The sequence below is a fragment of the Lysinibacillus sp. Y5S-8 genome, from assembly GCF_036894365.1.
Taxonomy (GTDB): domain Bacteria; phylum Bacillota; class Bacilli; order Bacillales_A; family Planococcaceae; genus Lysinibacillus; species Lysinibacillus fusiformis_D.
The window spans coordinates 350,686-408,356 of the sequence record NZ_CP145889.1 but is presented as its reverse complement, the minus strand read 5'-3'; the positions used below and the strand labels follow the sequence as shown (position 1 = coordinate 408,356).

49 protein-coding genes and 1 riboswitch (2 of these 50 only partly in view) are annotated in these 57,671 nt (G+C 37.2%); of the genes, 17 read left to right on the top strand and 32 right to left on the bottom strand.

Features of this window, described 5'->3' with window-relative positions:
- Positions 1 to 303, bottom strand: the start of a protein-coding gene (locus tag V6670_RS01965) for an EamA family transporter (RefSeq protein WP_338652346.1). Its footprint begins 591 nt before the window's first position; 303 of the gene's 894 nt are visible here — the first part of the coding sequence; it begins with the start codon at positions 301 to 303; its stop codon lies off the left edge, out of view.
- 186 nt (positions 304 to 489) lie between these two features.
- On the opposite strand from V6670_RS01965, the gene V6670_RS01960 reads away from it, so the two are divergent.
- Entirely contained in the window at positions 490 to 2,514 is a 2,025-nt protein-coding gene (locus tag V6670_RS01960; protein WP_338652345.1) for an EAL domain-containing protein, read from the top strand.
- Between the two features lie 43 nt (positions 2,515 to 2,557).
- Here V6670_RS01960 and V6670_RS01955 read toward each other — a convergent pair whose 3' ends face one another.
- Entirely contained in the window at positions 2,558 to 3,025 is a 468-nt protein-coding gene (locus V6670_RS01955; protein WP_170829849.1) for a threonine/serine exporter family protein, read from the bottom strand.
- Positions 3,026 to 3,046: 21 nt separating this feature from the next.
- Positions 3,047 to 3,799, bottom strand: coding sequence for a threonine/serine exporter family protein (locus V6670_RS01950; protein ID WP_036117711.1), 753 nt, complete (start codon positions 3,797 to 3,799; stop codon positions 3,047 to 3,049).
- A 337-nt stretch (positions 3,800 to 4,136) separates the two neighbouring features.
- On the opposite strand from V6670_RS01950, the gene V6670_RS01945 reads away from it, so the two are divergent.
- Complete coding sequence (locus V6670_RS01945) at positions 4,137 to 5,549, top strand: polysaccharide deacetylase family protein (protein ID WP_338652344.1); 1,413 nt, start codon at positions 4,137 to 4,139, stop codon at positions 5,547 to 5,549.
- Positions 5,550 to 5,620: 71 nt separating this feature from the next.
- Here the strand turns inward: V6670_RS01945 and V6670_RS01940 are convergent, their stop codons facing one another.
- The 4 genes from V6670_RS01940 to V6670_RS01925 form a co-directional block, all read right to left on the bottom strand.
- Entirely contained in the window at positions 5,621 to 7,720 is a 2,100-nt protein-coding gene (locus V6670_RS01940) for a beta-propeller domain-containing protein (RefSeq protein WP_338652343.1), read from the bottom strand.
- Positions 7,721 to 7,846: 126 nt separating this feature from the next.
- Complete coding sequence (locus V6670_RS01935; RefSeq protein WP_141905147.1) at positions 7,847 to 9,040, bottom strand: acyl-CoA dehydrogenase family protein; 1,194 nt, start codon at positions 9,038 to 9,040, stop codon at positions 7,847 to 7,849.
- Positions 9,041 to 9,049: 9 nt separating this feature from the next.
- Positions 9,050 to 10,222 carry a saccharopine dehydrogenase C-terminal domain-containing protein gene (locus V6670_RS01930; RefSeq protein WP_036117720.1) on the bottom strand — a complete coding sequence of 391 codons (1,173 nt, stop codon included), beginning with the start codon at positions 10,220 to 10,222 and terminating at the stop codon, positions 9,050 to 9,052.
- Positions 10,223 to 10,248: 26 nt separating this feature from the next.
- Complete coding sequence (locus tag V6670_RS01925; RefSeq protein WP_338652342.1) at positions 10,249 to 11,727, bottom strand: aldehyde dehydrogenase family protein; 1,479 nt, start codon at positions 11,725 to 11,727, stop codon at positions 10,249 to 10,251.
- 417 nt (positions 11,728 to 12,144) lie between these two features.
- Here V6670_RS01925 and V6670_RS01920 point away from each other — a divergent pair, with 417 nt between their 5' ends.
- On the top strand, positions 12,145 to 12,945 hold the full coding sequence (locus V6670_RS01920) for a TIGR00266 family protein (RefSeq protein WP_141905149.1): 801 nt from the start codon (positions 12,145 to 12,147) through the stop codon (positions 12,943 to 12,945).
- 311 nt (positions 12,946 to 13,256) lie between these two features.
- On the opposite strand, the gene V6670_RS01915 is transcribed toward V6670_RS01920, so the two are convergent.
- From V6670_RS01915 to V6670_RS01900, 4 genes are all read right to left on the bottom strand, one after another.
- A complete protein-coding gene (locus V6670_RS01915) occupies positions 13,257 to 14,219 on the bottom strand; it encodes a D-glycerate dehydrogenase (RefSeq protein ID WP_338652341.1) in 963 nt (320 codons plus the stop codon).
- A 660-nt stretch (positions 14,220 to 14,879) separates the two neighbouring features.
- The gene (locus V6670_RS01910; protein ID WP_338652340.1) at positions 14,880 to 16,172 is read right to left on the bottom strand and encodes a globin-coupled sensor protein; all 1,293 of its coding nucleotides are present in this window, start codon (positions 16,170 to 16,172) and stop codon (positions 14,880 to 14,882) included.
- Positions 16,173 to 16,463: 291 nt separating this feature from the next.
- Positions 16,464 to 17,297, bottom strand: coding sequence for an undecaprenyl-diphosphate phosphatase (locus V6670_RS01905; RefSeq protein WP_036117790.1), 834 nt, complete (start codon positions 17,295 to 17,297; stop codon positions 16,464 to 16,466).
- 107 nt (positions 17,298 to 17,404) lie between these two features.
- A complete protein-coding gene (locus V6670_RS01900) occupies positions 17,405 to 18,484 on the bottom strand; it encodes a metallophosphoesterase (protein ID WP_141905152.1) in 1,080 nt (359 codons plus the stop codon).
- A 308-nt stretch (positions 18,485 to 18,792) separates the two neighbouring features.
- On the opposite strand from V6670_RS01900, the gene V6670_RS01895 reads away from it, so the two are divergent.
- A complete protein-coding gene (locus tag V6670_RS01895; protein WP_338652339.1) occupies positions 18,793 to 19,941 on the top strand; it encodes an acyl-CoA dehydrogenase family protein in 1,149 nt (382 codons plus the stop codon).
- 35 nt (positions 19,942 to 19,976) lie between these two features.
- Here the strand turns inward: V6670_RS01895 and V6670_RS01890 are convergent, their stop codons facing one another.
- The 4 genes from V6670_RS01890 to V6670_RS01875 form a co-directional block, all read right to left on the bottom strand.
- Entirely contained in the window at positions 19,977 to 22,181 is a 2,205-nt protein-coding gene (locus V6670_RS01890) for a histidine kinase dimerization/phospho-acceptor domain-containing protein (RefSeq protein WP_338652338.1), read from the bottom strand.
- Between the two features lie 15 nt (positions 22,182 to 22,196).
- The gene (locus V6670_RS01885) at positions 22,197 to 22,352 is read right to left on the bottom strand and encodes a hypothetical protein (RefSeq protein ID WP_155273172.1); all 156 of its coding nucleotides are present in this window, start codon (positions 22,350 to 22,352) and stop codon (positions 22,197 to 22,199) included.
- The gene (locus tag V6670_RS01880; protein ID WP_036117745.1) at positions 22,330 to 23,022 is read right to left on the bottom strand and encodes a response regulator transcription factor; all 693 of its coding nucleotides are present in this window, start codon (positions 23,020 to 23,022) and stop codon (positions 22,330 to 22,332) included. Before V6670_RS01880 ends, V6670_RS01885 begins: the two co-directional genes overlap by 23 nt.
- A gap of 76 nt (positions 23,023 to 23,098) precedes the next feature.
- Positions 23,099 to 23,962, bottom strand: coding sequence for an EamA family transporter (locus V6670_RS01875; RefSeq protein WP_338652337.1), 864 nt, complete (start codon positions 23,960 to 23,962; stop codon positions 23,099 to 23,101).
- Between the two features lie 156 nt (positions 23,963 to 24,118).
- On the opposite strand from V6670_RS01875, the gene V6670_RS01870 reads away from it, so the two are divergent.
- Complete coding sequence (locus V6670_RS01870; RefSeq protein ID WP_036117751.1) at positions 24,119 to 24,349, top strand: excisionase; 231 nt, start codon at positions 24,119 to 24,121, stop codon at positions 24,347 to 24,349.
- Positions 24,350 to 24,413: 64 nt separating this feature from the next.
- On the opposite strand, the gene V6670_RS01865 is transcribed toward V6670_RS01870, so the two are convergent.
- From V6670_RS01865 to V6670_RS01855, 3 genes are all read right to left on the bottom strand, one after another.
- A complete protein-coding gene (locus V6670_RS01865) occupies positions 24,414 to 25,400 on the bottom strand; it encodes a homoserine dehydrogenase (protein WP_036117793.1) in 987 nt (328 codons plus the stop codon).
- A 477-nt stretch (positions 25,401 to 25,877) separates the two neighbouring features.
- Positions 25,878 to 26,264, bottom strand: coding sequence for a hypothetical protein (locus V6670_RS01860; RefSeq protein WP_141905157.1), 387 nt, complete (start codon positions 26,262 to 26,264; stop codon positions 25,878 to 25,880).
- 335 nt (positions 26,265 to 26,599) lie between these two features.
- Entirely contained in the window at positions 26,600 to 27,901 is a 1,302-nt protein-coding gene (locus tag V6670_RS01855; RefSeq protein ID WP_141905158.1) for an O-acetylhomoserine aminocarboxypropyltransferase/cysteine synthase family protein, read from the bottom strand.
- 111 nt (positions 27,902 to 28,012) lie between these two features.
- A riboswitch (SAM riboswitch) is annotated at positions 28,013 to 28,126 on the bottom strand.
- A gap of 155 nt (positions 28,127 to 28,281) precedes the next feature.
- On the opposite strand from V6670_RS01855, the gene V6670_RS01850 reads away from it, so the two are divergent.
- Together V6670_RS01850 and V6670_RS01845 are read left to right on the top strand one after the other, a co-directional pair.
- The gene (locus V6670_RS01850) at positions 28,282 to 28,914 is read left to right on the top strand and encodes a glycerol-3-phosphate acyltransferase (RefSeq protein ID WP_338652336.1); all 633 of its coding nucleotides are present in this window, start codon (positions 28,282 to 28,284) and stop codon (positions 28,912 to 28,914) included.
- A gap of 196 nt (positions 28,915 to 29,110) precedes the next feature.
- Positions 29,111 to 30,592 (top strand): DASS family sodium-coupled anion symporter, encoded by a 1,482-nt coding sequence (locus V6670_RS01845; protein ID WP_141905160.1) that lies wholly within the window; start codon positions 29,111 to 29,113, stop codon positions 30,590 to 30,592.
- A gap of 67 nt (positions 30,593 to 30,659) precedes the next feature.
- Here V6670_RS01845 and V6670_RS01840 read toward each other — a convergent pair whose 3' ends face one another.
- Positions 30,660 to 32,183 (bottom strand): succinate CoA transferase, encoded by a 1,524-nt coding sequence (locus V6670_RS01840; protein ID WP_141905161.1) that lies wholly within the window; start codon positions 32,181 to 32,183, stop codon positions 30,660 to 30,662.
- A 359-nt stretch (positions 32,184 to 32,542) separates the two neighbouring features.
- Here V6670_RS01840 and chrR point away from each other — a divergent pair, with 359 nt between their 5' ends.
- Positions 32,543 to 33,274, top strand: a complete 732-nt coding sequence (chrR, locus tag V6670_RS01835) for a class II chromate reductase ChrR (protein WP_338652335.1) — start codon at positions 32,543 to 32,545, stop codon at positions 33,272 to 33,274.
- A gap of 205 nt (positions 33,275 to 33,479) precedes the next feature.
- Positions 33,480 to 33,908 (top strand): hypothetical protein, encoded by a 429-nt coding sequence (locus tag V6670_RS01830; RefSeq protein WP_338652334.1) that lies wholly within the window; start codon positions 33,480 to 33,482, stop codon positions 33,906 to 33,908.
- Positions 33,909 to 33,954: 46 nt separating this feature from the next.
- On the opposite strand, the gene V6670_RS01825 is transcribed toward V6670_RS01830, so the two are convergent.
- Positions 33,955 to 35,634, bottom strand: a complete 1,680-nt coding sequence (locus tag V6670_RS01825; protein WP_141905163.1) for a hypothetical protein — start codon at positions 35,632 to 35,634, stop codon at positions 33,955 to 33,957.
- A 131-nt stretch (positions 35,635 to 35,765) separates the two neighbouring features.
- On the opposite strand from V6670_RS01825, the gene V6670_RS01820 reads away from it, so the two are divergent.
- The 3 genes from V6670_RS01820 (at position 35,766) to V6670_RS01810 (ending at position 38,879) form a co-directional block, all read left to right on the top strand.
- Positions 35,766 to 36,416, top strand: coding sequence for a lysoplasmalogenase (locus V6670_RS01820; RefSeq protein ID WP_036117779.1), 651 nt, complete (start codon positions 35,766 to 35,768; stop codon positions 36,414 to 36,416).
- 89 nt (positions 36,417 to 36,505) lie between these two features.
- Positions 36,506 to 37,735 carry a peptidase T gene (gene pepT, locus V6670_RS01815; protein WP_338652333.1) on the top strand — a complete coding sequence of 410 codons (1,230 nt, stop codon included), beginning with the start codon at positions 36,506 to 36,508 and terminating at the stop codon, positions 37,733 to 37,735.
- A 181-nt stretch (positions 37,736 to 37,916) separates the two neighbouring features.
- The gene (locus tag V6670_RS01810; RefSeq protein ID WP_338652332.1) at positions 37,917 to 38,879 is read left to right on the top strand and encodes a multidrug resistance efflux transporter family protein; all 963 of its coding nucleotides are present in this window, start codon (positions 37,917 to 37,919) and stop codon (positions 38,877 to 38,879) included.
- Positions 38,880 to 39,159: 280 nt separating this feature from the next.
- On the opposite strand, the gene V6670_RS01805 is transcribed toward V6670_RS01810, so the two are convergent.
- Positions 39,160 to 39,591: a DUF4395 domain-containing protein gene (locus V6670_RS01805; protein WP_338652331.1), complete on the bottom strand. Its 432-nt coding sequence runs from the start codon at positions 39,589 to 39,591 to the stop codon at positions 39,160 to 39,162.
- A gap of 119 nt (positions 39,592 to 39,710) precedes the next feature.
- On the opposite strand from V6670_RS01805, the gene V6670_RS01800 reads away from it, so the two are divergent.
- Entirely contained in the window at positions 39,711 to 40,421 is a 711-nt protein-coding gene (locus V6670_RS01800) for a Fe-S oxidoreductase (RefSeq protein ID WP_338652330.1), read from the top strand.
- A 60-nt stretch (positions 40,422 to 40,481) separates the two neighbouring features.
- On the opposite strand, the gene V6670_RS01795 is transcribed toward V6670_RS01800, so the two are convergent.
- Together V6670_RS01795 and V6670_RS01790 are read right to left on the bottom strand one after the other, a co-directional pair.
- Positions 40,482 to 41,165 (bottom strand): GNAT family N-acetyltransferase, encoded by a 684-nt coding sequence (locus V6670_RS01795; protein ID WP_338652329.1) that lies wholly within the window; start codon positions 41,163 to 41,165, stop codon positions 40,482 to 40,484.
- A gap of 11 nt (positions 41,166 to 41,176) precedes the next feature.
- Positions 41,177 to 42,289, bottom strand: a complete 1,113-nt coding sequence (locus tag V6670_RS01790; RefSeq protein ID WP_338654434.1) for a dipeptide epimerase — start codon at positions 42,287 to 42,289, stop codon at positions 41,177 to 41,179.
- An 80-nt stretch (positions 42,290 to 42,369) separates the two neighbouring features.
- Between V6670_RS01790 and V6670_RS01785 the strand changes: the two genes are divergently transcribed.
- Positions 42,370 to 43,611: a hypothetical protein gene (locus tag V6670_RS01785; protein WP_338652328.1), complete on the top strand. Its 1,242-nt coding sequence runs from the start codon at positions 42,370 to 42,372 to the stop codon at positions 43,609 to 43,611.
- A 63-nt stretch (positions 43,612 to 43,674) separates the two neighbouring features.
- On the opposite strand, the gene nhaC is transcribed toward V6670_RS01785, so the two are convergent.
- The 8 genes from nhaC to V6670_RS01745 all read right to left on the bottom strand — a co-directional run bounded on the left by nhaC (position 43,675) and on the right by V6670_RS01745 (position 52,603).
- Positions 43,675 to 45,123, bottom strand: coding sequence for a Na+/H+ antiporter NhaC (gene nhaC, locus V6670_RS01780; RefSeq protein ID WP_338652327.1), 1,449 nt, complete (start codon positions 45,121 to 45,123; stop codon positions 43,675 to 43,677).
- 281 nt (positions 45,124 to 45,404) lie between these two features.
- Entirely contained in the window at positions 45,405 to 46,514 is a 1,110-nt protein-coding gene (locus tag V6670_RS01775; protein ID WP_338652326.1) for an amidohydrolase, read from the bottom strand.
- 205 nt (positions 46,515 to 46,719) lie between these two features.
- The gene (locus V6670_RS01770) at positions 46,720 to 46,863 is read right to left on the bottom strand and encodes a hypothetical protein (protein ID WP_186436215.1); all 144 of its coding nucleotides are present in this window, start codon (positions 46,861 to 46,863) and stop codon (positions 46,720 to 46,722) included.
- Positions 46,864 to 47,112: 249 nt separating this feature from the next.
- Positions 47,113 to 49,122, bottom strand: coding sequence for a TRAP transporter permease (locus V6670_RS01765; RefSeq protein WP_338652325.1), 2,010 nt, complete (start codon positions 49,120 to 49,122; stop codon positions 47,113 to 47,115).
- On the bottom strand, positions 49,119 to 49,577 hold the full coding sequence (locus V6670_RS01760; protein ID WP_338652324.1) for a DUF1850 domain-containing protein: 459 nt from the start codon (positions 49,575 to 49,577) through the stop codon (positions 49,119 to 49,121). The genes V6670_RS01765 and V6670_RS01760 overlap by 4 nt, the downstream gene beginning before the upstream one ends.
- 187 nt (positions 49,578 to 49,764) lie before the next feature.
- A complete protein-coding gene (locus tag V6670_RS01755) occupies positions 49,765 to 50,757 on the bottom strand; it encodes a TAXI family TRAP transporter solute-binding subunit (RefSeq protein ID WP_338652323.1) in 993 nt (330 codons plus the stop codon).
- Between the two features lie 307 nt (positions 50,758 to 51,064).
- Positions 51,065 to 51,613, bottom strand: a complete 549-nt coding sequence (locus tag V6670_RS01750) for a superoxide dismutase family protein (RefSeq protein ID WP_338652322.1) — start codon at positions 51,611 to 51,613, stop codon at positions 51,065 to 51,067.
- Positions 51,614 to 51,802: 189 nt separating this feature from the next.
- Entirely contained in the window at positions 51,803 to 52,603 is an 801-nt protein-coding gene (locus V6670_RS01745; RefSeq protein ID WP_338652321.1) for a 3D domain-containing protein, read from the bottom strand.
- A gap of 298 nt (positions 52,604 to 52,901) precedes the next feature.
- Here V6670_RS01745 and V6670_RS01740 point away from each other — a divergent pair, with 298 nt between their 5' ends.
- A complete protein-coding gene (locus V6670_RS01740) occupies positions 52,902 to 53,081 on the top strand; it encodes a YjfB family protein (protein WP_141905175.1) in 180 nt (59 codons plus the stop codon).
- A gap of 35 nt (positions 53,082 to 53,116) precedes the next feature.
- Entirely contained in the window at positions 53,117 to 54,268 is a 1,152-nt protein-coding gene (locus V6670_RS01735; RefSeq protein ID WP_338652320.1) for a response regulator, read from the top strand.
- A gap of 60 nt (positions 54,269 to 54,328) precedes the next feature.
- On the opposite strand, the gene V6670_RS01730 is transcribed toward V6670_RS01735, so the two are convergent.
- Positions 54,329 to 55,345 carry a GGDEF domain-containing protein gene (locus V6670_RS01730; protein ID WP_338652319.1) on the bottom strand — a complete coding sequence of 339 codons (1,017 nt, stop codon included), beginning with the start codon at positions 55,343 to 55,345 and terminating at the stop codon, positions 54,329 to 54,331.
- A 294-nt stretch (positions 55,346 to 55,639) separates the two neighbouring features.
- Between V6670_RS01730 and V6670_RS01725 the strand changes: the two genes are divergently transcribed.
- A protein-coding gene (locus tag V6670_RS01725) for an ATP-binding protein (protein ID WP_338652318.1) crosses the window boundary here: on the top strand, positions 55,640 to 57,671 show its 5' portion. The gene runs 1,010 nt beyond the window's last position; 2,032 of the gene's 3,042 nt are visible here — the first part of the coding sequence; the start codon lies at positions 55,640 to 55,642; its stop codon lies beyond the right edge, outside the window.

Here is a 57,671-nt window from a genome sequence, read left to right as displayed (position 1 = left end):
CGCAAGTACTGCGTTGCTTTCATTTATAGCAGCAACAAAAGCAAATTGTACACCTAGCATCCCTGCAATACCAAAAATAATGAGCTGTCTACCCCAGAGTTTGTGCTGCCAAATACTAAAAATATTTTTACCTGTTAACAATAAATATGTAAGTAGTAATATACCTGCAACCGATAAACGGACTGTTAACATAAAGGAGACGGTCAATGGTGTATGGTTAAGTAGCCACTCCATCAAAGGACCAGTTGCTCCCCATAACATAGCACCCGAGACAATAAATAATATTCCTTTTAAACGTTCCATACCAATCCTGCTTCCTATATACGTACTAAAAATTGTTACTTTTCTTCAAATCTTTTCTTACACATCACGAGAAAAGTCCTAATTTTTTTCATTATCAAATATTTACAATTATATTCATAATGACTAATTCCCGATAATTAACTATAATATTAGTATATATTGATTACCCAAGGAGATCGAAAAATCATGAGTCATATGCATAAATCATTTACGATTGATGAACATTATTTAAATTCACTTCCTTTTCCTGCAATTATCATAAATCAAGATGGACAAGCGACTATCTGGGGAAAGAGCGCAGAACATCTGATTGGATTGTCAGCCGATGATATTAAAGGAAATACTACTCCATCTATACTCGAAAATCTACTACGTCAGCTTCCTGTAGAAACATTTCAGTCTATTTTACAAAATGAGGACAGTACGTATTTAGATAAAATTCAAGTATACACAACGTCAAACACAGAAATAACGACAGCCCTGTTAGCGAAGCCTTATACAGAAGAAGGAGAACGTTTTATTCTACTAATCTTTATGCTACCAGAATTAATGACGAATGCTGTTTCACATTGCAGTACATTTGTTAATATCAAGTCAGGTTTAGATGCTACATTCATGACTGTCACACTCGATCACGATGGATTTATCTTAGAATGTAATAATGAATTTTTAAAGACAAGTCAATGGACGCCAAAGCGTGTAATCGGCAAAACATTCTGGCAGTTATTCCCGGATAATGAAGCGAGCGAAAAAGTCACAAATACGATATGGCGTAATTTACACAATGGTCATACGTGGCAAGGCGAAGTTGAAAAAATCACGAAAATAGGCCAATCCTATTGGGTATTGTTAACAGCCATTCCTACTTTTAATCTCGAAACAAATGAACAACAATTTATCTTAATTGAAAAAGATATTACTAAATCGAAAACCATTCAACATCAGCTAGAAAAAATAGCTTATATCGATACAGAAACTGGGCTGATGAATGCACATCGACTTGAAAAAGTCATTACCAATATGATTGAAGAACAAAGACATTTTTCTTTTGTTTATCTAAGTATTGATAAATTTTATACTTTAAAAGAATTACATGACCAACAAATCGATCAAAGCCTTATTATTGAATTTACAAATCGAATAAAAATGTATTTCCAAGATAGCACAATGGCTCGTATAAATGAAAATGATTTTGTTGTCATTACCCCTTTAAGTGAGTGGTTTATTCAAGGGTTCTTATCTTACTTACAACAGCACCCTATTTATAGCGGCAATATTGCTGTACCAATTTCTATTAGTGGTGGCATTACAAGATATCCAGAAGACCAAACAACATTCTCTCAACTTATGAAAGCCTCAATTGCTACCATTTCAACAGTGCGTGAGGCTGGTGGGGACAAAGTTGTTTCCCTATCAACAGCAACACATAAAGCTTTAAATCGTAAAGCTTTAATTGAAAAACGTTTACTTCAAGCACTTGATCAAAAGAATTTAAAGGTACTTTATCAGCCACAAATTGATGTTTATTCTGGTAAAATTACAGCTGTTGAAGCACTTGTAAGATGGGAAGACGAGGTAATTGGCGTTGTTGCGCCTGATGAATTAATTCCGATTGCGGAAGAAACAGGCCTTATTAATAATATCGGTTCCTTTATGCTAGAAAAAGCTTGTGAGCAGGCATTACTTTGGAAAAAGGCGGGTCATGATTTAAAAGTATCTATTAACTCTTCTGTTCGCGAATTCCGCGATAAAAATATGGCAAAATCCATACTTGAAGTGCTCGCAAAAACAGGTTGTCCAGCAAATCTACTACAAATTGAAATTACTGAAAAATTTGCTTTAGAGGCGGAAGCTGCCACATCTATCGCACAGCAAATGCGCAAGCTTGAAAACGAAGGCATCTCTTTCGTATTAGATGATTTTGGAACTGGCTATGGATCATTTAGATATATGCAAATTTTACCGATTGATACACTAAAAATTGATCAAACGTTTACGAATTCTCTATTAAAATCTGAAAAGAGCCAAAAGCTTATGCATGGTATGGTGCAACTTGGTAAATCTATGGAACTGAAAGTTGTAGCCGAGGGTGTCGAAACGGCTGAGCAAGCAGACCTATTAATCACATATGGTTGTGACGCCATTCAAGGCTATTATATTAGTAAGCCTGTTACACCAGATGAAATTGAAGTATTGCTTAGTAAAAAATAATAAGTAATTAAGGAGGCTGCGTTTATCTTAACGCAGCCTCCTTTTATTTTTTATAGACCTTTTGTAATTTTACTTTACTTGAACGGACTGAACGGAAAATAAGTTGAATAATTACTTCCGCAAAGACTAGACCGATCACAATTGCACCTGTAATTAAAAATGCCTTTAGGCCATACTGTAAGCCTTGTAAGTAATCGTCCTCTACAACATTTCGCATGGCATTATATGCCATCCCCCCTGGCACCAACGGAATAATTCCACCAACGATAAAAATAATCATTGGTATTTTAAAACGTCGCGCATACAAATGGGCAACTATGGCAATGACAAACGAGCCAAAGAAAGAAGCTTTGACAACATCCATTCCTTGCTCTGTTAAAACGTAATAGATAATCCAGCCAATTACTCCAACAAGACCACAATGAAGTAATGTTTTTCTAGGAACATTAAAAAGAATAGCGATCCCAGCTGTCGCAAAAAAACTAACAATTAATTGTATAAGAATGTCCATCATCTGCATATTGTCCGCCTCCTAAAATCCTAGCGTGACGGCAATTGCTGCACCGATTGCAAAGGCTGTTAAAAAGGCCTCTGCTCCCTTTGCCATCCCTGACATAAAATGACCCGCCATTAAATCACGAACAGCATTGGTAATCAAAATACCTGGTACAAGTGGCATGACAGAACTAATGATAATTTTATCAAGTTCAGTTCCATAACCATACTTTACTGCTAAGAAGGCCACAAAGCCGAGAACAAGTGATGCCGTAAATTCAGAGAAAAACTTCACCCTTGTTAAATGATTGATCATCACAAGTACTAGAAAACCCATCCCACCCGCTATACAAGCTACCGGAAAATCTGACCATCCTCCCTTAAACATAATCAGGAAACACCCACTTGCAAGTGCGGCTGACAAAACTTGTAAATAAGTTGGTAAAAAATAATTTGTTTTTTGTATCGACTTTAACTCGTCATAAGCTTCTTCTAATGTTATGATGTGAGATGTGAGTCTCCGAGATACTGAATTTACCAAGGCTATTTTTTGTAAATCTGTAACCCTGCTGGAAATTGATGTAATTCGCGTCGGCTGTGTCTTGCCTAACGAAAAAATGATTCCAGTTGGTGTGGCATAACATTGAGCATCTGGCATATTTTGAGTATGTGCCATCCGCAGCATCGTATCCTCCACACGATATGTTTCTGCTCCACTTTCAATCATAATACGCCCTGCAAGCAACAAACAGTCAATCGTAAGTTCATTATCCGCTTCTTGTAAGACCATTACAGCTATCTGCCTCCTTCAAAAGGTTCCTTGCCAATATTATCGAACTGCCAATAAAAACTCAACTGAAAATTTCAGCATAAACAGTTAGCTTTCTTTCAATTTAATTTTCATGAATTAACAATTATTGAGCATGTTTTTTTCTATTTTAGTAGGTATTTTACAACCACTTTAAAAGAAGTACAACAACATTCGATTGATACCCTATAGAAGGATAGCCGATTTAAAATAATTACTATAAATTAACATTAAAAGATCAGTAATTTGTATAACTTTTTTAATGATTAACACGTCTGATTGTATAGAGAATAAAAAAGAGGGGAGCGTATCCAACACCATGCAGGAACGCAGAAAAAAACGCGGTCCAATAATTGATTTTTTATTACTGGGCCTTATTGTAACCTTAACAACAGTTATACTAGTTATTATCCTATCAAAGGATGAATTTAAGTTTCAAAAGATTAGTGCTTCAAAAGAAGAACCTAAGACAGAATCGGTCAATAGTAATTTATCGACTGAAAGTTCTGCGTTTCCAGGCATACGTATTGTTACAGACGTTTCTAATGATAAACGAACACCATTTGCTATACATTACCCACAAACAGATAACAAAGTTTTTAATGACGCCGTATTACAATACATATCGGATTCAAAAGAAAACTATCTAGCATCTATGAAAAAAAATAAAGATAAAGAAGCTATGGGTGAATTAAATATTAGTCTTGAAACATTTCCATACCGAGAGCATTATTATTCCTTTGTTCTAACAAAAATGGAGTACCTTGGTGGAGCTAATCATGAAGTCTCAACGAAAACATTCTTTATTAATAACGAAACGGGCGAGCAAATTACAATTCAAACCCTTCTACAAAATGACGAGAACAACTTGTCAACGTTAGCTGCCAATGTACGAAAGGATTTGCAGAAAAACCTTCAAATAAAGGATGAGCTTTTCACTGATGAATTACTGAAAGCTACAGAGCCAAAATGGTCTAACTTCAATCGCTTTGCTATTGTCGACGATTCATTACAATTCTATTTCAATGAATATGAGATTGCTAGCGGAGCAGCAGGTGCCCCAATAGTGAAACTACCCCTTTCACTTATTAACCCATTGTTAGCCTCTGAGTTTCAAATTGCTATGGAAAATGTAAAACCAACAAATCCACCGCCTACAGGTGATCCGAATAAGAAACGTATTGCATTAACATTTGATGATGGTCCACATCCAAAAGTGACGGAACAAATTTTAAACATTCTCGATAAGTATCACGCAAAAGCAACCTTCTTTATGCTCGGTAGTCGAGTACAATATTATCCTGATATTGCAAGAGATGTGTTGGCGCGGGGCCATGAAATTGGCAATCATTCGTGGAACCACCCTGTCTTAACAAAGCTTACACAAGAGCAAGTGATGAAAGAGTACAATACTACAGCCAATGAAATAGAAAAGGCAATTAATCATGGTGCTACAGTTTTCAGACCACCTTATGGTGCAACTAATGACACGATTAATGCCGAGATCCCTATACCTGTAGTGCTATGGTCGATTGATACATTGGATTGGAAGCATCGCAATGCACAGCAATTATTGCCACATGTAAAAAATAATTTGCACAATAATGCCATTGTCCTAATGCACGATATACATCAATCTACTGCAGATGGACTTGATGCTGTCCTTGCCTATTTACAGGAGCAAGGTTATGAATTCGTAACGGTATCAGAAATACTACCATATCGTCAATAGTATGAACCCTTTTCATATATTCAATGAAAAAGTCCAATGAATTTTTAAACGAATTCATTGGACTTTTCTTATTATTTTATTGTTAATGTATCTAAAGGCTTGAAGTCATTTAGCTGATAGCTCTTTACCTCGTTACGCGCTATTGTATAAAGAGCATCATCTATATAGACTACTCGTTGTACAACCTGCTCCCAATTTTCATATGGCTCATTAGTATTACGATTGATTATATTTCCTTTTAAAACAATCCCTTTATCAGCAGTAATTTCATAAATTTGAGCACCATGACCTTGGTACACAATCTCATCACCCTTACCTGCATCATACAGTACTACTGGGAAGCCAAAATAATTGAACTCCTTATTGCGGAATAGCGCTTTCGGATTATATTGCACATCAGAGTAAGAGCCTTTCCCACCGATTTTTACTGTCGATTGTTCCTTTGGGTTACTGAAGTCTGACACATCAAATAGTGACATCTTCATATTGGTTGTCACCGTAAAATTACGTTTTGTATAAGCATCATAGCGTTGCTCCGTATCATAACCAATGCCCATTAAATGTGTTTCATCTATTGGATGTAAGTAATTACTGAAGCCTGGAATCTTCAATTCCCCTAATACTGCTGGCTTTTTTGGATTTGCTACATCAATGACAAACAGTGGATCTACTTGTTTAAATGTCACTACATATGCTTTTTCTCCCATAAAACGAGCAGAATATATTTTTTCTCCAGGCGCCATATCCTTTACAGAACCAAGTGGTTTTAAATGTTCATCTAAAATAAAGAGGTGATTATAGGAAGTACTTTTCTCATCCCACGTATTGCCCTCGGTTGTAAAGATTCGGAAATTACCTTTGTATTCGTCCATTGAATACTGATTTAAGACAGTTCCCTTTACTTCTGTACTTCCAGCAAAATTTAAAGTCGTTCCATCTACATTCCACTTAAAAATCTGAGTGTCTGCTGACCTAGGTAGCCAAATCATATCCATAACTCGTTTATTGGATGGAGCGGCCTGATTATTTTCATAAATTGGTGTCGTTAAATATAGGGCATTTTCTGACATATAAAGACCACTACTTCCACCTAAATACCCTTTTGTATTGGCTGTTGTCTTAGCTCCATTTTTTAAATCGACAGCTGTAATTAAACTATAGGTACCATCCATTGTATTGGGTAATATAGAGATTTTTTCTAAAGGTAGGCTTGTGTACGCTGATCCTGCTACACTATCAAATGTTTTAGGCTTTAATTCGGCTTTTTTGTCTTCTTGCAGCATCCAATAATTCGGATACATATTACCAATTATATATAATGTGTCCTTCGTAATACGAATATCCTGTAAAAAGCCTTCTTGCCCAACATGACGTACATGCTTTGGATTGCCTGGATTCGAAATATCATAAAATGAGGCTGTTACCATGGCTGTACCAGCCTTTTCAATATATTCATCCCCAATGGCAATTAATAGATTGTCATATAGTGCAAGCTTAGAAATATATTGTGACTCTTTTAGTTTAATGCTTGTCGCTAACTTCAAATGCTTAGGATCTTTAGCATTGACAACCGTAATGCCCTGATCTTTTACACTGTAAATAAAGCCGTCTTTTACGACAACAACATCACCCTCTTCTACACCGTCTACTTGGTTATTGGTTGTAGACTCGTTATTAGCAGTGGCTTTATCTTCACTTGCTGTACTTTCAGCTTTCTCTTCCTCTCCCCATCCAACTCTTTGAGTCGTTAACAGCTTTTTAAAATATTGCTGGAGCTCTTTTTCAGATTTGACGGCTGTTAACGTTTCAATAATAGTAAATGAAATCGTCTGTGAAGAGACATTCAGCCCCCTTTGTGCGAAGGCTTCCTTTTTCACATGTAATTGATAATTTCCTGGTGCTAACTTCTTGACCACTATTGTTTTTTGATCTTCTAATAATTCAATTGTTGCAGGCACTTTTTGGCCTTTTGCCGTTGTAATAAAGACATAGTCCTCTGTAATCTTGTTTTTCTTTAAAGCTACTGAAAAAGATGCTTGCCAGCTTTGTGCAGCCATGCTGGTGCTAGCGGCCTTTGCAGTCACATCCGTATTCACCATCCATGTGAAAACGCCAGGCACGATAGCTACAACGATTATCAACATAATTACCAACCATTTGTTTTTCATCATTTTTCCTCTCTTTCATTTACTTGTTTATCCATTAGACTAACAAAAAATCGGAAAGTTACATTTTTCTGATTTTTTTTATGTAGGCAATGACCTCACAAAAAAACAAGGGGGAACGCTCCCCCTCGTTTATTCTTCGAACGGCCATTTCGGCAACATTTTTGATAATGGCTTATCTCGACGTCTTCCTAATACATAATCAGCCTGCATAATGGTATGAATTTCACGGGTTCCTTCATAAATAACGGGTGCTTTTGAGTTTCGTAAATAACGGGCAACTGGATATTCATCTGAATAGCCGTATGCACCATGAATTTGTACTGCATCATCAGCAGCCTTATTGGCAAAGTCACACGCTTGCCACTTTGCTAAGGATGTCTCGCGAGTATTTCGAACACCTTTATTTTTCAGTTCACCTACGCGATAGACAAGAAGACGACTCATTTGATAGCCGGCTTCCATATTAGCAATCATTTGTCCAACAAGCTGGTGCTCTCCAATAGGCTTACCAAATGTCTCCCGTTCATGACAATATTTTACGCTAGCTTCTATACAAGCTTGGATTAAACCAACGGCACCTGCCGCTACTGTAAATCGACCATTATCAAGCGCAGACATGGCAATTTTGAAGCCTTCACCCTCTTCACCAAGTCGGTTTTCAACTGGCACACGTAAATCTTCAAAAAAGAGCTCACCTGTATTACCAGCACGAATACCATATTTTCCTTTAATCGCTTTTGACGTAAAGCCAGCCATCGAACGTTCTACAATGAACGCACTAATTCCATGATGTTTCTTCGATTTGTCTGTATAGGCAAAAACGAGAAAATGATCTGCGATATCACATAAGGAAATCCACGTTTTCTGCCCATTGAGGATATAATAATCGCCATCACGGACAGCTGTTGTTGACATGGCAGCTACATCAGACCCAGCGCCCGGTTCTGTAAGTCCAAATGCTCCAATACGAACACCTTTAGCCTGCGGAACAAGGTAGCGCTGCTTTTGCTCTTCAGTACCCCACTGCATTAAGGTCATGCTATTTAAGCCCGTGTGGACAGATACAGCTGTGCGAAATGCTGTATCTCCCCGTTCAAGTTCCTCACATACGATGGCAAGAGCATTATAATCCATACCACTACCACCGTATTGTTCAGGAACACAAACACCCATTAAGCCTAACTCAGCAAGCCTTGACCAAATTTTAGCATCAAAGCCTCCATCAGCATCCCATTTTGCAATGTAGGGAATGATTTCTTCATCAACAAACTGTCTTACCGTTTTTCGTAGCATTTCCTGTTCAGTGGACATTTCAAAATTCATGGTTAGCACCTACCATTTCACGATCATAGCAGACTTATGTGATGTCTCTTTAATCACCACGCCACGTTTAGCCATCTCTTCAATATACGTATCACCAGGAACTATTGCTTCAGGTGGAAATACACCATGCTCTGTAATAGCACCCGCTCCTATCATCTGCGCTACAACAGAAATGGTATTGGCAGTAGCACGAGCCATGGCTGTTTCATTAATTGTCATATCCTTACGTACGACCATTTCATATTCATACGTTACCTGCTGTTGTGCTTTTTCACCAGCAACAATGACACGTAACAGTACAGCATCTGGTTTTGTGCCCAGTTCAAGCTTCTTTTTAAGTGCCTCTCGTACAACGGCACGAACAGGTACTTCTTGATTATCAACTTCTACCTTATTAGTGGAATCAAGGAATCCTAAGTCAGCTAAAAGCTTAAATTTCTCTGCGTGACCTTTATAGCGGATCGTTTTATATTCTAATGTGCGGACATTGGGGAATGTCTTATACAATGTGGAAATGCCACCAGATGTATAAAATGCCTCTAGCACACCGAAGTCATCAAAATAAATAGGTTCAACGCCTGACAGGGATGGAACTTCTTCAAGCTTGCCCTTCTGAATCGTTTTGGAAGGCTCTGTATAATGATCGAATACGCCATCTAAAGAAAACACACGTGTATAATGAAGTGGAGGCTTTGGATCAGTTGGAATACCACCTACAAATAGTTTAATAGAATCGACATCATCTAATTTCGATGCACCATAGCCAGCAAGAATATTAATCATACCTGGCGCAACACCTAAGTCCGGAATGATTGTGACACCTTTTGCTTTTGCTTCCTCATGAAGATCTAATATCTTCTCTGTCACACCACCAATATGACCGCCTAAATCTACGGAATGTACGCCTGCCTCAATCGCTGCTCTCGCTACTCGCTCATTGAACGAATAAAATAGCGCATTGACGACAACGTCACCCTTAGACATAACGTCCATTAATGAATCATCACGCTCTGCATGAAGCTCCACAACCTCCACTTTATTAGAGTCTAGCGTATCTACAAAATCCTGTGCTACTTTTACATCGATATCCCCTAAAAACACACTCTCCACTTTATCATTTTTTATTAAATCACGAGCTACCTCTTTACCCATTAAACCTGCACCTAATACAACAACTTTCATCAAGAACATCCCCTTTCGTTGATCTGTTACTCTGTATCGATTTGTGCTCTTTGTAATTTACCGCTGTAGTCTACATAAATACTCTTCCATTCTGTGTAAACATCTAGGGCCGCTACACCTGAATCACGGTGTCCATTACCAGTCCCTTTTGTGCCTCCAAATGGCAAATGGATTTCAGCACCTGTTGTGCCGGCATTTACATAAACAATACCTGTGTCCAAATCACGTTGTGCGCGGAAAATTGTATTTACATCTTGTGAGAAAATGGAGCTAGATAAGCCAAACTTCACACCATTATTTACTTCAATTGCTTCTTCCAAGCTTGCTACTTCAATGATAGAAACGACTGGGCCAAATATTTCCTCTTGGGCAATAATCATGTCAGGCTTCACATTTGTAAACAGAGTTGGCTCATAATAGAATCCTTTATCGTAAGGTGGTTCATTTAATATTCTGCCCCCCGCTAATAATGTGGCTCCCTCTTGTTTGCCTATTTGCACATAGTGATTAATTTTTTCCAATGCGGCTTTATTAATCACTGGCCCGATTTTAACGTCCTTTTCTAGACCATCACCAATTGTTAGCTTTTGCATTTCATCTAAGAGACGCTTTTCTAATTGTTCTTTTACATCCTTATGCACAATGACTCGGCTACATGCTGTACACCTTTGCCCGGCAGTACCAAATGCACTCCATAAAATTCCTTCTGTGGCTAGCTGTAAATCGGCGTCATCCATGACAATGACAGCATTTTTCCCACCCATTTCTAAAGAAATCTTTTTCAAGTGCTTACCGCCAAGCTCGGCTACTTTACTACCCGTTGTCGTAGAACCAGTAAAGGAAATAACCTTGACATCAGGGTGTTCAATTAACGCTGTCCCTACTGTAGGCCCTGTACCAAACACAATATTAGCGACTCCATCTGGTAAGCACACTTCTTCAAAAATTTTACCCATTTCATAGGCCATCATCGGTGTCTCATTCGATGGTTTCCAAATAAATGTATTCCCTGCAACAATGGCAGGAAATGACTTCCACGTTGCAATGGCAACAGGGAAATTCCAAGGTGTAATGAGTGCCACCACACCAATCGGTGCCCTTACACTCATGGCAAATTTATTGGCAAGCTCCGATGGTGTAGTTTCGCCAAACAATCTTCGACCCTCACCAGCCATATAATAAGCCATATCAATTCCTTCTTGCACTTCTCCCCTAGCCTCTTCAATTACCTTGCCCATCTCTTTTGTTAAAACGGTCGCCAAATATTCTTTCTTCTCTTTCATTTTGTGACCGATGGCATATAAATAGTCTGCACGCTTTGGCGCTGGTACAAGTGCCCAGCTCTTTTGTGCTTGTTTGGCAGCAGCTACAGCCTCATCTACCTCATTTGAAGTAGAACGTGGTATGGTAGCAAGCTGCTCACCATTTGCAGGGTTCGTCACTGCTATACTTTGTAAATGTGAATGTGTGATCCATTTACCGCCAATATAGTTTTTAATCTCCACTACATACACCCCCTGAAATACTCTGTGATGCCTCGGCTGTTGTACCAGTTGTATTCCATTGGTACAGCGTCTGTAACAGAACGAAATATGTCAATATTCCGAATTTTCTAGATGCAATATACCTGGTCATACTAGCATTTAACTAATAATCGGTGACAACTACCAGAGGCTTTATTTTCACCTAACGTCATTACCTCCATATAGAGGATGACTTCTAAATTTAGAAGCCACTTAAGGTTATGTATATTCACAATACCCTTCGTTATATGAAAATAAATAATACACATTCTAGTTTTTTATATTCGACATTTTCTAACTAATTCCCTTTTTTTCTAAAATATTTAATTTCCTATTGAAACTAATGTGATTTATAATCGTATACAATATCATTAAATTTACTTTTGGAGGAATCCCTTAATGAATAATCATGAAATTGACTACAAGTTATTTGGTGACGACATGCAATATGTGCAAGTTGAGCTTGATCCTCAAGAAACAGTTGTTGCAGAAGCAGGAGCTTTAATGATGATGGATGACTCGATCCATATGGAAACTATTTTTGGTGATGGCTCACGAGGTAGCTCACAAAGTGGTCTAATGGGGAAATTATTTGGTGCTGGAAAACGACTAATTACTGGTGAAAGTTTATTCATGACGACATTCACAAATGTTGGCACAGGTAAAAAGCATGTTTATTTCGCTTCACCATACCCAGGTAAGATTATTCCAATGGATTTAAGCCAATTGAACGGTAAAATCATTTGTCAAAAGGATGCATTCTTAGCAGCAGCTAAAGGTGTTTCTGTTGGCGTTGAGTTTCAGAAAAAAATCGGTGTAGGCTTCTTCGGCGGTGAAGGCTTTATTATGCAAAAGCTTGAGGGAGACGGTATGGCATTTGTACATGCAGGTGGAGCGATTCACGAAAAAACGTTACAGCCGGGAGAAGTGCTACGTGTAGATACAGGATGTTTAGTGGCGATGACATCAAATGTAGATTACAATATCGAGATGGTTGGAGGCGTAAAAACTGCACTATTTGGTGGAGAAGGAATCTTCTTTGCTACACTACGCGGCCCAGGGACTGTGTGGGTACAATCATTACCATTTAGCCGTTTAGCAAGTCGTGTCTTTGCAGCAGCACCTATTTCGCAAGGTGGAGGCGGTCAATCTAAAGGTGAAGGCGGCATCGGTGGCATATTCGATTTATTCAATAAATAAGAAAACATGAGGCTGGAATAAACATGTTTCAACCAACAAAAATTCCGAACTATTCAATGAAACGCTTATAAAGTGTTTCGGAATAGTTCGGTTTTTCTATTTGTCATGTTTTGTTATTAAGAAATTATTCGACTTTTTGAAAGAACAATTTAGAGCAAACTTAGTAAGTGAAGCGGCTCATCGGACGGCCCCTGGAAAGTATACTGGCGGAACGGAAATCAATCCCACACCTTGCAAAAAGTTTTTCCTACTATTGCCAATGTCTTTTTTCAACATGTGTAGCATATCAGCAAATGATATGCCCCTCTTTTTTAATCAATTCGATTGGAGAGTGCCTTGCCTTGTCCATAAGCCGTTAATGCTTTCACATTTAGCATCAGCATGGCCGTTCTCGTTGTTAACGAAGCGCTACCGATATGTGGAAGGGCTACTACATTTGGAAGAGTTAATAAAGGATGATTCATAGCAATCGGCTCTTGTTCAAAAACATCTAGCCCCGCAGCCCACAGCTTACCATTTTTCAAAGCATCATACAGGGCAGCCTCATCAATGATCCCACCACGGGAAGCATTTATTAATACAGCATCTTCCTTCATCAAAGCTAGTTCCTGTGCCCCAATGAGTCCTTCCGTATCAGTATTATAAGGTGTCATAATCACAACAAAATCAGATTGCTTTAAAAGGTCTTCCAATGAAACATACTGGAAGCCATACATTTCTTCTGCTTCATGCCGACGTCTGCGATTATTATATAAGATTTTCATATCAAAACCTTTTGCTCTTCTAGCAACAGCTTGGCCAATTCGCCCCATGCCAATAATTCCTATTGTTGCTCCTGATACATCCTTACCAACCAGCTGCATTGGATACCAGCTTTTCCATTTGCCCTCACGTAAATATCTTTCACTTTCTGGAATTCTACGTGCAGTTGCAAGCAGTAAGCCAAATACTAAATCCGCAGTCGTATTGGTTAAGACACCTGGTGTATTTGTCGCCATAATGCCTTGTTTCCGTAAAGCTTTCACATCAATATTATTATAGCCAACTGCTAAATTGGTCACTAATTTCAAATTGGGTGCATGTGAAAGTAACTCTTCATCTACTTGATCGGCTATCGTTACCCATAGCACCTCACAGTCAGCGACAGCTGCTAGCAATTTGTCTCGTGGAATAACCAGGTCTTCTTCTTCCCACTGTGAGATTTCATAAAACTCCTGTAATGGTTCAACAATATGTGTAGGAAATTTACGTGTTATAAATAATTTCTTTTTCATGCTCCAAAAACACCCCTCTACTCATTTCCCTAATTCGCCTATAGCGTAACACTTAAAACAAGCATTTTCTAGGGTTTTCTAGTCTGTATCTTTCCATAACTGATAGTTATTAGCTAATTCATCAGCCTTATTTTTAGTTTATCCGTGAAATACATCATTCTATCCTAATCCACAGCATGAAAAAAACTATGCACAGATTGTATGCATAGTTTTTCATAGTGTTGGAAAACAAAACCTTCAATAACACTTTTGCGAAAGGAAAAAATGGAATTCCGTTGCATGCTACTTGCATTCTGTAAGCGGGCGCTATCCCACAGGAGTCAAGTAGCCTTCCACTCCAATCCATAAAAATGTTTTTTGTGAGCAAAGATTTTCAAATAAAGTGGAAGTATTCACTACTCTTTATGGAGGGATGTTGTCACTCATCGCTTCCCCACATTGAAAATAAGAGCCTATCCTTACTCTAATCATATAAATAATGAGCTATTTTGTTCACTAAGGCTCGTATGAAAGATAAGGAAAAGACTCTTTTGCGCATGGTTGATTGGAGTGGAGCCAGCGTCACTCCTAGGGATTTAGCGTCACATCTGAGACGCTGGCAGAACGAAAATTAACCCCTCTCTTTCAAACTTGCTTTTTCTGCCGTTGACATCATCTCTATTAAAATTCTCTAATTGTTGTATTTAAACGATTGGCCACTTTCTCTAATTCTCCAGAAGACACACCAATAGTTTCAATAATCTTTACTAATTCAGCTATTTGACTACCAACATTTTGAAAGTTCGAGATAGAATCTTCCACAGAATCAGAAATCGCACCAAATGCTTTTAGCGACTCGGCATTGCGTTCAATACTACTATTCACGAGTTGCTGTATATCCTGAATGGCTTGGACCACCTGTGTTGTAATACCGTTCGACATCATAATTAGTTCAGCTATTTGTTCAACAGAGCTTTTCGTTTGATCAGCAAGCTTACCTACTTCATTTGCAACGACTGCGAAGCCCTTACCATGTTCGCCAGCACGTGCTGCTTCAATTGCAGAGTTCAGCGCAAGTAAATTGGTTTGTCCTGAGATGCTTTTCACAATTTCTACAACTGCATTAATTTTGGAAGAAGAGGCATCTAGCTGCTCCACCATATTAGCCATCTCAACTGTTTTATGATGAATTGTTCCAGTTTGCTCATTAATAGATACAATTTTAGTATAACCTTCACTAGACACCTTTTGCATAGATTGTGCCTCTTGCATACTATCTGTCAAAGAATCATTGACACGCTGTGCACTATAAACAAGTTGTGTTACTGTCTCAGTCGTATTTTGAGATTGAACCTCCAACTGTGTTGAAATGCTGCCTATGACATCCTTTACATGCTCTCTAACGCTATTGCGTTGTTTCTCTATTAATATACTGGCATAGTTATCGTATTCTTCCAAAACAATTTGCTGCTCGAAATTACATATTTTACTAACAGCATCACAAAATTTCTCTTCCTCGTCTTTAGATAGTCGAAGCTCATAAATAATTTTACGTAGTGATTTTTCAAGAATGTGAAAGGCTGCTAAATACCATTTAGGATAGAGATTAATCTTCACATGCATCTTTGCCACACGACTTCGCTTCTCTAAAAAAGCTTTATCTATACGCCCCTCAAACATTTCAATAATATGATGGCGTAATGTTTGCCGTAAGCGCTCGCTAGAACTATGCTTTTGTATCACAGCCTGTAAAGAGGGCACGCTTTCAATAGCATGATAAAATGCACCAACCACCTCAACAACGTTTCTTTCCACATAAGGCTTTAAGCTTTTAATCAATTGAAGGTCGTATACACTTAATCCTAGAAGATTTAACTGTAATAAACGTTCCGGCTCTTCAATAAAAATACCGACAGCTGCTTCATCACTAATTTCAATTGTATTTTTCTTAGATCTATTTACAATTTGAAACATTTTCTCCACCTCATATTATAATCATATACCGAACTAAGTCTATTATCCTAAATGCTATTAAATAACAACAAATATTGGGACACTTTATGTATCAATTATAATCTCAAAATAAACAAATGAATAATAAAGAGGTAAATGATAGCTATTATCACTATAATCCTCTATACATTTGCACTATTCAATAAGTCTTTATGATCATTTTTACTAACTTTTCAAAAAATTGATGGCTAGAGTAATAAATTGAATGTAAAAAAGCCACTGCTTCTTATCAAAGAAGAGTGACCTTTTTTTTTACATAAAAATAATTACACAAAGAACTGCGGCTAAAACTAAACGATAAATCGCAAAAGGCATTAACTTCACCTTTGAAATAAGTGCTAGGAAGAACTTGATGGATAGTAAGGCAAAGATAAATGAACTAATAAATCCAACTGCATAGAATCCAAAATAGTCCATCGATAAAGTATCCCAGTTTTTCAGAACGGATACTAGACTAGCCCCTGCCATGATTGGCACTGCCATAATGAATGTAAAATCGGCTGCAACACGGTGACTCATACCAAAGAGTACCCCACCTGAAATAGTCGCACCTGAACGAGAAAAACCTGGCCATAAAGATAGACATTGAACTAACCCAACTTTAAATGCTAAACCATAGGATATCTTGTCTAAAGAATCTACTTTTGGTTTTCTTGGTGCCAATTTATCCGCAGCAATCATTAGAATTGCTCCTGCCACTAAAGCATAAACCACATGCTCTACTTTAAATAAATGGTCATCAATAAAATCTTTAAACGCAAAACCTAAAACAACTGCTGGTAGCATCCCAACAATAACATGCAATAAGTTAAAACGGCCGTTTATGGATTTTGATTGACCGTCAATATTATATAAGCCAACTAAGCTTAGCATACGTTTCCACATCACTACGATAACCGCTAAAATGGAGCCCAGCTGCACAACAATTTTAAATGTGTTAGCAGGATATTTTCCCAAAAACTCCTCTGTCTTTAACCACATATCGTCCACGATAATCATATGACCCGTAGAAGATACTGGTGCGAATTCCGTCATACCTTCGACAAAGCCTAATATTAACGCTTTTAATAATTCTATAATTTCCACCATGTCACCTTACCTTTTTTAATCAAATACCCACCTATTATAAGATACTACGTTTTCATATACTACTGTCATTTCACCTAGGTAGCTCATTTCAAGATTACCACACACTATTGAAAGTTTATATCCACTACCCAAAGCTCTGATCTACTACCAATTCGCATCGGTGGTCCCCAGAAGCCATAGCCTGATGAAACAAGTGTATGCATATGCTCCTTCAACTTATAACCATAGTCCAGTTCAAATACCCGAGCCGTTATATACTGGTTTGGCCATAGCTGACCCTTATGTGTATGACCTGACATATGTAAATCAACCCCCATTGCCGTTGGTGTTACCAAGTCATCGGGTGTATGGTTCATCACAAGCCATGGCAAGTTATCAGATGTCTTTAATTCTTCAAGTGTTTTTCTTTCTTTATTTGTCCTATCCTCTTGCCCTGTTAATACAAACGCATCTTCTATACGAATTGTTTCATCTAGCAGTATTTTCACATTGGCATTTTCCATTTCCTTTACAAACTCAGGAATTTTTTTACCGTAATATTCATGGTTACCCAATATCCCATACGTTCCATATGTAGATGTTAATCCTTTCATGACATCCGCCATGCCCTCTTGAACAAACCATTTTGGATCATCATCCACGATATCGCCAGCTAACAATACAATATCTGGCTGCGCTTCATTTGCCAAGTTTACAAATCGTTGCAAATGCCTTTTATGCGATAATACCCCTAAATGAAAATCAGATGCCACAACAGCTCTCAGTGATTCTAGTTCACTTTCCTTTTTGGCTACCGTTATTTCTAAATGACGAACTACTGGTGAATAAGCTAAATAAGAGCCGATGATACTTAACAAAACTAGGACAGCAACTGCTATACTACCAATTATTTGTACATTTTTAAAGGGAGTTAACCAAACAATCAATTGTGAAGCTAAACACAGTAATAAGCCGTATTCAAAGAGAAACATCCAGTAATTACTGATGACCGAAAAGAACCGTAAAGACTCATGTAATCTTCCGATTATAATACTAAAAGCAACAATATACAGGATCAGCCAAAATAGGACTGGATAACGGAACCATCCCATCGCTACAAGCCACTGCTTTACTCCCCACCCTAAATAGAAAGTCAACGCACTATAAATACTAATTAAAAGTATACCACCGATTACTTTTGGCATAACCTAGTCCTCTACTTTCTTCTATAATTTAGTTGATTATATCATTATACTTAACAATCATATTGCTTGAAGCCCTTGAATAATCTTCTAGTGAAAGTAGGAACTGATTACTTTAATCGTTGACAACTATAAGTTTACCTTTTCATCTCCTCTGATTCTCTCGTTCTACATGACATTCCACCATATTTAGATGACATTTTCGTCATTTTCACACTAAAAGCCACTTTAATTTCTACAAATCTTCCAGTAACATAATAGATGAACGAGAAAATTTACGCATTTACGAGCAAAAAGGGGTGCTATTTCGTATGACACGTTATAAATTTGAAACAACAGAGCATGAGTTATTTCGTAAAACCTTCCGTAAGTTTTTAGCTGAAGAAGCTGAGCCACATTATATTCAATGGGAAAAAGACCATCTAATTCCACTTTCTTTTTGGCGCAAGCTCGGTGAGATGGGCTACCTTTGCCCACAGGTCGAGGAGCAGTATGGCGGGCTTGGTCTGGATTTCAGCTTCGGTGTTATTATTCAAGAGGAGCTAGAACGTATAGGTTCAAGTCTTATTGGGATTGGACTGCATAATGATATTGCCGTACCTTATATCGAGGCTTATGGTACACATGAACAAAAATCTCGCTGGCTACCTAAATGTATTTCAGGCGACTATATCACTGCGATTGCGATGACTGAGCCTGGTACAGGTTCAGATTTGGCGAATATCCAAACATCGGCTATTCGCGATGGTGACCATTATATTGTAAATGGTCAAAAAACCTTTATCACAAATGGTATCCACACAAACTTAGTGGTTGTCGCAGTGAAAACAAATCCACAGGCTGAAAAAAAGCATCGTGGCATCAGCCTACTTGTTATTGAAGAAGGTACACCTGGCTTTACAAAAGGAAGGCAGCTCGAAAAGGTTGGGATGCATGCCCAAGATACTGCTGAACTCTATTTTGAAGATTGTCGAGTGCCTGTGCAAAACCTACTTGGAGAAGAGGGCAAGGGCTTTCACTATATGATGGAAAAGCTACAGCAAGAGCGATTAGCCGTAGCGATTGCTGCACAAACAGCCGCAGAGGATATGCTTACCTTGACATTAGACTATGTAAAATCACGTCAAGCCTTTGGTAGAACAATTGGCGACTTCCAAAATACACAATTTAAAATTGCTGAAATGGCTACTAAAATTGAGCTTGGAAAATCATTTTTAGAATCCTTGATTGAAGAGCATATTGCGGGGAAAAAGGTTGTGACAAAGGTATCTATGGCAAAATACTGGATCACAGAAAATGCACGTGAGCTTGCCACGCAATGCATGCAATTGCATGGTGGCTATGGCTATATGGAGGAATATAAAATTGCTAGAAGGTATAGAGATATACCTGTTATGTCCATCTATGCTGGTACCAACGAAGTGATGAAAGTCATTATCGCCAAAAATTTAGGCTTATAAAAAGATGGCGGCAAATTTCTGCCGCCATCTTTCCATCATACTGCTGGAATTCGAACAATTACTTTAAATAAATCGCCATCTACATCAATGCTCATTCTTGCTCCATGTAAGTCGACAATAGATTGTGCAATGGCTAATCCAAGTCCCGAGCCCTCTGTATGACGAGAAGCATCTGCACGTTTAAAGCGTTCAAATAATTCCTCGGCATCCTCACTGATTTCATATTTCGCAACATTTTTCACTGTAAATTCAGCATCACCATCTGCCGTACGTTTCAACATCACGTATACACGTGTTCCTTCTAACGCATATTTCAAGACATTCACAATTAAATTATCTATAAGTCTCCACCATTTTTGACCATCCACATATGCATAGATGGGATCGTGTGGCATCGTCATACGTAAATCTAAGCTTGACTGTGTCAAATCCTCTTTATGCTCCCCTACCGCTTGCTGGATAAGCTGCGTCAAATCTACTCGACTGCGATGGAGTTCAATATTGCCACTTGCCATTTTTGACACTTCAAAAAGGTCTTCAATCAATACCTTTAAACGCTCAGATTTTTTATCGAGAATTTGAATGTATTGTTGACGTTCTTCGTCTGTAATAGTAGGCTTTTTCAGTAAATCCGTATACGTAATAATAGAGGTTAGTGGCGTACGTAAATCATGACTCACATTTGTAATAAGCTCTGTTTTCAAACGTTCACTTTTCGCCTGCTCATGCATAGACGTACGAACACCTTCTCGTAAATGGTTAAGGTTTTCAGCATGACCTGCAAGCGGTGATTTCCCTTTTACCTTCACATCTCGGTTTAAACGTCCTTCAGCCATATCTTTCGTATCCTTCATAATACGATTTAGATAGCCCATTCTTGATAGGAAAACAACCAAGGCTGGAATTCCTACGAACATACACATAGCAAGAACAAGAACTGGAAAACCGCCTCCTCTTAACATAGAAGCGACAAGGCTACCTCCCCCAAAGAAGGCTGCAGCTAACATAACCAATGAATGCAACGCAATAGAACGATTGATAAATAAATCAGTAATCGAATCGCCAAGTGACCATAAATAACTCAATTTCACATTTTCTTCTAGCTTTTTCAAAGTATCTACTCTTGTATACAGCCAAATTAATTGCACAAAGAAAGCACTGCCTATAACAAATAGCACAGCTATTTTAAAGGCAAAATCTAGTATAGACCGTACATAATTATATTGATAATTGTAATCGTAAGTGTTTTCAATAGATTCAAAAACAATTTGGGAAGTAAAAAGATACATAAATCCTGTGATCAACACTAGAATAACCTGAAAGTCAAACTTTACTTTAGTTAAAATCTCTTTTTCCTTCAGATTCGTGACAGTTTGTAGTACCTCTTTACGACCTCTCCATGCAAAGATTGCCGTTACTATACTAGTAAGCCACACAAAGAAAAAGGTATATTGATTACGATGAAAACGATTATAATCCTGCATAACGCCTAATGATTGAACTGCTTTTTTGGAGATGGTTAAGACACCCATATATTCAGCTGTTTCATAAAAATTATCGACATCCACATATGCTTCTGTACGGTAAAAAATATCCCTTAAATTATTACTAATATTCTCTGCATATAATGGATTTCGCTCTGAATACTTTATTTTATAGGCACTGCTTTCTGAAACATCACCGGCACGGTATATTTTACCTGTTTCAATATTCGTCAACTCATAGGACCAGTAGTCATAGTTTTTTCCAAAGCTTTTCGCTTCGGCTTGTACTGACTTAATATATTTATCAATTAATGCTTCTTTTTCAGCACGAATCTTCTTTCGCACATGCTCATCATTTTCAAAGTTTGCCGTAATATCTTTAATCTTATTATCGCGTTCAGTCTCTAGCTTTGTTTGTAACTCTGCAGCATTGGCATCCGCTGCTTCTTGAATTCGCTGTCCGTATTGCTGTTTAATGTTATCGATTTGCTGTCCCAATGTACCATAGTAATTACGATGATCTTCTATTTCTGATTGCGTAATTTCTATTTTATTTTTCAAATCTGCGGCATTTGGTACATTTAACACTAATGGTCCTAGTTCTGCTGTGAAATTATCGATTTCATGCTGGAAATTTTCCGATTCGAAATAGGATTTACCAATATACTGATAACCCACATGCCAAAAAGTAAAAATACCAAAAATTGTCCAAATGAAACACATTAACACTAGAGAGGATTTCCATTTTTTTATCATACCTCTTACACTCCTCTAAAAAATTCTTTCCAAAAATTGCAAAACCTCTGAGGAGCGAGAATCGACGATTTGATAGGCATAAACACCAAAATAAATGAGCCCAACAACACCTGCTATAAATCCTGCAATCGTCATATACTTCTCTAGTTTATTTTTCCATTTTATAGCCAACGCCCCATACCACCTTTAGATAGCGCGGATTTTTCGGATCTGCTTCAATTTTTTCACGTATCTTCCGAATGTGAACAGCTACAATATTTTCAGCATTGTACGCCTCCTCATTCCAAACACGTTCATAAATTTCACGTATCGAAAAAACACGCCCTACATTTTTCATTAATAATTCCGTGATTTTATATTCTATTGGAGTTAGTCGAACAGGTTCTCCTTCTAGTATGACCTCTTTTGCATCTTCATCAAGAACAAGTCCGTCAATTTCCACTTTTGTCGCTCCTTCACTATACGTCCCTAGTTGCACATAGCGTCGTAGCTGCGATTTTACTCGTGCCAATAGTTCTAATGGATGAAATGGCTTCGTCACATAATCGTCAGCTCCCACGGATAGCCCATGTATTTTATCGCCATCCTCTGCCTTTGCACTCAGCATAATAATTGGAATATTGCGCTCCTCCCTAATTTTAAAGGTTGCTGTAATTCCATCCATGTTTGGCATCATGATATCTAAAATAATTAAATGTACTTCATTGTTCTCTAGCTTTTCTAATGCATCTTGGCCGTCTGCTGCTTTAATGACATGATAGCCTTCATTTTTTAAATAAATTTCAATACCATCACGAATATCTTGATCGTCATCTGTAACAAGAACTGTTAATTTCGTCATGATATACACCTCGCTCTCAAATATCAGTGTACCTTTCAAATCTTAAAAACCAGCTATTATAAAAATGAAGAATTTCTTAAGGTTTTCGTTTTTTCCTTCCACCTATGGTTAAAACAACAATGCCACCTAGTAGCATTGCTAGACCAAGCCAGGACACAATACTTAATTGTTCTCCAATGAAAAACACCCCAAGAATGGCAGCAGTTAATGGCTCTGCTAATGACAGTGTTACAGCTGTGGATGAACTAATTTTTTGTAGACCATTTAAAAACAATAAATACGCCACGCTTGTACACATAATTCCCATGAATAGCATTGTCCATAAGTTGTGTGTATTCCCTAACCAAGCAAATCCATTTTCAAAAGAAAACGGCAGTAAAAATAACGTACAAATAGAGAATGTCATGGCGACTGCTGGCAATGCCTCTTCCTGTGCCATTAATTTTTTACTAATGTTTGTATAAAATGCAAAGGACACACCTGCACAAAGTGCTAATGCAAATCCACCTACATGAACAGACTCGTCTCCATTATTCATAAATAATAAAAGACATCCGATAATCGCCATCAGTGTAGCAAGTCCCCATACCGCTGTCGGACGAGTTTTCCAAATAAGCCATTCTAAAACACCAGAAAATACTGGTGCACTACCAATTGTTGCAACTGTTCCAATGGCTACTCCTGTTAGACGGATAGATGAAAAGAAAAGACCCTGGAAAAGAGCAATACTGGTTGCAGCTAAAACCGTCCATTTCCATGACCAATTTCGAAAGTTAATTTTCCGTAATGAAATGGTAATGGCTAATAATAGACCGCCACCAATTGCAGAACGAATAGTGGCCACTGCTATTGGAGATACCCCTTGATTTAAAAATGTTTGAGCTGTTCCTGTCATTCCCCATAGAATGGCTGCTAGTAATACCAACAACGGATTTAACATTTATCAATTCATCCTCGCTTTACTACTTCATTAATACTAATAATACATATTTATCCAAAATCAAACAATTATCATTTTTACTTTTTCTTTCAATTAGCCTAGTATGCTTTCTCAACAATGGAAGTTATAATATATACAGTAAAAGGAGCGAATCGTATGTACAAAACAATTGCAGAGACAGCTGTTGATCTTGGTATGCCTGAGGATCAAATTATGCGTCTAGTTTATGAGGGGCGTATCCGTTCTGTTTACGATGGAGAACAAACCCTAATCAATAGCGGCCAATTTAGCACGTATTTTAAACAATTGGAACGTATTAAAGAGGAAATCGAAATTTGGCGTTCTACCCCTATTCCAGAAGATATAGATGTGAAAGATGAAGATTAAAAAAACCCACCATTCATACAATCGAACATTGTTGAGTGGCGGGTAATTTTAAAAAATAAGTTTATTAGATTGTCACAACAAATCCTGCTCTTTTCCCAATGATTTCAGCATAGTCCTCTACCATGACACTCGCAGTTGGGTACATTCCTGCCCCAGGGCCAACTAATGTTAATGTCCCAATATAGTTAGTCTCTAACGCTACCGCGTTGAACACATCATCAACGGGATAAAGTGGATGTTCTTTATCAACCAGTTGAGGACCAACTTTAGCGATAATTTTACCGTCAGCCCTTTTTTCCACTTCAGCGACATGGCGGTAACGCAGACCGTTTTCACACGCTTCACGGACTTGTTCAGCCGAAATGCTATCGATACCAATTACTTCTACATCAGCCCAATCTGGTTGCTCTCCGAAAGCTAAAGCACTTAAAATCATTAATTTTTTAAAGGCATCCTGACCAGAAATATCATTATATGGATCCGCCTCGGCATAACCTAAACTTTGCGCCTCTTTTAAAGCTGTTTCGAATGACCAGCCTTGTGCACGCATTTTTGTTAAAATATAATTACATGTGCCATTCAGGACTCCTTGAATACGGCTCACATCATTAACAAGTAAAATATTTTTCATTGTTTTAATAACAGGTACGCCACCTGCAGTAGTTGCCTCATAGCCTACAAAAACACCATTTGCTTTTGCCAGATCCTGCAACTCTAAGCCTCGTTTAGCAAACATCACTTTGTTGGCTGTAACAACGTGACATTTATGCTCAACTGCTCTTTTTAAATAACTGTATGCAGGCTCTTCATTTACAATCGCTTCAAACACAACCTGCATACCTGGCTCTGCTAAGACATCATCCATACTCGTCGTCATTAAATGCGCTGTACCTGGTACACGTTCACGACTAGCATCTGTCACTAAAATCTTTGCTACCTCTAATTCAATACCTAATTTATTTTTTAGCTCTTCTCGCTTTTCATTTAAAATATGATAGATCCCTTGACCCACCGTTCCAAATCCTAAAATCGCTGCCTTTATAGTTGCCATTTCTGCTATTCCCTCCAACTTACATTCCGCAGTTTCATCAAAGCTAATTTCTTCATGGGGTTGTGTCATGATAATTGGACACCCACCGCAAGCTTTAGCCAATTACTCTTCTTTGTACGAGTTTCGCTATTTTAGTATGTGTTGGAACACATACAAATTCAAATAATTCTAAATTTATCTTAAAGAAAATTGTAACGCAAATACATACTTAGCACAAGAAAAATCTTTCTAGGAAGGACATTTGTTTTCTCTAGATGTGCAAAAGAAATCGGTTTCATTCCCTTTATTATACGTTTTTTTAGTTGATCTATAAGATTTGAACAAAAATTGACTATTTCCATTTAAATATATGAATGTCTTTCTTCTATTATATATGTATGCTTGGACACCCATCATCTTGTTACTATTTTAATGACCTCTAAAGAAAAAACTCATTCCCTGTAGCAGCAGAGAATGAGCTTTAATATATGGGGGATTTCAACTTGCTTTTGAAAGCAATTGATAACGATAATGTGTTAAAGCTTGTTGAACAAGACTAATTTCTTCTTCTGTAAAATTTGGTATTGCATACGTACGTTCCACTAATTGAAATGTACCGTATTTTAAGTAAAGCTCTGTTGCAGGAAGTGCAATATGGCTCACACCGTAATGTTCATATGCCTCAAAAACTTCCTTTACAGTATAGCCCTCCTCTTCAGCCACAACATACTCTTGAAATGCTGTATGACCAAAGACTTGCTTCCATTTTTTATCGACTGATGTAAGTAAGTGTTGAATGGATTGATTGTTGACAAAGACATGACCTTCATTCAGCTCATAAATTAGATAGGATGCAATGTTTTGTGCACTATAGATATTACCCATTTTAAACACTCCTTTATCATCAGTTTTTTGGAAGAGCAGTCACTGGCTATGCGACCACTCTTCTTCTATATATTCAAAAGTGGGGGGAGCACTTATGAAAACATTTACCTTATAACAAGAATTTTCGTATTCTTAACTTATTCCCTAGTATATAACAAGGAATTAACTAAGTCAATAATACATATAAAAATACTTGGTATTATTTTTAAAAAAGTTCTGATAATTAATGGATTTTATATTGGGTTGATGTAGCAACGTTTGACGCAATGCCAAATGAGGCAATTCGAATGAGAAAATACGTAAACTGTACAACATCCTCTTTTGCGTTCTAAAACTTAAGCTTCTACAGTTTGTTCAGTTGTTGTGGCAAGCGTAATGGCTTGTTCTAAATCAGCAATAATATCCTCTACTGCCTCTAAACCGATGGATAAGCGAATGAGCGACTCAGTTACGCCAGCTTGAATTAATTCATCTGTTGATAATTGCTGATGTGTAGTAGATGCTGGGTGAATAATGAGCGATTTGGCATCCCCTACATTTGCTACATGTGAAAACAGCTTCACGCTATCAATTAGCTTTCGTCCAGCCTCACGTCCACCTTTAATGCCAAATGTAAGCACAGAACCGAAGCCATTTTTCAAGTATTTTTTCGCCAAATCATGTGTCGCAAAATCTTCTAGGCCATTATAGTTTACATACTCCACAGATGGGTGGTTTCGTAAATATTCAGCAACTGCCAACGCATTTTCATTGTGTTTAGGGATACGCAAATGAAGCGTTTCTAAACCTTGTAGTAAATTAAACGCTGCATCAGCACTTAATGTTGGACCGAAGTCACGTAACAACTGTACGCGTAGCTTCGTAGCAAAAGCAGCAGAAGCTGTATCAATTCCGTAACGTAATCCATGGTAAGAAGCATCTGGTTCCGTAAATCCAGGGAATCGTCCACTAGTCCAATCAAACTTACCAGCGTCTACAACAACCCCACCTAAAGTTGTACCATGACCACCTATCCATTTAGTTGCGGAGTGAACAACAATATCTGCACCGTATTCAATTGGTGTGGAACCATAAGGAGAAGCAAATGTACTATCGATGATTAATGGTAAACTGTTATCATGTGCAATCTTAGCTACTGCTTCAATATCTAAAACTTTTAAACTTGGATTACCATAAATTTCAGCGAAGACAGCTTTCGTTTTATCGGTAATCGCAGCCTTAAAATTCTCTGGGTTTGTTTCATCTACAAAAATTGTTTTAATGCCATACTTCGGTAATGTGTTAGCAAATAAATTATACGTACCGCCATATAAAGAACTTCCTGCTACTATTTCATCGCCTACTCCAGCTAGATTTAAAATGGAGAATGCGATAGCTGCTGCACCAGATGAAAGTGCTACTGCTGCTGTTCCACCTTCCAACAAGGCCACACGCTTTTCAAAAACATCCACTGTCGGATTTGTAATCCGTGTGTAAATGTTCCCCGCTTCCTCTAAGGCAAAAAGACGTTGCGCATGAGCAGTGTCCTTAAATACGAAAGCAGTTGAGCGATAGACAGGAACTGTTCTAGAGCCCGTCACTGGGTCTGGCTCTTGACCACCATGTAACAGCAATGTTTCTGGTTTAAAATTTGTCATTGTGTACCTCCAATTATTTTTTTACGATGGTACCGGAGATGAGGAGGATTTATGTGTAGAAAACAAAACCCTCTCCAGTTAAGAAGAGGGTTGCGGTTGCAAGTTTTCCTCCCCTTATCTGCCAGATCCAAGTAAGAATCTGTAGGAATTAGCACCTTAGTAAGTTCATCACTTACTGGTTGCTGGGCATCATAGGGCCTATCCCTCCGCCGCTCTTGATAAGAGTATAAGATTCAATTTCCATCGTTGTAACACAGTATAAACATAGAGTTTTTTTCTGTCAATATGTAAATTTTATTTTTTCCGAAACTTCTGTCAGCTCTTATACGTAATATGAACGCATACACTAATTTAGAAAAAAAATCGAAAGGAGTATTTTTATGGTAAAAGCCGTGATCATTTTTCTCTTAGTTGGATATTTAATTGGCTGTATTCACGGCTCTAAAGTGGCACAATTTTTATCAGGGGTTGATTTAAAAAAAGCTGGCCATGGCAATGCTGGTGCCTCTAATGCTACACTTTCCCTCGGCTGGAAATATGGCGTTTTAGTAGCCCTAATCGATATTGGCAAAGGCGTTGTAGCTATTATCGGTGCACACTTTTATTTAGCGGATGCTTCGCATTTAACCGAAGGAGAAATATGGCTCCTGACCTACATTATTGCTGCAGGGGTTATTTTGGGTCATAATTTCCCATTTTATATGGGTTTCAATGGTGGGAAAGGAACTGCCTCTATTATTGGAATTCTACTTGCTGTAGATTGGAAGATTGGTTTATTTGCACTTATTTTATTTGTCATTTTATCCTTTGCAACTAACTATTTAATTGTCGGTGTTCTAGAGTTTTATCTCGTTTTTTGTACTGCAACATATTTATGGATTCCTGGAATTGGCCCAACTATAATCGCTGTCCTTCTTTTTGGCATAGCTATTATCCTGCACATCGAAAATATCCAACGATTAGTGAAGGGCACAGAGCCTAAAGTAACGTCTGCATTCAAGAAAAAGAAATAATATTCCAATGGATATTTTTGTATTTTTTATGACCGTATATTTTCTCTTTATCTACTTATATCGCTGTAAAAAGCAGCTATTCTGCATACTTATTTTTTTACAATAAAATAGACAAGTTCTTATCTTAATAAAACATTTTACTAACCGATGTTATGGATAATAATCGTCATATTTATCGTAGAAAGGATGAGAAAATATGTCTTCACCCAATCAAACAGCTACGAAACGGAATTTAAAGCCACTATGGATTGGCTTGGCCTTTGCTTTACTAATCATCATTACTTTTTTACCTAATAACGGTGACTTACCAATCGCTGGACAACGAGCTTTAGCCATCTTAGCATTCGCAGTCATCCTATGGGTAACAGAGGCCGTGTCCTATCCCGTTAGCTCAGCCATGATCATTGCACTTGTAACTGTTCTACTAGGGCTCGCTCCATCAATGGACGATCCTGCTACAGAATTAGGAACTGCTGGCGCTTTAAAATTATCCTTAAGTGGATTTAGTAATTCCGCTGTCGCACTAGTAGCAGCAGCTCTTTTTTTAGCAGCAGCCATGCAAATTACCAACTTACATAAACGGCTTGCTCTCTGGATCCTTTCACTTGTAGGAACAAAAACAAAAGCTATCGTATTCGGCGCCATTTTAGTTTCTATAGCCCTCGCTTTTTTTGTTCCTTCTGCCACAGCACGTGCAGGCGCAGTCGTACCAATATTGCTAGGGATGGTCGCAGCATTTGGTTTACCACGCGATAGTCGACTCGCCGCTTTACTTGTTATTACTTCGGTACAAGCCGTTTCCATTTGGAATATCGGTATCAAGACAGCAGCAGCTCAAAATATGGTCGCTTTAAACTTTATTCAGGAACAATTTAATGTGGATATCTCCTGGGGTGCTTGGTTGCTCTATGCTGCCCCCTTCTCAATCATTATGTCTGTAGCTCTATTTTTCATTATGATCGCTTTAATTAAGCCTGAGACTAGCAATATCGAAGGTGGTAAAGAGGTCATCAAAAAACAGCTTGCAGAGCTTGGCCCATTGAAGGCCCCTGAAATTCGCTTAATCATAACATCAATCGTTTTGCTATTTTTCTGGGCAACTGAAGGGAAATTGCATCCCTTTGACACAACTACAGTTACAATTATTGCCATCTCTATTTTATTAATGCCTAAAATCGGTGTTTATTCATGGAAGGAAGTTGAACCTCATATCCCGTGGGGAACAATTATCGTTTTTGCAGTAGGTATTATGCTAGGAACCATTTTACTTAAGACGGAAGGTGCATCATGGTTATCCGATAAAGTATTTGGTTCACTTGGGCTAGATACGATGCCAATACTAGCAACCATCGCGCTCGTAACATTATTTAATATTTTAATTCATTTAGGCTTTGCAAGTGCAACAAGCTTAGCCTCTGCACTGATACCTGTATTCATCGTATTAGCCTCTACATTAACAACAAATGTTGATCAGGTTGGCTTTGTCATCGTGCAACAATTCGTCATAAGTTTTGGCTTCCTATTACCAATTAGTGCACCACAAAATATGCTTGCCTATGGGACAGGGGCATTTACAACAAAGGATTTCCTGAAATCTGGTATTCCATTAACGATTATCGGCTTCCTTCTAATTCTTCTATTCTCAGCTACTTATTGGAAATGGATTGGATTATTATAAAACTCTAATATGCCCACAACAAAAGCCTTGAAGCACAATTGTCCTTCAAGGCTTTAATCCTGGTATTCTATTGTTTCGTAAACGCAGGGTCCTTCATTGTCCCACTTTTTCCATAATGAACATGCCATGACAGTGCTTTTTCTAGATCATGTGGCGTATGATGTCCACCAGTCGCCTCATTGGCATCATTATAATACTGCCATAGTTGCTCACGATAATCGGGGTGTGCACAATTATCAATGATAAGCGCCGCTCGCTCTTTCGGGGCAAGCCCACGTAAATCAGCTACACCCTGCTCAGTTACGATGACATCCACATCATGCTCAGTATGGTCCACATGTGAAACCATAGGGACAATACTTGAAATGTTGCCACCTTTAGCATACGATTTCGTCACAAAAATCCCTAGACGTGCATTACGTGCAAAGTCACCAGACCCTCCAATGCCATTCATCATCTTTGTACCAGAAACATGTGTTGAATTAACATTGCCGTATATATCAACTTCCAATGCTGTATTCACTGAAATAAGTCCGAGTCGACGAATAATTTCTGGCTGATTGGAAATTTCCTGTGGACGTAATACTAATTTATCAGCATACTTTTCAAAGCTCCCATAAACACGGTTTCCTACTTGCTCTGAAAGGGTAATAGAAGTAGCGGAAGCGAAATTTACTTTCCCTGCATCGATTAATTCAAATACTGCATCCTGTAGAACTTCTGAATAAACTTCTAAGTTCTCGAACTCAGAATCTTTAAAGCCTAACAATACGGCGTTTGCTACTGAGCCTACTCCTGATTGAATTGGTCGCAAGCTCGTAGTTAAGCGACCTAATTTAATCTCTTCACGTAGGAAATTTAATAAATGATTCGCCATTACATCTGTCTCCTCATCAGCAGGAACAATTGTTGATGGCGCATCTAATATATCTGAAATAACGATGCCCTTTACTTTATCTAAATCTAGCGGAATCCCAATTATACCAAGACGATCAGACACATTTTGCAAAGGAATTGGATCACGCTTACCTTGTGGCGCAGGTATGAAAATATCATGCACTCCCTCTAATGCATCAAGCTGTGCTACATTTAATTCAATGATGATTTGGTCTGCTTCTTGTACAAAAATCGGCGAGTTACCAACTGAAGTTGTAGGAATTAATAAGCCGTCTTCTGTAATGGCAGCAGCTTCAATAATTGCGAAATCAATAGGGCCTATAATACCTTGGCGAACAAGTTCAGCATTATGAGAAAGGTGGGCATCTACAAATGTGATATCACCGCTATTGATTTTATTACGAATACCAGCATCTGCTTGGAAAGGGCCTCGCTTACGAATGACACCTGCTTCTGCTAAATATTGATCTACTTCAGGACCAAGTGATGCACCTGTAAAGACATCTACTTGAAATTTCTCTTTTTTAGCTTTCTCTACAAGTGCAAGAGGTACGACTTTTACATCGCCAGCACGTGTGAATCCACTCATCCCTAATACCATACCATCTTTAATCCAAGATGCTGCTTCTTCTGCTGTTACAATCTTGCTCCGCAATTGTTCATGGCGAAGCTTTTTCGCTAACTTTTCTTCCATTCCTCATTCCCCCATCCCACTATATTTTTGTTCAACTTGCATATTTGGTTCCATTAAATGTGTGACATTCGTCAGAAGCTATATCTTTATCCAAATAATGTTTCATCAGATAAACACTAACATCCGTTGAATAAAGAAATTGTATTTTTTGGTAGCACAACCAAATAAACAGTCGCTTCAATAATTTTAAACTATTTAGAATATTTAATCTATATTAAATGAAATATTTTACTTTACGAGATAATTTCTACATTTGTAAACTATTTAAATATAACTAAATATCTTTTTTTCATTCGATTTTGGCGACAAAGCGTGCTATGCTCTTGATATAAAGCACGCATAAAGGAGAGAGTTTTTAAATGGTTAAAGAATTATTACGCAATCATTCATCGGTACGTATTTATGATGGACAACCAATTTCAAAGGAAATCATCGAAGATTTGATCGCAACAGCACAAATGGCTGCAACATCCCATTTTGTGCAGGCCTATAGTGTTATATGGGTAACAGATGCAGATAAAAAAGAAAAATTAGGCTTACTCTCTGGTAACCCACGTCAATATGAAACTTCAGGTGGTGCATTTGTCTTCTGCGTTGATTTCAAGCGTCTTCAAATGGCAGGAAAATTAGAGGGTGTAGACATTGTGGCTGATTCAGCTGAAAATGTCCTTGTTGGTGTCGCAGATGTTTCATTGTTTGCACAGAATTTTGTTATTGCAGCAGAGTCAATGGGGTATGGAATTTGCTATATTGGAGGAGTACGAAATAAACCTTCTGAAATAAGTGAATTGTTTAATTTACCTGATCACGTTTTCCCATTATTCGGTCTGACAATTGGTGTCCCAGCTCGTCGCAATGAAGTAAAACCACGTTTACCTGTATCTGCCATACTACATGAAAATGAATACAATGTTGAACAATATGAAGAGCTTTTACCAGCTTATAACGAGACAATGGAAATGTATTACAATAACCGTTCATCAAACAGAAAAATTGATAATTGGACTAAACAAATGGCTGATTTTTTAGTCGAACAACGACGTCCTCATATCAAAGAGTTTTTAGCTACAAAAGGATTTAACTGGAAATAACCAAATATAAATGGGGTTACTATCGTATGATTAGAACCCCATTTTTTTCATAATTTTATTACACATCGATATTAAGGCTAGTGATTTTGTCTCGATATAGATAGTAAGTTCACCAATAAATTAAACGAAAAGCCTCTTCCCTTTTCCAGCTATTCCATTCATATTAATAAATGATCCCTAATGGATGAAAGGAGTTAAATGAATAATGTCTAATATCAATAAACATCTTGCTCGTACTTTAGAACAACAACATAAAAGAAGTGTAAGAGGTTTATTTTTAAAAATAGAGGAATTAAATAATGCATGTACACAGCTAAGAAAACGATTAGAGCCTAATGTTGATTTGACACTGTATAAACAGGCTATTGATTATGTTAATCAGTTCGTTTCCCATACCTCTATTCTCAACTTGAAATTTATTACCAATACACAGAATTTAGAAGTAGCTGTTTTACATACTCTTCTTTTATCCTATATTTTAGAACGCGAATCCACGCATTCTTTTGCGTACGAAAATAGATTACTGCAAGGCTATTTACATGAAATCTTTACATTAAATGACCATGCAAAAACACTCTTTATGAACCATAAAGAAAAAATGCTAACCTTTATTCAAGAGGACAAATCCACATAATAAAAGACGATCTTGATATATATATCGAAGATCGTCTTTTGTTCTTTTATTGTAATCCCTTAATCATGAGGGATCGAACTGGCAAGAATTGTTCACCTGTATCGCCATATGTGAGAATGACCTCATCACCTTCTTGTAAATATATTGCTAAAGGCTCTGTTTCGGCACTAATTAAATAATTTTCACCATTATTTAATAAGAAAGATACCATTGTAAAATCACCTAGACGTTCTTTGTAAACACGCATTACCTTCCCGCTCACTTGTTTCTCTTCTGCATTTGAGCTACCATCTACTGTATTCCCTCCACGACTTAAGGCCGTTTTATATAGCTTTAGTGCCTCTTTAGGAGTAGTAGCATAAACAGATATTTCAGGATTGGCAGCAGACACGATAAAATAGTTTTGTAAAAAGCCATTGGAATCTAGCACCGCTGTCAGCCAGCTTGCTTCACCATAAAAGTTATATAACACTGGCATTTCACCAGTCCATTTTTTCTCAATAAATTTCTTCTCGATAATTTGTAAATTACCCTGTGAATCCATATAACTTGAATCTAAATTTCCTGTATAGTATGTGGCATCCCCTGTACGAGCATTCGTTAAGGAATAGCCTAACATTGAATCTACGCCTTCTTTAGGGCTTGTAAAATCAGTAAAGTAATACATATCACCCTTCTCATCGAAAATTGGACTTACATTCGATTCTGTTCCTTCATCGGAAGGGATCTTTACATCCTTTTTACCAAACATACTGTTCCAAAAACCGTGAACATAATTACCAAAATAACTGTTTTGTAAACTTACTGTCTCTGGTGAAACTGCACCATCAATAAATTCAGGTATTTTGTCCAGTTCAACCGTTTCCGATTTCCCTGTTAGTGCATCAACTAAAACAATCCCTTTCACATCAAAGCCATTACGCGCGGTAATAAATTCACCATATGAGCGAATGTAATACGGCTTACCTTCATCATCTACTTCAAGCTGAACGTCTCCATAAAAAATAAGGAATGGATGTTGTAAACGAATATGACGTTCTAAATTAGCATTTAAATATGCTGAAGGAACATATTTCATTTCCTCTTTAACGAATTTAGGATTATCTGCAGAATCTGTGGCACTCATAATAAAGTAACCAGGTGTTGTATCCCCATTCATCCATTTAAAGAATCCTGAAAATTCAACTGGTGCGATATAAACAAAATCACCCTTCACTTTTTGGATTTGTAAGCGTCCTAACTCATAGTAACTAGTGTTTGGCACTTGCCCGAAAGCTTTTTTCATTTTATTGCGAGCAAATTTCGGTGGTACACTTGCAGGTGTTTGTGTCTCATCGAATGGTTTTATTTCAACTTCTTCCTTCATTTCTGAGGATTCAAATTTTTCATTAGCATTCCATAGAGGAGCCGATAATACATACACAGCTACGCCTAAACTTGCTAAAAATAAAATACCTTTTATTTTCCGTTCAATACCACTTGCAAGCAGGGCGCCAGCTAACGTTAATAAAATAATAGCAGGCCAAAAAACAAGCCAGTTTACATCAATTTTTGTTACATATAGAGTGATTGCAGTAGCTAAAAATCCTAGTACAAAGACACCAATAAAAAAGTATCCAATCACCTTTCTTGATTTACCATCTTCTCGCTTCTTTGTAATAAGCGGTGTCACTAACACACTCGCGATCAATGCAATGACTGCAGAAGCTATCAGTAGCTTAGTCATTTGGTTCATCCTCTCTTCAGCTTTCTGTCTACTTATTTACGGTTACATACTAAAAAAGTTTCATACATACGTTGTACAGAAAGGAATTCTACCATAAATATTGAATTTCAAAAGGAAAGGAGCTGAAAAATTTGTTAAAAAAATTTCTAATAGGTTTCATTATTTTATTTGGTCTTTATTATATATTTCTCTTTTCCCATATTGCCGAAAGTTTAAAACTCATTTTTAAAGTGATTCCCATGTTGCTCATCATTATTTTAGCTGCGATTCAGAAGCCATTACATATTAAAAAATACCAACTTTTAATTATTGCTGGGCTTATATTTTGTATGATTGGGGACTATACATTGCAGTGGTTTTTAATTGGTCTGACTAGCTTTCTTATAGGTCATGTCTTTTATATTTTTGCTTTCTCTACCGCAAACGAGCGGCAAGTACCCACGTGGGCAAAAATACTCTTACTGCTTTACGGAGCGAGCATGGCCATCTGGATTGCAGGGTCTGTCTTTAAAACAGGTGAAACGATACTTGGTATCGCAGTGATTGCCTATATTTCAGTGATTCTCACTATGGGATGGACGGCCATAAAAACCGATTCTACATTGGCGACAATTGGTGCTCTGTTATTTATTGCTTCTGATTCTTATTTAGCTATTAATAAATTTGTCACGCCACTAGCTTTTTCACACGAAGTAATCATGCTAACTTATTATAGCGCTCAATTACTTATTGCATTAAGTATCCTTCAATATTCCGAAATCCGAAGTAAAGTGTTACAATAATATCAATTATGCCTTGGCATAATGCGCCCAGAATCAACTTTGTGAATGCACAAAGAATTTTAACATATACACATTAGGAGGCCATACTTATGAAAGAACAAGTAATCGAGCGATTAATACGCTATGCAAAAATTGATACACAATCAGACTTCACAAGCGAAACAACTCCTTCTACCCAAAAACAATTTGACCTGTTACATGTCCTGAAAGACGAACTTGCTGAAATTGGCTTAACAGAAATTACATTAGATGAAAATGGCTATTTATTTGCTTCATTAGAGGCTAATACAGATAAAGAAGTACCAACTATCGGCTTTTTAGCCCATGTTGATACAGCTACCGACTACACGGGCACAAATGTGAATCCACAGCGCATAGATAATTATGATGGTGGAGATATTCAGTTAAATGAACATTTAGTGATGTCCCCAACTGACTTCCCTGAGCTTAAAAATTACGTGGGTCAGACACTTATTACAACAGATGGCACTACGTTATTAGGGGCTGATGATAAGGCTGGTATTGCTGAAATTATAACAGCGATGGAATACCTCATTAAAAACCCTACTATTAAACATGGAAAAATTCGTGTAGCCTTTACACCAGATGAGGAAATTGGACGTGGCCCACATAAATTTGATGTTGCCGCGTTTGGAGCAGACTATGCCTATACAATGGATGGCGGACCACTTGGTGAGCTACAATACGAAAGCTTCAATGCCGCTGGCGTAAAGGTTGTTACAAATGGAACAAGTGTACACCCTGGTTCTGCGAAAAATAAAATGGTGAATGCTATCACAATGGCCATTGCCTTCCAAAATGAAATGCCTGCTGACGCAGTTCCTGAAAAGACAGAAGGTTATGAAGGTTTCATTCATTTAATGGGCTTTAAAGGGGCTCTTGAGCATACTGAGCTATCTTATATCGTGCGTGACCATAATCGTCAAAAATTCGAAAAGAAAAAACAATTAATGCTCGATACGGCTGCAAAAATTCAAGCACAATATGGCGAACATGCCCTAAGTATTACAATTGAAGATCAATACTACAATATGGGCGAAAAAATTGAGCCTGTAAAAGAAATTGTTGATATCGCACGTGCCGCAATGGAAAAATTAGATATTACACCAAATACCTTACCAATTCGTGGTGGTACAGATGGCTCACAATTATCCTATATGGGCTTACCAACACCTAATATTTTCGCTGGTGGCGAAAACATGCATGGTAAATTTGAATATGTATCTGCTGAAACAATGGAAAAGGCAACACAAGTTATTATTGAAATCGTTCAGCTCTTTGAACAACAAGCTAAATAGTCTATCTTATTTCTGATGAATTTTCGAGTAAGTTCAATTGATTCTAGACTCACGCTAAATAACAATACTCATCGTTACGAAGAAAGGCTTTTCCTTTCTTCGTCATTTTTTCAGCAATAATTACTGAATTTTCAATTTACATAAAGGGTTTAAGCTCTAAACTCAAATTGAGGTGAACGATATGAAAGAAATTGCATTAGGCATTTTAGCTTCTCTTTTCTTTGCCGTGACTTTTATTTTAAATCACGCAATGGAAATGCAAGGTGGTAGTTGGCTATGGAGTGCATCACTAAGATTCTTTTTCATGCTACCCTTTTTACTTATCATTGTCTTTTATCGCAAAGGCTTTTCACAGCTTTCAGGTGAAATGAAAGCACAGCCTATAGCTTGGTTACTTTGGAGCTTTGTTGGATTTGTTTTATTCTATGCACCATTAACCTTTGCCGCAGCGTTTGGTCCAGGTTGGTTGGTTTCTGGCACATGGCAATTTACAATTGTTGCTGGTGTATTATTAGCTCCCCTCTTTGTTTCAGTTATTGCGGGTAAAACAATACGTCAAAAAATACCTTTCATATCTCTTCTAATTTCATGTGTCATCTTAGTAGGTATTCTACTTATACAAATACCTCATGCCCAATCGGTTTCGTTTAGAAGTTTAATGCTCGGTATTTTACCTGTCATCGTCGCAGCATTTGCCTATCCTCTTGGTAATCGCAAGATGATGGAGATTTGCGGGGGACGGATTGATACTTTTCAGCGAGTACTTGGTATGACCATTGCTTCAATGCCAGCATGGATCATCATAGCTATTTATGCCAGTCTTACAGTTGGACTGCCCTCAGCAGGTCAGATGTTCCAATCATTACTTGTAGGAATTAGTTCAGGTGTCATTGCAACAGTATTGTTTTTCATAGCAACCGATCGTGTAAGAGACCATCAAGGGAAACTAGCCGCTGTGGAAGCAACCCAATCAACAGAAATTTTATTTGTTATTATCGGTGAGGTTTTATTATTAGGTATTGCCTTCCCTAGCCCTATTGCACTTGCAGGTCTGGGAGTCATCATCGTAGGTATGCTATTACATAGTTACTATACAATGATCATTGGGAAAAAAAATGCTGTTCAACAGAATATATCTTCCTAACAGTCCTTTTATGGGCTGTTTTTTAGTAGGCGTAATAAATTTGCCAACAAAAAAGACGACTCCATCCTATTAAATAGAATGAGTCGTCTGAGATTTTCACGTTCCCAAAAAATGAGGGGGGTTTTAGGAGCGTAATCATGAACTAGCAAACTTCTGGAGAAAAGTAGCTAAAGTTCATCCTCTCTACACTGTATTGTAGCGGAGGAATAATCTTTATACGATAATGATAATCATTATCAATTAAATTGTCAACAATAATCTAATAAAATTTTTCCCTTTTTTAAAAAGATTTTTTTAATGAACGACGGTACTGCCATTGCTTCAATTGAAAATGTAGAAAACAACCAATACAAAAACCTGCGATTGCGATAGATGATGCGATTGCCACCATGCTAGTAAAGATATGACCGATAACAGCCCAATTCAACATATAACCTAACAAGCCTACCCCTAAACAAAAGCTAGCAATGCTGGAATTAAATTTTTGCTGTTGTGCATCCTCTGGTATATATGCAGATGGGGCCTTTTTTAGAAATAGCTTACCGACACGAATAATAGGGTTATAATTGAATACTATACCCAATAAATTTGCAGTCAGTGGAATGACTAAAAGCCATGTAACCCCTGTTAGCCATGTAAAGATAACACTTAAAAGAATGATCCATTGATTCAGTCGAACGAGTGGTCTTGGAATTGCATGAGGCAATAACATTCTAAAACCCACCTTTCAGATATGTTTAATTAATTTTACTGTATGACATTCCATTTGTGAAGCAAAATTGATTACTTTATAATGAAATTAACAGAAGTTCAAAGGAAAAGAGGATTACCATGCCAGCTTTAACGATGGATCAAGTTCAACAATTAAATTCCTATAGCATCTACACAGCTGAACCTAAGCGGACTTTATTTACATTAGCTGATATACATAAAGATTTTTACCATCCTGATTTTTTGAACCTCATGATGGGTATAACAGATGCCGCAACAGAAACGGCCGCTATTTCTCATTTTGCTCGCCGCTATGGTATGTTCTTTGCTATGCAGTTTTATATGCTTGCCGCTTATGATGAGATATGGGATGGCAAGCCACTCGAATTACGTTTCGATGCTGCAAAGGAATTCAATAGCTTTACCGTTGCCATGTTCGCCAATCCAAATGATTGGCGTTATGTTGAGGAAGATGAACGTCAAGCGGTCATTGAGAAAATCCTTTATGATGGCCATGTGATTGTTCAACAGCTTCGTAAAGTAACATCGATTTCCCCTCTTACCATTTGGGAAAACTTCTTTGGTTATTTGCTATGGCACTATCATGTCTTGTTATCTAATCCGGGCTTGGCCGATCAAGCCATGGACGATATTGAAGCTTTAGAAAATCCAGAAACATGGTCACGCTTCTCCAATAAATCTTGGTGGGCGCAGTATACAGGCTGTCAGAGCCCTACGAATTTAATCAATATTCCTGTTAGAAAATCTTGTTGTTTTTCTAAAGATATCCCTGGTTTAATGGCCTGTGGCTTTTGTCCAATGAAGAAATAATAGACTCTCGTAAAAAAGCCTTACCCTCCACCAATTTATGCGAAGGGTAAGGCTTTTACTTTATTTTTCGTATACAACAAACCAATCATTGTTTTCTTCAAACATCCTCGTACCAAGAAAGCCTTGTTTTAGCAGTTGTTGTTGTGCGGCTGTATCCCCCATTGATATTACTTGTTTGTCAGTAAATACTGGGGACAATTCCTGTTGTAAGTCTTTATAGAAAATATAACGGAGCTTATCAACATATTTAATTTTCAAGCCTTTAATAACGAGATTTTGCGAAAATTTATCTTTTAAACTTGGTATATTATATGGCTTTACAGTGGAGCAAACATAATCATATTTTTCTAAATCAATCGCATTCATTATTACTGTAGCCAATGTTTTCTGTAAGCCATAACCTCGATATTTCGGTGAAACATTCGATATTTCTTGATATAAAACACGCTGAAAATCATTTTCCGCAATTCCACAATCATAGCCTAGATGTTCCTCATCAAAAGGCGGATTTAACAATGCTCGAAAGGCAATTAATTCGTCCTCTACATAAGCACCAATCATCATACCGTTGCCATTTAGAATATATTCAAATTCATCTGTACTTAAAGGCTGCAAGATACTTTGATCTGCTAATGCTTCATAAACTTCAACCTGTAACTCCTCAATTTGTTGTAAATGCTGAGGCGTTAATTTTATGACAAAAAACGGCGTCTTATCAAGCATATCTTCATAAATCTTTTCCATATTACGCCTCCTTAGGCTGTTACAACAGTTGAGAACTTACATAATTCCTGGATTACATCCTCATCCACTTCTACACCTAGCCCAGCCTGTTCATTTAAGCAAATAAATGGAACATCATAACGTAGATTCCCTACATCTTTAGAGAATTTTAGTGGGCCTGTTAACTCTACACTTGTCATAATTTTCTTAGAGAATGCTACATGGAAACCTGCAGCAGAGCCAACAGATGATTCTACCATGGAGCCAATTTGACATTCAATTCCCGCCATTTCTGCCATGATAGCTAGCTTCATGGCAGGGTAAATGCCCCCACACTTCATTAACTTAATATTTACTTTATCAGCGGCACGTTTGGCAATAATTTCACGCATTTCACGTACGCCACGAAGTCCTTCATCAATCATTAATGACACATCGGATTTTGATTTAATCTCAACCATTCCATCAATATCTTCACTATCTACCGGTTGCTCTAACCAATCAATGTTTAAATCCTTCATAGCACGTAAACCCTGTAAGGTAGTAGACGCATTGCCCCACCCTTGATTTACATCCACTCGGATAGCAATATCTTCACCTACACGTTCGCGTACTGCTTTAATGCGTGCAACATCACGAGTTACCTCTGTACCTACTTTCATTTTAAAAGAACGATAGCCCATTTCTACTCGATTAGCCGCCTCTTCTGCCATCTCTTCAGGCGTCCCAATACTTAATACATGGGTAATTGGGAATTTGTCATGATAACGTCCACCTAAAAGTTGGTATACAGGGACTCCTAATGCTTTCCCAGTGATATCGAAGCAAGCAATATCAAGTGCTGCTTTGGCGGCTGGTACGTCTTTTACAATTTTATTCATTTTTTCGTGCAGCTTTTCAAAAGCCATTGGATTTTCTCCAATAACCGCAGGAGCAAGTTGATGTTTTAGCACAGCATATGTGCTTTCCCATGATTCCCCTGTTACATGCTCATCAGGAACTGCTTCCCCATACCCCACAATACCTGTATCGGTAGTCACTTTTAAAATAATAGAAGGCATTGTATCATATGTAGCATAACTAATGATAAATGGATCAATTAGAGGTAAATGTATTGCAAAGATTTCTACTTGTTGGATTTTCATCATAATCAATTTCCCCTGTCGTTATATATGTCGTTAATACGTCGTTAAATATTTAAAAAAATAGAAAAGGAACGATGCCCATGTCTACCAAAATAGCGATTATTTGTTCTAAAGCATTTATGAATCGTATTATTAGTATCGCACAAAACATAGCCGATGTTCAATTAGAATTTTATCTTTACAACCACCCATCTGAAGCACCAACTTTAATGAAGCAAATTAAACCATGTGACGCACTGCTATTAGGAGGAACATTACCCTATTTACATGCCCAGTCATTACTTTCGGAAATCCCAATACCATGGAATTATATTAAACAAGATGAAACAGCCATTTCTACAACACTCTTATCACTAGTAGCCAAACATAGTGTAGCAATCGATAGAATTTCCATTGATGTTATGAATCCAGTATTCGTTGACAATGTTTTAACAGAAATAGAATATACTGGACCGAAGCCACATGTTCAGCATATATCGATTACAGAACCAACTGAGCATATTTTACAGCGTCATATCACCTTGTGGAATGCCAAAAGTATAGAATTTGTCATTACAAGTATTCATAGTGTTTTCGATGAATTACAAGCACTTCACATACCTGCAATGCGTATGCTAGATACTACAAATTCTATTCTTCAATGTCTAGAAGAAACTAAATCCAAATCATTACTAACAAAATCCGAAGCCTTTAAAGCCGTTGTCGGTCTATTAGAAATTCAGGAGGATTCTTCAATCGAATCAACTATTTTAAATCAAATTGCAAAGGCTACTTTTTCAACGTACAAGCAAATTTCTGCACACACCTTTGAGCTCTACACAACCGCTGGTCATTTACAAAATGCACTAGAAAAGGAAAGCTTAGAAGAACTAATACAACAAATCGAACAACCTTTTAAGCTAGCATTCGGTTATGGTTACTCCATTTTGGAAGCAACTCAAAATGCACAGCAAGCTTTAACATTTACGAAGCCTTTTGAGATTTTCATTCTTGATGAACATAAAAATCTATTAGGACCTTTTCCGAATTCAGAAGGTAAAGTGTCTTTAAAAACAGATGATCCCTACGTTTTACAAATGGCTAAGCTAACAAGCCTCAGTCCATTAAATATCTCTAAAATAATCAATTTCAGCCATGATCGGCAATCCGCACAATTTACATCACAAAATCTTGCTGAATATCTTCAAGTTACTCGACGAACAACCGAACGTATTATCAAAAAATTAGTTGATAATGGTTATGCAAACGTTGTCGGTGAGGAAATGACCCATCAACAAGGCCGTCCTCGAACCATTTATGAATTGAATTTTGCGACCTACTAAATGATGGCATCAAGAGAAAAAGGAATTCTCGTAGATAAACATGTATCTACGAGAATTTTTATTTTAATCAACCATTACCATATTATCCGTATTTTCCGCTTCTTGTTCCTTTTTACGTTTCTCAGCTTCTGCTATTTCCTCTGGTGTTAATTTAACAATGGCAAATCCAATATATCCATAAATGATGGAGATAATAGGTACAGCAAAATTAAGAATGGCATATGGTGCGTATTCCATAGCACTTACACCTAAAGTAGCTAAAATAAATACACCACAAGTATTCCAAGGGAAGAAAACAGATGTTAATGTTCCCCCATCTTCTAATGCACGAGATAGGTTTTTAGAATGCAAACCACGTTGTTGATATACCCCCGCAAACATACGTGAAGGGACAACAATTGAAATATATTGCTCAGAACATGTTGCATTTGTTGTTACACATGCAGCAATAGTTGAAGCAATAAGACTTCCTGTAGATTTAGCAAACTTCACAATTACGTTCATAAGCGCTTTTAACATTCCTGAATACTCTAAAATACCACCAAAAGTCATCGCTACAATGGTCATTGAAACCGTATTCATCATTGAATCTAAACCACCACGGTTAAATAAATCATCCACCATGTGATTACCTGTCGAGATTTCAAATCCAGCTTGTAATGCTTGTACAGCACTTGCAGCTGAACCACCTTGTACAAAAATTTGTAGTAAGAAACCTGAAACAATACCAATAATTAACGCTGGAATTGCTGGCACCTTTTTAGCTACTAAAACAATAACACCCACTGGTACAAGTAATAGTAAAGGAGAAATCACAAAACTTTCTTCCATCACTTTTAACGTTGTTAAAATTTCTTCTGATTTCATGGAAACATCTGCAAATTTTCTACCGATAATTCCAAAAACAACAAGCGAAATAATTAACGCTGGAATTGTTGTATAAAGCATATGCTTAATATGCTCAAATAAATCTGTACCTGTTAAACCAGCTGCTAGATTCGTTGTATCAGATAATGGTGACATCTTATCTCCAAAGTATGAACCTGAAATAACCGCGCCAGCAATCATAGCTGCTGGAATACCCATACTTAAACCAATACCCATCCCTGCGACACCAATTGTCGCCATCGTTGACCATGAACTACCAATAGCTAATGACACGATTGAACATAACACCATGATTGTCACTAAGAACCACGCTGGAGAAATTAATTTTAAGCCATAGAAAATCATCGTTGCTACGACTCCGCCACCAATCCAGGCCCCAATTGTCAAACCTACTAAAATAATAATGACAATAGCGGGTAATGCCAGACGTATCCCCTTATACATCATTTCTTCAATTTCTGACCATTTGTATCCATGCATTTTGGCAACAATTGCTGCTACAGTTGTGCCAACAAGAAGAGGTACGTGAGGACTTTGCTCTAAAACAACTACTGTAATCAACATTGTAACAATCATAATTGCAAAAGTTAGTAGTGCCCAACCTGCATTAATATCCTTTTTCATTCTTCCATCCCCTTTTTTTGCACCAAATCCCATTTCGGTTTTTCAAAGACGCAAATAATTTTTTACGTTTTTTAGCTTAATATTCAAAAAATTAAAAGTCAACGCAAAAAATTTATGCCTCTCTAGCAAATCCCTTTGTTTTAGCGTAATAAAACGCTTTCAAGTAGCAATAAAAAGCTATGCAAACCCTTGAATATCCATACATTTCAGGAAATGTTCATGCAAAAAAGCTATATGAAAAAATAAATTACATTTTTTCATATAGCTTAAAAATTATTTTTTTATTCAGGTTTTTTTTCTAATACACAAGCAAGTACTTTTGCAGCATCCATTAAAGCACTACGATCAAATGTCATCTTAGGATGATGTAATCCTGGCGTTAGGTTTGCCCCGATTCCAATCATCGCTGCTTTTAATTCTGGCTTTTTCACTGTATAGAAATGGAAATCATCACTACCTGGTGTAGTTATTTCATCCGCTAAATGTTCTTCACCTAAAGTTTCAATGATGGCATCCTTCGCCATGTTTGCCGCAATTGGTGAAACTTCAGCACCTGGCGTAAAATCAACCCAATTCCAAGTCATATCAATTTCAAATTGTTGCTGTATTGATGTTAAACCAAACTCAATTTTGCTGCGTAGCAATTCGAGCTGTTGATTGTGTTGCGCTCGAATATCCATTGAAAAGCTAGCATTACCTGGAATAATATTTGTACTACCTCCATCTGCGATAATTTTCGTTAACTTCGCAGAATGTGGTTCAAATGGAGATAAATGAATACTGTGTAGCATTTGTTGCACAGCCATAATGACGTCAATCGCATTTTTACCTTGGTGAGGTCTAGCACCATGCGCATCAATGCCTTGAATAGTCCCCTCTAAAAAATAAGCTGCACCATGATGGATTGCTGGCGAAACTTTACCAAGTGGTAATTCTTCAATTGGTCTTAAATGGACACCAAATAAATGTGTTACTCCATCAACCACTCCTCGTTCAAAAGCTGCACATGCGCCATTCCCTAATTCTTCAGCAGGTTGGAAAATGAAACGCACACGATGTTGCAATGGGCGATCCTTCAGTAGTAGTAATGCACCAAGAACCATTGTCATATTGGCATCATGTCCACAAGAATGATTCGCCTGCCATTTTCCATCAACTTCTTGCCATAAAGCATCGATATCAGCGCGGACTGCAACTACTTCTTCACCTGTTCCAATTTCAGCTATTAACCCAGGTATGTCACCTAGTAAACGATAACTAATCTGTAATTCATCCAGTATTGAAGCGATTTTCTTAGTTGTCTCGAACTCCTTCCAGCTTACTTCTGGATATTTGTGAAAATGATCAAACCATTGATAAATCGTTTCTTCTACTGTTAAAGCTTTTGACATAACTACACCTCTATACGCATTTTTGTTTCCCATTATACATGAATCCATTTCAGAAAAGTACATATGCCTTAAGACCTAACTAAAATAGTAAAGGGATGTATTTCATTATTATGCTCCTAACAAGCCGTTTATAAATCGAGGTGTACAAAGTAATGGGCTATGTTAAAAGTTATCATCACTTTCAACATAGCCCATCAAATATTCATTATAAACTGGTAAAAAACCCTTCTGGATATTCTTCATAATGTACCTTCTCCATTAGCTCCTCATTTTTTTCTTCCTCTTCATAGAAATCAAACTCTTGATCCATTAAATACGTTTCAAATTTTGAATTGAACAATTTACCCATTGTATCACTCCTTATTTAATTGAATTTTCTGATAAAAGAATTATACAATAGGAATTTAGCAAAATGCAATAAATAATACATATTATGCATTATAAATATAAAACTGATCTCACAATTAGATTGAAATTAACTAATATTACCAGAATATACTATACGACTCTCCCTTGCCATTAAAACATCTGCTCATTAACAACTGGAACAATGCTTAGCCAGTTATTAATTAAGCAGATATGTTTTCAAGTCAAATATTTATGATACTGAAACAATTTTTTTATGAGATATAAATTGAATCACAAACATTACAGTAAAGATTCCTAAACCTGTCCAATCCGAGAATTTTTCTGGATAGATAAGTAATAGCCCTGCCATAATAACGATGATTCTTTCAAACCAAAATAGTTTGCGATACCAGTAACCGATAACACCTGCACCAATTGCTACCATTCCAGTGATAGCGGTAAATACTACCCATATAATTTGCGGTATTGTTGTATCAATCATTAACAATGCTGGTGAAAAAACAATCATATATGGAATAATAAATGCCGCAATCGCAAGTTTCGCTGAGTTAACACCCGTTTTAATCGGATCGCCACCTGAAATACCCGAAGCAGCAAATGCAGCAAGCGCTACTGGTGGTGTAATATCGGCAATGATACCGAAATAGAACACAAAGAAGTGTGCAGATAATAACACAACTATGGGCACTAATTCTTGCGGTGTATTTGGCGATAATAAAGCCACAATAGCTGGAGCAGCAATTGTCGAGGTAATGACATAGTTGGCTGTAGTAGGTGCACCCATACCAAGAATAAGGGAAGCAATCATAACAAAAACTAATGTCAAAATAATACTACCCCCGGCTAAGGCTACTAAACTATTTGCTAAACTTAAGCCTAACCCTGTTTTTACAACTACACCTACGATAATCCCAGCGCAAGCTGTAGCTGCCACTACACCTAATGCGGTACGCGCACCTTCAACTAATGCTTCAATTACGTCTTTTGGCTTGAGTCGAGTCTCCTTATTAAACATAGCAACACCAATTGAAATAATAATTCCATACAATGCTGCATGCATAACAGGTGTACCGGTTAGCATTAATACAATAATCGCAACAATCGGTAATAGGAGATAAATCTTCTTAAATACCTCTCGACGATTAGGCATTTGATCGTCTCGTAAACCTTTTAAACCCACTCTTTTTGCCTCAAAATGCGTCATAATCCAAATACCTGTAAAATATAAAAGAGCAGGAATGGCTGCTGCCTTCGCAATATCCCAATACGTAATGCCTCGACCAATAAACTCGACCATAAGGAAAGCTGCTGCACCCATAATCGGCGGCATAAGTTGGCCACCTGTTGATGCTGCCGCTTCCACTGCACCTGCGAATTCTTTACGATAGCCTAGTTTTTTCATCATCGGAATTGTGTAGGAGCCTGATGTTACTACGTTAGCTACAGAGCTTCCAGAAATGGTCCCTTGAAGTGCGCTTGAAAATACAGCTACCTTTGCAGGACCACCAATTAATTTACCAGCTAGCGCAACTGCTAGATCGTTAAAATACTGGCCAACCCCTGTTTTTACAAGAAATGCTCCGAACAGTAAAAATACAAAAATAAATGTGGCTGATACACTAATTGGCGTACCAAATATCCCATCAGTTGTGAAGTACATAAGATTTACAATACTCTCTAAATCCTGTCCTCGATGTGCCATAAATGCTGGGAAATAAGGTCCATAATAAGCATAAAGTAAGAAACAAACCGCAATAATTGTAATTGGTAATCCCACAGCACGACGAGCAGCCTCGAGTACTAATACAACAGCTATTAGACCAATAATAAAATCTACCTGTGTAATAGAACCATTGCGATTCACAAGCTCTGTATAGTTCATAGACCAATAAGAACCAACTGCAATGGATAGTACTGCTAGCAAATAATCGAACCAGGCAATTTTATGCTTTGGCGCTTTTTTACGAGCTGGAAATAATAGAAAAATTAATGTCAAACCAAAGCCTAAATGAATCGTACGTTGGATTTGAGCAGGAAATTGCCCAAAAATAGCCGTATACAGTTGGAACAATGAAAATGCTAAAAGACCAAAGAAAATAACATGCTTCATTACACCTGTAATGGTTCTTACATTGGATTCTATATCATACTTCTCAAGTATAGCTTGTTGCTCTTCAGCAGAAATTTGCTCGAATTTTTCTACTCGTTCTTCTTTCTTTGATTTTTCCTCTGTTGTCATTTCATCCTTACTCCTTTCCACTGTTCATAAAGTGATAATCGTCTAATTTCAAATAAATAAGATTTTCCCCTCTGTAAATCTTTTTTTAAATTATATTCTCTGTCTTCATAGTCGAAAACCAAATCTAAGTCTAAATCACCTATATAAATGGTAAAATTATTAAGTTCTCTGTCATCATTGAAACGAAGAATATATTTCCCGTCTCGTTGTATGAATGTTTGATTTTCCTCTGCATAGCCAGGCATACCAATAGCTAAGTCTTCATATTCCATCTCCATCATCTGAATACGATTTCCCTTTACATATTGATAGGTTTCTAGTACATCCGATTCATGTATGGAATGGGTATATCTAATTCGAAATTCATGCTCGGCTGAAATTGGTATGTAATGTACTTCAGCCTGTTCTTTACGGGTTTCTGTAAAGGTGAACACCTTTTGAAGTGGAAGAAACATGACAAGGCATAGGCAGAAACTAAAAAAAGTTAATATGATAATGATTTTCCTCCATCGCATCCTATCTTATTCCCCCACTTTAAAAGCTACTCGCCTAAACTCACGCCTTACAGTAAGAAAGAGGCTCGAAGCTTTACGCAATCCGAGCCCCTTTGTTTTAGAAAGCAAGTTTCAAACACTATTCACGCTATTTCTTCTCATCAAAGTATTTTTGTGCACCAGGATGTATTTCAATGCTAATCCCGTCTAAACCTGTTTCAGCTTTAATAAATCGTCCTTTATCATGAGAAATCTTATCTGTATTATCATAAATGGCTTTTGTCATTGAGTAGACAACTTCCTCTGGTAGATCCTTTTTCACAGCTAACATAGCAAGCACTGAAACGGTTTCCACATCGTTTGCAATACCATAAGAACCAGCTTTTACTGTGTCCTTTGCATAGTAAGGGTATTTATCAATTAACTCATCTGCTTTACCAGAGTCTACACCAACAATATTCACTTTCGTCGTAGCGTTCAATGCTTCAACAGCACCTGTTGGCGTTCCAGCTGTAATGAATGCTGCATCGATTTGACCTGATTGTAGGCCATCCGTTGACTCACCAAAATCAAGATTTTGTGCTTTGATATCATCCATCGTTAGACCATGGATTTCAAGTAATTGCTCAGCATTTGCATAGGTACCTGAGCCTGGAGCCCCAACAGACACCTTTTTCCCTTTTAAATCCGCATATGTTTTAATACCTGAAGCTTCAGTTGTAACTAATTGTACGGTTTCAGGATATAGTGCACCTAGAGCTGAAATTGTATCAATTTTATTGCCATCGAACATTAATGTTCCTTCAGTAGCATAGTAAGCAATATCTGTTTGAACAAATGCAATTTCCCCTTTACCATCCTGTAAAGCAGTCATATTGGCGGCAGATGCTTGCGACACCTCAGCAGTTGTTTTAATACCTGTTTCTGTTGTAATTAAATCAGCAAATGTGCCACCAAGTGCGTAATAAGTACCTTGAGTACCACCTGTTAATAGACTTAAAAACTTCGGCTTATCAGAAGATTTGGAACCTTCTCCAGTCGTTTCCTTTGAATTACCTCCGCTATCTGATCCACAAGCCGCTAGAATCATTAGCGCAAAGATACTTAGTAGCATCAATAATTTACATTGTTTTTTCCTCATAGTAACCTTCCCCCTTTGGCTATTTTTAAAGAATCTATTTAAAATTAACAAATTTGGTATAATAATGTCAATCTATTTATAGTAAATTCAGACTTTTATAATTATACGGAAACTAAACAATATCCCTTCATTCGGTTTATTATCTATTTAATTAATTAGCCCATTTTTAACTTATAAAAACCTATAATTTCTTTTTCTAATAAAATAAATAACAACCTTGATTGTATAAATAATGAATATTTTATATTTGTAAAACAATACAAAAAACTGCATCTAATAATTATTAGATACAGTCTTCCACATCATTTTATTGAATTACACCGCAAGCAATTCTTGCTCCAGAATTACCTGCTGGATCTGTTTTATAATCGTCAGCTGATTCATGAATAACAATAGCACTGCCATCGCTATCTAATAACGAATTTGGTTGATCTTTTTGTAAAGTCAATCCTTCAGCTAGGAAATCTAAATCAACATTACCATCCTCACCAATCTCTAAATTTGGTAAATCCCCTAAATGATAGCCGTTTGGATTTAATTTACCGTGCTCTTTATTGGTTGGATTAAAGTGTCCACCAGCCGTTTCAAATTTAGGTGGTTCACATTTCCCTACTTCATGAATATGAATACCATGTGTGCCTGACGGTAAGCCAGTTAATGCCAGCGTCATTCTAACGCCATTATCCTCTTCTTGAAAAAACGCATTCCCATAGCTTTCGTTATTTGCACCAATCACTTTTGCAGTAGCCGTTAAGGGGGACGTCGCATTTACAGGTAACTTTTCTTCTTTATTAAAGAAACTACAACCACCAACAAAAACTAATAAAGAAATGCCGATTAAACTTATTTTTTTCATAAAAATTCCTCCTCTATTTCTGATGATTACCAACTTACCCAGTACTTATGCACAAAACAAATAAATACGCCCTCCCCTCTCCTAAGAAAAAGGAGTATTTTTAATGCCTGCATATCGTTTTTAGTATGAAATATTTTTGCTGAATCAAAAAAAGGGATTTCCCAAAGCTTGAGAAATCCCTTTTCATAGTTAATCTAAAATTTTTACTGTTACGTGTTTCACACCCCATTGGAGTGCTTGTCCTTCAGTAGGAATAAATACATCAATTTTATTACCCTTAATAGCTCCCCCTGTATCAGCTGCTATCGCTTCACCATAGCCTTCCACCCAAACTTTTGTACCAAGAGGAATAACTCGAGGGTCTACTGCAATGACCTTTAAGTTGGGATTAGATCTAATATCTGTGCCATTTGCGGTAATACCTGAACAACCTTCACAATAGGCCGTATAAGCAGTCGCACGCATTGTCAATGTTTTACCAGAACCAGTTGCTGGAGAACTTGTTGGAGCACTTGCCGGAGCACTTGCCGGAGCACTTGCTGGTTTAGTTGTAGTCGTTGTAGCAGGTTTTGCAGCTGCAATTCCCTCAGAAGTTTTGGGCTTTGGTTTTGCAGCCGAAGCCTTAATAGCCAATGACTCACCAGCTAAAATTAAATCTGAACCAAGGTTATTCCATGCTTTTAGTTCATCAACCGTCACATTATTTGTACGAGCGATTGAAAATAATGTGTCACCGCCTTTGATGACATATTCATCTTCATTTGTCGACTCTATTTTTGTTGTCGTGTCCTTCACTAAATCCTGCTCTGGATAGAACCACAACGACTCCATCTCATTTAGTTGCTGGAATTCTCCAACCGTTAAATTATAAATCTCAGGAATTGCCCATAGTATATTGCCTGGTGATTTGTCCTTCGCGGAGGAAGGACTTGCATACAGACTCAAACCAAAGGTCACCGCTACTGCTAAAGCTAATGCTTTTTTCTTCATGTTTAGTAATACCTCCATCATTTTATTATTTGTTGCAAATCTGCTGCTAGCACACTAGAGTTGAAAGCTCTACTATGACAGCAACCATAAGTTTGCAAATTAATAACTCAGGGTTATCCGCCTGATATTAGGAATTATTACTATAAAAACGGAAAAATATACAATTTCAATTAATTTTTTAGTAATTCGCAGATTTTGAGGGTAAAAAATCTATAATTTTGTTGCACAGTTTCGGACTTTTTTATATTAGATATTTGCTATTTTTAGCCGATAAATAAAGAAAGGGGGGAATGTAGAAATGGAAATTAATTCACTCATGTCATCACAGCTGATGGAACTTCAACAAACCGTACAAATGAGCGTAATGCAAAACGCACTCAATTTGAACACATCTACAGCTATTGAATTATTACAAGATCTACCTCAGCAAGTTCCTACACATCCATACAAAGGATCAAGAATAGACATCTCAGTCTGATAATGCAGCTATATTTAGCGGAAGGTGGTCCTTATATGATCCGGGTAATTGTGATGGACGATGAACCATTAGCTCTTGTTAATATAAAAAAACATTTAAATGCATTTGATGACATTGAGGTCATTGAAACGTTTACTACAGCAAAAGACTTACTGATAGAAGGACCTACTTTAGACTTTCAAGTAGCCTTTTTAGACGTTGAAATGCCAGGTATGAGCGGTTTAGAAGTTGCACAACTAATAAAAACATGGGACAAAAACATCTGTATCATTTTTGTAACTGCCTATCGAGACTATGCTGTTCAAGCATTTGATGTACAATCTCTTGATTACTTATTAAAGCCGATTTCGAAATCTCGCTTAGAAACGACGATTAATAGAATTCAAGAGCTGGTCCAGAAAGATCTAACATCAGCAGCTCAAACTCATCAAAAGCCTTCGCTTACGATCAGATGCTTTGGAGAATTTGTCGTTTCTTATGATGAAAAAGCAATTCATTGGAGAACGATTAAAACAAAAGAATTGTTTGCCTTTCTTTTTTTACAGCTTCATATGCCAGTACCCCGTGATACCATCCTAGATACACTTTGGAGTGATACGGATATTAAAAAGGCAAGAGTCCAATTGCATACTACCGTTTCATACTTGCGTACAACGCTTTCATCGTATGGTTACTCTGATGTGATTGAATATACGAATGGCTGCTATATTTTGAAACTAGAGGATTTTCAATGTGATGCCCATGATTTGGAGTATATTTTGAATACTAAAGCAGAAACAGGAAGATTGGATATCGAGAAGGCGGAGGAGCTCATCCAAAATTATCATGGTGAGTTTATGGCGACATTGGACTATTCATGGACTGCCAGTAAAGCTAACTTAATGAATAAACAATTTACTCAATTACTCGATGAATTGATTCATTATTACACTAAAAACCAGAATTTTAAAAATAGAGAACGTTCATTATTGTTAGCTTTAGAGTTAAATCCATATTCCGATAAAACTGTTCAGCTATTAATTCGGCATTACACTGAGATTGGTAATCGTGCTGAAGCCATAAAAATGTATCATTCTTTTAATAGCCTTTTATTGTCAGAATTAAATGTATCACCCACTCAGGAGACAACAGACCTTTTTCAAAATGTTGTACAGGCACAAGCAAAGGAGCTTGAAAAAAGTTTATAACCCATCATGTTGAAGACATGAAAAAGCATGCTAGTGTACAAAACCAGCATGCTTTTTACATTATTTAACAATCATTTGTCTCATATTTCTAACTACACATAAACAGTTACGTCCTGATTGTTTAGCTTTATACAAAGCATGGTCTGCAATTTCTATCAATTGGTTTGGACTCTGGACATTTGGTGTAAAAGCCGTAATTCCAGCAGACATGGTTACAGGTCTACCACATGCAGTTTCTTGTAAGGCTTGCTTAATCCGCAGACTTTCTGCTAATTGTACAGCATCATCTATGTTCATTGAAGGCAGGATGATCATAAATTCTTCTCCGCCATATCTAAAGCAAAAACCTTGATCCCCCACACTGTTTTGCATATTAATAGCAAAGGCTTTTAAAACTTCATCCCCTACTGTATGACCATATGTATCATTTATACTTTTAAAATCATCTAGATCTATTAAGATGATTGCATGCGGGACCTTATCTACAATCAATTCATGTAAAGTTTGATCCATTCTTCTGCGATTAGGAATTCCTGTTAATGAATCTAAGTTTAATTGCTCTGTTAAATCAGAAATTTTACTTTGCGAGCAAATCACCATTTTTTGTACATTGTTTTTCAACAGCTTTGCTTCATAATACCAATCAGCAATCTCCTCAGTCTCCTGGCCCTCTTCACCTACTTCAATTCTTGTTGAAAGATCTTTTAGAGGCTGTGTAATTTTGATAGCTAACCATATAGTTAGGCCCAATACAGCTGCTACAACTATGATGATTGGGACAATAATTTTCTTAAAAAACAAACTAAAAGAAACCATTCTTTCATCAAGTAAAGTATCAACTACTTGTTCCATATACGGTTCTAATGAATGATCATTTGTCTTAGAACCTTGTAAATAGTCTTCCGTAATTGTAGAGACTTCCTTTACATAGATTTCTTGCATGTCTGTTTTATTTTCCTTCAAAATTTCATTAAAATTTCGATAGCTACTCCAAATACTAATACTAGATGTCGCGAGTACAACGACAATCGTCATACTAACAATAAGAAACGATAACTTTAACTTGAATTTACCCACAATAGATCATTTCTCCCATTGAGATGACTTTTTCGTTAAATCTTATCTATGTTTCAACTCAAAATTTAATATATTTATTCAATCATCATAAGCCATATCTCTTAAAGAAAACTTAAAAACTAATGAGATTTTACTTTTTTTCAGATTAATAGGAAAAAATCGATAGTACTACGACCTCCATATAGTTCTATTTATATAGGTTTAAAGTATTCTTTTACACCCCTTCATATTTCCTTTTTTCCAATTCCATGGCATGGTAGATGAAGTTATTTAAGAAAAACATTAGGAGGGAAAATGGCTGTGTTGAGAAAAACGACTATCCGACATCTACTTATTATAATTGCCATTTTTATAGTCCTTACTTCTTTACGATTGCTATGGTTAAACTACTTCCTGCCCTCTAATCATCAGCCTAGTGCCCAAGGTGGTATTGTAAATCTGAACAATCAGGACCATTTGAATGAAGAAGTTCTTTCTTTAAATGGCGAATGGCTCTATTCCCCTGGACAGTTCGTCAATCCTGAAAATAAAGGAAGTAGTCAAAAGACAAATATCGAGGACCATACTATCCAAACTCTTCCTACACTAAAAGGCGGGAAAACGACTCACCCCTACGGCACTTATCAACTAAAAATTCTGCTACCTAATCTTGCAGATAACAGCCGATATGCCATTCGTATTCCTGCTATCTCAACCGCCTCTTCCTTGTATATAAATGGCGAGCTTGTAGGACAGTCAGGTAAAGTGGCAGATAACAGGCAGGATCATAAAGGGCAGGCTGCACCCTACACAGTTTATTTTACAAATACGCAATCTGAAATGGACATCATGCTTCATGTATCTAATTTTGATACATCTAAAAGCCCGATTATTAATAAAAGGATTTCATTTGGCACTGCGTCAGCGATGACTCATCATCAATTAATTACAGGTCTGTCTCTTTCAACAATTGTAGTTATGCTAATACTGTTTGCTCTTTTTAGCATACTAGTATTTCTGTTCATCTATAGGAAACCTATCGTTTTACTATTTACATTTGGCTTTCTTCTACCCTTGGCAGATGAATTAATTACGTTTGATCGATCTCTGCTAGATTGGTTGCACCTTGATTATGTATGGTCCTATAAGCTTTCTTCTATTATTTTTCTTGGAGCCTCTTTTTTCTTTGTTCAATTTATGAGAGTCCTCTTGGTTAAATATCACAGCACTAAAACATTTCAATGGATTTTTGCCTTTTATGTACTAGACGCTGTATTCATTATAATTTTACCAATGTCGTGGCTGGTACCTACTAAAATGATTTTCTTCGTACTTTATCTAGTGTCCTTTCTCTACGTCGTGGTACTGGCTCTTAGAGAGTATTTAGAAAACCAAAAAAGGAGCTCTGCTTTTATTGCTCTAACAGCTGTTGGTACAACAAACGGTATTTTATGGGGATTAATCAAATCTATTTACGTATTTGATATACCTGTTTATCCATTTGATTATTTATTTGTTATGCTCGGTTTTTCTAGCTATTGGTTCAGACGTTTTCATGAGAACTCTCAGCAAATCCAAAAGTTAGTCGCAAAACTACAAAAGGAGGATACTTTGAAAGATGAATTTCTCACAAGTAATGCACAGAAACTGTGGAGTCCTATGAATAGGATGATTACCCTAGGTCAGTCCATTTATGATAATCCGAAGAATAGAATTGTAGCTGAAGATCATCGAAATCTTAAACATCTGATTGATATAGGTAGAAGTATGTCCTTCACATTAAACGACATACTGGACTATACCCGCTTAAAAGAGGGTAATTTACACCTTCATACACAAAGTGTAAACCTTCAAGGTGCTGTTTATGGGGTCTTTGATATGCTTCGTTTTATTACAAACGGAAAGCAAATACATATGGTATCATCGGTGCCTCGAAATTTCCCAAATGTGTTAGCTGACGAAAATCGCCTTATTCAAATCCTTTTTAACCTTTTGCATAATGCGCTAAAATATACAAGTGAAGGCTCTATAGAAATTACCGCTCGTGAGGAACAGCATATGGCCATTATCCACATTCGTGATACTGGACAAGGAATGGACGATTTTGTGAAAAGTCTTGTGTTTACACCTTATGAACAGGGTCAAGAACATGATGAAGGCATTGGAATCGGGCTTCTCATTTCAAAAAAACTAATTGAGTTACATGGTGGTACGATGCATATACAATCTGTTCCAAATAAAGGTTCAGACATTTATTTTACATTACCGCTTGCAGATGAAAGTAAACAGAGCGAACATACATCCTACATGTTTCAAGATAATACTCAGTTACCAACTATAGAAAAAA

Bases quoted from the DNA above. Each gene is read 5' to 3' on its own strand.
- nhaC (WP_338652327.1), bottom strand. From the start codon at position 45,123: ATGAAAAAGGATATTAATGCAGGTTGGGCACTACTAACTTTTGCAATT.
- V6670_RS01830 (WP_338652334.1), top strand. From the start codon at position 33,480: ATGTCTAATATCAATAAACATCTTGCTCGTACTTTAGAACAACAACAT.
- V6670_RS01850 (WP_338652336.1), top strand. From the start codon at position 28,282: ATGGTAAAAGCCGTGATCATTTTTCTCTTAGTTGGATATTTAATTGGC.
- V6670_RS01945 (WP_338652344.1), top strand. From the start codon at position 4,137: ATGCAGGAACGCAGAAAAAAACGCGGTCCAATAATTGATTTTTTATTA.
- chrR (WP_338652335.1), top strand. From the start codon at position 32,543: ATGGTTAAAGAATTATTACGCAATCATTCATCGGTACGTATTTATGAT.
- V6670_RS01915 (WP_338652341.1), bottom strand. From the start codon at position 14,219: ATGAAAAAGAAATTATTTATAACACGTAAATTTCCTACACATATTGTT.
- V6670_RS01875 (WP_338652337.1), bottom strand. From the start codon at position 23,962: ATGTTAAATCCGTTGTTGGTATTACTAGCAGCCATTCTATGGGGAATG.
- V6670_RS01950 (WP_036117711.1), bottom strand. From the start codon at position 3,799: ATGGTCTTACAAGAAGCGGATAATGAACTTACGATTGACTGTTTGTTG.
- V6670_RS01840 (WP_141905161.1), bottom strand. From the start codon at position 32,183: ATGGAAGAAAAGTTAGCGAAAAAGCTTCGCCATGAACAATTGCGGAGC.
- V6670_RS01960 (WP_338652345.1), top strand. From the start codon at position 490: ATGAGTCATATGCATAAATCATTTACGATTGATGAACATTATTTAAAT.
- V6670_RS01825 (WP_141905163.1), bottom strand. From the start codon at position 35,634: ATGACTAAGCTACTGATAGCTTCTGCAGTCATTGCATTGATCGCGAGT.
- V6670_RS01745 (WP_338652321.1), bottom strand. From the start codon at position 52,603: ATGAAGAAAAAAGCATTAGCTTTAGCAGTAGCGGTGACCTTTGGTTTG.
- V6670_RS01900 (WP_141905152.1), bottom strand. From the start codon at position 18,484: ATGCCAAAAGTAATCGGTGGTATACTTTTAATTAGTATTTATAGTGCG.
- V6670_RS01760 (WP_338652324.1), bottom strand. From the start codon at position 49,577: ATGTTTCTTCCACTTCAAAAGGTGTTCACCTTTACAGAAACCCGTAAA.
- V6670_RS01895 (WP_338652339.1), top strand. From the start codon at position 18,793: ATGACACGTTATAAATTTGAAACAACAGAGCATGAGTTATTTCGTAAA.
- V6670_RS01865 (WP_036117793.1), bottom strand. From the start codon at position 25,400: ATGGCAACTATAAAGGCAGCGATTTTAGGATTTGGAACGGTGGGTCAA.
- V6670_RS01805 (WP_338652331.1), bottom strand. From the start codon at position 39,591: ATGTTATTGCCTCATGCAATTCCAAGACCACTCGTTCGACTGAATCAA.
- V6670_RS01910 (WP_338652340.1), bottom strand. From the start codon at position 16,172: ATGTTTCAAATTGTAAATAGATCTAAGAAAAATACAATTGAAATTAGT.
- V6670_RS01870 (WP_036117751.1), top strand. From the start codon at position 24,119: ATGTACAAAACAATTGCAGAGACAGCTGTTGATCTTGGTATGCCTGAG.
- V6670_RS01750 (WP_338652322.1), bottom strand. From the start codon at position 51,613: ATGAAAAAAATAAGTTTAATCGGCATTTCTTTATTAGTTTTTGTTGGT.
- V6670_RS01800 (WP_338652330.1), top strand. From the start codon at position 39,711: ATGCCAGCTTTAACGATGGATCAAGTTCAACAATTAAATTCCTATAGC.
- V6670_RS01740 (WP_141905175.1), top strand. From the start codon at position 52,902: ATGGAAATTAATTCACTCATGTCATCACAGCTGATGGAACTTCAACAA.
- V6670_RS01785 (WP_338652328.1), top strand. From the start codon at position 42,370: ATGTCTACCAAAATAGCGATTATTTGTTCTAAAGCATTTATGAATCGT.
- V6670_RS01810 (WP_338652332.1), top strand. From the start codon at position 37,917: ATGAAAGAAATTGCATTAGGCATTTTAGCTTCTCTTTTCTTTGCCGTG.
- V6670_RS01920 (WP_141905149.1), top strand. From the start codon at position 12,145: ATGAATAATCATGAAATTGACTACAAGTTATTTGGTGACGACATGCAA.
- V6670_RS01855 (WP_141905158.1), bottom strand. From the start codon at position 27,901: ATGACAAATTTTAAACCAGAAACATTGCTGTTACATGGTGGTCAAGAG.
- V6670_RS01770 (WP_186436215.1), bottom strand. From the start codon at position 46,863: ATGGGTAAATTGTTCAATTCAAAATTTGAAACGTATTTAATGGATCAA.
- V6670_RS01845 (WP_141905160.1), top strand. From the start codon at position 29,111: ATGTCTTCACCCAATCAAACAGCTACGAAACGGAATTTAAAGCCACTA.
- V6670_RS01880 (WP_036117745.1), bottom strand. From the start codon at position 23,022: ATGACGAAATTAACAGTTCTTGTTACAGATGACGATCAAGATATTCGT.
- V6670_RS01955 (WP_170829849.1), bottom strand. From the start codon at position 3,025: ATGGACATTCTTATACAATTAATTGTTAGTTTTTTTGCGACAGCTGGG.
- V6670_RS01890 (WP_338652338.1), bottom strand. From the start codon at position 22,181: ATGATAAAAAAATGGAAATCCTCTCTAGTGTTAATGTGTTTCATTTGG.
- V6670_RS01790 (WP_338654434.1), bottom strand. From the start codon at position 42,289: ATGAAAATCCAACAAGTAGAAATCTTTGCAATACATTTACCTCTAATT.
- V6670_RS01940 (WP_338652343.1), bottom strand. From the start codon at position 7,720: ATGATGAAAAACAAATGGTTGGTAATTATGTTGATAATCGTTGTAGCT.
- pepT (WP_338652333.1), top strand. From the start codon at position 36,506: ATGAAAGAACAAGTAATCGAGCGATTAATACGCTATGCAAAAATTGAT.
- V6670_RS01755 (WP_338652323.1), bottom strand. From the start codon at position 50,757: ATGAGGAAAAAACAATGTAAATTATTGATGCTACTAAGTATCTTTGCG.
- V6670_RS01765 (WP_338652325.1), bottom strand. From the start codon at position 49,122: ATGACAACAGAGGAAAAATCAAAGAAAGAAGAACGAGTAGAAAAATTC.
- V6670_RS01860 (WP_141905157.1), bottom strand. From the start codon at position 26,264: ATGGGTAATATCTATAGTGCACAAAACATTGCATCCTATCTAATTTAT.
- V6670_RS01775 (WP_338652326.1), bottom strand. From the start codon at position 46,514: ATGTCAAAAGCTTTAACAGTAGAAGAAACGATTTATCAATGGTTTGAT.
- V6670_RS01795 (WP_338652329.1), bottom strand. From the start codon at position 41,165: ATGGAAAAGATTTATGAAGATATGCTTGATAAGACGCCGTTTTTTGTC.
- V6670_RS01935 (WP_141905147.1), bottom strand. From the start codon at position 9,040: ATGAATTTTGAAATGTCCACTGAACAGGAAATGCTACGAAAAACGGTA.
- V6670_RS01930 (WP_036117720.1), bottom strand. From the start codon at position 10,222: ATGAAAGTTGTTGTATTAGGTGCAGGTTTAATGGGTAAAGAGGTAGCT.
- V6670_RS01735 (WP_338652320.1), top strand. From the start codon at position 53,117: ATGATCCGGGTAATTGTGATGGACGATGAACCATTAGCTCTTGTTAAT.